The organism is Streptomyces sp. NPDC049541, assembly GCF_044465725.1.
Taxonomy (GTDB): domain Bacteria; phylum Actinomycetota; class Actinomycetes; order Streptomycetales; family Streptomycetaceae; genus Streptomyces.
The window spans coordinates 56,045-112,234 of the sequence record NZ_JBITLY010000017.1 but is presented as its reverse complement, the minus strand read 5'-3'; the positions used below and the strand labels follow the sequence as shown (position 1 = coordinate 112,234).

Here is a 56,190-nt window from a genome sequence, read left to right as displayed (position 1 = left end):
CGAGAACAGGCTCTCGCCTGTGTCCTGCAACAGCAGGCCGTGCGGGCCCCGGCCGACCTGGATACCGTGACCGCAGAAGTAGAACAGCGCGACGTTGTCCGCATGGCCGTCGCAGCGCTCGTACCACCGCTCGAAGGCTGCCTGCACCTCGCGCATCACGGCTGGCGTGATCTCCGTTGAACCGTCGTCGCCTGCCAGCCGCACCGGCTCCTCTGCCGAAATCAGCACCTCCAGGCTGCCCAACGGCAACTCCGGGCGGGCGCCCAGCGGACCGAGCAGGGCCTCACACATCGCCGTCGCGGACACGGGCGGCGCCGTCAACTGCGCGAAGTTGCGGCAGTGGTCTTTTCGCTGGGCCTTGGGCCGCTGATGCGTGCCGCCCTTGAACCAGTCGTAGCGCCCCACGCCGATCACGAACGCGTGCAGCGCCGGCCTGTCGATTGCGTTATTCCTGAGCGTTGTCACGAGTGGAGCCCCTCGCGGATCCGGCGGGCCAGCCGGCGATGGAAGTCTGGCGAGGTGAGATAAGCACCGTGCGGCAGCAGGGCCCCGCTGTCGAACACTAGATCCTCGGCGCCGGCGAACACCGGCCCGGCTGCGAACGCCAGCGGATCTCGTACGTCCATGACGTTGATCCACCGCTTCACGTTCTGCAGTGCTGGCACCTTCGCGACCTGAGAAGACGGCACGGCCGGGTCACTGCTGTCGAACAGCTTCAACTCCTCGAACAGCCCGACCTGCGTTCCCACGGTGACGAGCAGGGCGATGGGCACCTCGGGCTGATGGAACGACGAAAGGACGTCGTGGACGATGTTGCCGCCCATGCTGTGGGCCACGACGATCAGCGGATCACCGTTCGCCTGCGCCGCCTTGGCCGCCTTGTCCAGATCCTCAGCCACCAATTTCACGATCTTGCCCGGCTCTTTGGCGCTGCCGCGCCCGGCGAGATACGCGGCGACGTCCGCGAACAACAGCGCGCCCTTCGGCGTGAAGCGCCGGCTTACCGCCATCACACGGCCAGCGACGGTCCTCTTGAGCGTGGCGTTGATCCGCCGCACGGCCGTCCGTAGGGGCCGGGGCACTTGCACGGCGCCGAACCTTTCCAACTCGTCCGGTACGTCCTCCTGCCCGCCGCTTTCCTCGTGCTCTTGCTGCCAGGTGTCGAGTTCTTGCTCCAGGCGATCCAGGAAATCGTCATCGGCCTCGACCTTGCCAAGCCACGCGAAGAACTTGATGCCGTCGCCGCGCCGGCCGTCGCTGGTCTTCCACGCCCAATAGGCCACCGCCAGCGCGCAGAATGCCACCGTCGCGTCCCGCTCCGCGGGCGACTGCGCCTCCACCGATGCTGCCAGCAACTCCAGAGCCCACAACAGCGAAGTCCGCGCGGCCGTCACCAGCACGCACCCCTCCGCGACTTCCGGTGCCATCGCCATGACCCCGTCGACGATCTCCGTGATCGAGTGGTCGCCCACAGGCCCGTCGTCGCCTAGGGATTCGATGCCGTCGAGGCCCAAGCTCGCCCAGTTCCAAGCTGGCGGCGGCAACTCCGCGCCCCAGCGCGGATTCAGGATCGGCGCCTCGGGCGACCGACAGCCCGCCGCTGGCATCAACTCGAGCCGAAACCAGCTGTTGCGCAATTCCGCCTGTGCCTCGTTCTCCGCTCCACGATTCCCGATTCCGTGCACGTGGACCAGCGCCATTGGTCCCCCTCAAGCCTCAGCGAGCCCAGGCCGTCCATTCTGCAACACGGGACACACCTCCCGTGGCGGGTTGACTACCCATCGGGACGCTCCTCTTGATTGAGGAGGCCCTGCCCGGCCCAACACTCGACACCGTTCTCGGCTTCTGCATCCCGCGGGTGCCGCAGTAGAAGTCGTCGCGTGAGCGGCCTCGCATGAAGAGGTCGAACTCGTCGTGGTCGTACGGGAGGAAGACGGGCGTGTCGGGTCCGGCCCGACCGATGACGGCAGTCTGGACCTTGCGGGTGTCTTCCTCGTTGGCGAATGCTGGCACGACACGCTCCAGGGCGATGCGGCAGTGCTGCGGGTTGATCGTGGTGCGCGCTTTGACGACCTGGCGCTCTGACCGGGGCTCAGCTCACCGCGGTCGCCCCCCTTGCCCGCTCGTCAGTCGTTTCCGTCATCGTGCGGCAGCACACCTTCCGCTCTTGGGATGGGAACGTAGCCGCCGTCGGCTCGAATGCTCGCGACGAGCTTCCCGAGTTCGGCCAGGGTGTCCTCGCCGAGCAGCGAAGGGTTCGCCTCGAGCATCAACGCGACGTGCTCCCTGATGCGCTGAGGCGTGAGGTCCTCCGTCGCCCCCAGCTCCACCGGACCGTCCTCTCCTTCTTCCACGACCCGGGCGTTGCGCACCAACCGTAGCTGCTCATCGCTGTATATCCGGGCCATCAGAGCCGCAGTGAACCGCTTCCGCGCCTCCGCGCCGCTCATGGTCGTCCGCTGATCGCTTGAAACGGTGACGACTTCCTGCAGGTCCTCCGCGACCTCAGCCCGGCGGTCTCTCGTGCGGCTTCGCACCACGCTGCTCCACTGCGCTTTCACGGACGGGAGCGCTTGGTCGTTCCACTTCGCCTTCGCTGCCGGAAGCGCTTGTTGGTACCACCACTTCCTGACGTGCGGCGCGGCCTTCTCCACCACTCTGAAGCCGATCTGGACGAGCACCTCGGCGACGAACTCCGCGTTCTCTCGACGCTCCTGCGCTCGGGCCTCCGACTCGTGCCGGTCAGAGTCGAGCCGACCCTGCGGGTACGCCGCCACCGGATCCGGCTCGTTCTCCTTCAAGAAGATCTCGGCTTGACCCACCTGATTGGTGTCGGGGTCACGTGTCATGCCGCGATGAGCGCCCTCAGTCTTCCTCGACCGCGCGAGACACGTGCCTTTCCGGACTCTGACAATGGCCTCGTACTCGTCGTACTCGCTGCTGTCCATGCCCCACCTTCGACCTGCAGGACCCCTTGCGTCCGCCGCCCGTGCCCCCGGGAGCGGCGCCCCCGACACTGTACGTCCGGCCGCCGACCGTCCGGCGGATCGCCAGATGTGGCCCGGTGATCCGGGTTCGGAGCAGCCCCTCAGTTCGGTGACCGTCACCGGCGGGATCTTCGGACCAGGACGGCTCACACCCAACTAACGCCGCCGACTCAGGACACTAGGGTGCGCCCATGCTCAACGACGCCACCGTTCAACGAGCCACAGCCGAACTGCTCTCCGCACCCCAGACCCTCGATCGCGCGGCCCGCGCCCTGCCCACGACCGCAGGGGTGTACGCCTGGTGGGCGCCGCCCGAGGTCCTGGACTTCTTCCCCGGACCGGTCAATACCGGCGATGCCGGACTGCGGCTGCTCTACCTGGGCAAGGCCCGCCGGCTGCGGTCCCGCGTCGCCTCCAACCACCTGAGGGACTCCGGACGGTCCACCCTGCGTCGAACCCTGGCCGGACTCCTCATGCCCGCCGAGAGCTACCGCACCACCTGGACCGACCGTGTCGTCCTGATTCCCCAGGACGAACAGCGCCTTACCCATTGGATGCACCATCACCTCACCCTCACCTGGACCGAGTACCCCGATCCCCTCCCGCTGGAGAAGGAACTGATCTCCCAACTGCACCCGCCGCTGAATGTCGAAGGAGCGGAACATGGCACCTACCGGGACCGCGTTAAGCAGGCGCGAGCCTTCTACCATGCCAGTGCCGGCCCCCGGCCGGACAAGTAGCCGACTTTTGCTGAGCGGCCCAAAGAGACAAGGACTGGCAAGAGGGACCGCCAGGATCATCCGCTGGCGCCGAGTCCGAGAGACAACTCTGAGGGCCGACGGCAGCCTGACTTGCGCCGGGCGCGAGAGCGGGCAATCCGCTCCAGTCGGATGCTGCCCGGAATATACACACGTTCATTACCGACCAGGAGAAACCGCTCGAACAATCTATCTGCGGCGAGGATCATGGCGGGATGGCTGCGTACCTGTATGACCGGCTGGTGACGGAGGACGAATACCGTCAGCGCATCCGGCGTCATCGCCCCAGCTCGCTGCTGCCCCTGATCGCCGCAGCGGCGGCACGCTACAGCACGCCCGAGCGGCCACAGCCCTGGCTGGAAAGTCCCTCTCTGAAGTACACACCCTGGGCGCTGGCTGACGCGGCCCGCGTCAGCCTGGCCTACGGCACCGAGCACCTGCGCTCCGAAGCCACCGAACGCGATCTACTGGAGATCCTGGCCGCGTACTCCAGTCTGAAAGAGCCGACCCTGCACGGCACCGACGAGGACGCAGTCCGCCTGAGGGACTTCATGATGCGCCTGAGCGGTGAGCAGATGGCCTTCCAAGCCCCGGAGTTCGTCAGCCTCGCCCGTTCCGCGGCGCTGTACCTGCAGACTCCGTTCCCCGCACGCCGGCAGCCCCGCTGCATGGCCCCCGGCTGGGACACCGAGGTGTTCGGCTGCCCACTGCCCGACTACGTCGGCACCGCCCAGCTGCTATGGGGATGTGCGTTGTTCAATGCCGGGCGTTTCGATCCTGCTATCTACGACAGCCCGGACGGGGAGAAGTTCAACCGCATTGTCAGCCGGGACACAGCCCTGCGCGTCGCCGAACGCCACTTCGCCACCGATGTAGCCTCCGTCAAAGCAGCCGAGAAGCGGATCACGCAGAACCTGGCGCGAGTGGCCGGCGGCAATGCGGCCCAGCTGCGGCGCTTCACCTACAACCCGCTGCTCGGCCGGCCTGCGGTCACCGGCTTCGGACCCGGCCTGCTGTGCCCCTCACCCCAGCTGGTCTGGCGCAAAGCAACCCCGCCCGGCATCTACCACACAGGACGTGAACACTTCGGACCCGACTTCCTCCAGGAGACCGGCTACCTCTTCGAGGAGTACGTCGGCCGCCAGCTCCGCCTGATACCGGACACCGATGTCCTCCCGGAGATCACCTACCGGGTCAAGCGGAACGAACTGCAAAGCGTCGACTGGTTCGTCATCTTCGACGACCTGGTGCTGCTCGTGGAGGTCAAGTCCATGATGCCGACCGAGAACGCCCGCCTCGGCCTGGAACTTGGCGTCGCCGAGACCGACAGCAAACTCGCCCGCGCCTTCCGCCAGGTCAACGCCACCTCGGCCCAGATCGACCAGCGCCATCCGGCATTCGCCGTGATTCCGACCGACCGTCCACGCCAGGCACTGATCGTCACCCTTGAACCATTCCCCGTCGCCAACGCCAACCTGCCCCACCTCGACCTGCCCACCGCCGACATCCCGACAACGGTCGTCGCAGCCCACGAAGTCGAACGCCTGGTGACCCTCACCGACACCACACCCAGCTCTCTGCTCCTGGACCGGGCGGCCGACCCCGAGCGCTCCACATGGGCGCTCAACGAATGCCTGAACGGGCACGAGATCTCCCTCAACCCGATCCTCGTCCAGGGATGGGCGTCCTACCCTTGGGCCAGCGGCCGACTGGAACCGGGGCCAAGGACCGTCCTCTGAGCGGTGGCGACGGGGCAGTTGGGGCCGGTGGCCCGGCTCGCGGAGCGGGCTCACGAGTACGGCTGCACGTCCTGTGCTCCTATTGGCCCGTCGGCGACTTCCCTGGTGAGCCTCCGCCGATCAAGCGGCACGGAGACGTAGGCATCCATGCCCGCTGTGGCCAGGGGATGGAGGGGAGCCGTCTCAAGATCGCCGTGCAGGCGCAGCAGTACATGGTCGTCACCGACCAGGCAGTCGGTGAACGGAAGGGTGTGCGACAGCAGGCGGGCGAAATCGTCGCAGGCCGCCCGGACGTCCACCTTGTCGAGGCCGAGCCAGACGTGCAGCGTGCCGTCCTGAACCGTCAGCTCGACGTCGATTCGGGTGCCGGCCGCCTCGGCGGCTTCGCCGCACCACGTCAGGGTCTCGTCCAGCGCGCCGAGGTGGACGGGAAGCGGGCGGAAGACGTCCTGACGCATGTCATCGCGGACCGTGACGCCGGTGGCCGGGGCCTGGTCGCGCCACCAGTCCTGCACGATGTCTCGGACCGAGGCGGCCTGCGGCCCGTTGCTCAGCGCTCGCCGTACGGCGTCCGTCGCGTTTCGCCGGACCACGCTCGCGGCGTCGGGCCCGGGGGCTGCGGCCATGCGGCGCAGGAGCGAGCCGGGCCCGATTCGCGTGTCGTCGAGCACCTTCCGGTAAAGCTCGCACAGAGCGTCCGGTACGGCCGGGCCGTCCGGCCCAAGCAGGAGGCGGACGCGTTCTGCCCAGGCAAGAAACGCCTCGGTATCGCCGGTGGTGAGGAGAACGGTGCCGAGGTCGCCGCGGGCGAGCATCCGGGCGCGCTGCCGTTCCGTCGGCCGGCCCAGGCCATCGAGCTGGGCCCGCAGGAGGAAGACGAGCAGGTCCCGTTCCGGGGCGGGAAGATCGTCGACGGCACCGTTGACGGGAGTGGCGAGGATGTCGAGGACGGCCTCGGCGGTCGCCTTCTTCGCCTCCGGCTTTCCGGGGGTTCCAGGCAGACGCTCGGTCCACTGGTGGACCCGGCCCTGAGCGTCCCGCAGCCTGATCGTGGCGGTGAAGCTCTTCAGGTGGTCTGGCCCCGAGACGTCGTACGTGTACTCGTGGTCGATGCCGTATGTGGTGGCCATGGCGGCAAGGATGGTCACCGGGTCGTGCTGGTGTTCCAGGCCGGTGAGCCAGTCGTCCAGGATGACGGGCCGACGCCTAAGCAGCCGATGCCCGTGGATGCGCCAGGCCGCTGCGACAACCGCCTGGGTGGCGTCCGATACCGCTGTGCGGCTCTGTCCGCTCTCACCGCGGCTCGTCAACAGCCCTTCCGCGAGCTGGAGGCTCGCACCGAGCCGGGCGGTGTCGTCGTCAGAAGTGGTGAGGATGCGTGCCTCGTCCTCGTCGGGGGTGAGGCTGTGTGCGAGGGCCTGGCGGACGCGGATGTGGGCGGCGAGGTGGTTCACCACGTGCGAGCCGTGGTGGGCGAGGAGGTGGTTGTCGCGCTGGCGGGCGGCGGTAACCGCCGACTGGTTCTCGTGGACCCAGGAGGCATGGGTGAGGGCCTGGACGAGGAGCCCGTCCGCGCGATGGCCGAGTTCGAACATGGTCGCCAGGTCGCTCACGGCGTCTCTGTGTCGGTTGCCCGGCTGCGCGTACGGCAGCGGCGACGCTGCTGGCAGGGTCGCGGGTTCCGCCTTCCGCTCGGCGCCCGCCGCCCTGGCCACCTGCGGGTATGCGTCGAGCAGTGCTCGTGCCGCCGCTGCCCGCGCCGCCTTCTTGGACTGACCGGTGCCTTCCGCCGTGCGGCCGGTTCCGGTGCGGACGGTGGCGCGGAAGACCTTGCGGTGGTCCGGGCCCTCCTCGTTGTAGTCGTAGGTCAGTCCTTCCTTGTGGAAGGCCGTTTGCGCCAGGGTGACGGGATCGGCTCCCGTCTCCACGGACGGGCGGTCGAGGTCGGGCCACACGGAGGCGACCAACCCCCGGGCGATCTCGTGCTCACCGCAGAGGCTGAGCACGCCGAGGATCTGCCGGGCCACTCCTTCGAAGACGGATCTGGCGGGTTGCTGCGCCTCCCCCGCGCCCATGCGCACCAGGCCCTGCTTGGTGGCCCAGGCGCCGAGCGCGAGGTCGGCGGCGGCGCGTCGACGGGCGTGTTCGCTCGACTGTTCGCCCGCCTTCCGAGGGGTCGCCCGTCGCACGTAAGCGTCGAGCAGGATCACGTCGAGCGCGGTGGCACCGAGCCGATCGAACAGGCCGAGCACGTGCGGTGAGACCTGGTCGGCGTAGTGGCTCTCGTAGAGGTGACTGCGGTGTTCGGCGGCCAGACCGAGCCAAGCGGTGACCTCGGCGTCGGCGTCCCATCCGCGCACGGCCTTCCCCACGGCCTCGCAGACCTCTTGCCCGTAAGTGCCCACCAGCGACACGGACGGCTCGCACAGCGCCGGGTACGTGACGTCGTGGACGTCGAGTCGCCGTTCGGCGCGGGAGTAAGGCCGGACCGGCTCGGGCGACGGACGCTGCCCGGCCGCGGGCGTGGCTGACCGCGCCGGCCGGGCCGGGCGGGTGACTTCGGGCGGTGTGGTCCGGCCCCGGCGGGTGGACGTCGGGCGCTGGTGGGCAGGACGCGAGACGGTGCGCCGAGGGGCCTCTTGCACCCTCCGCCCGCCGGTCGGCGGTGTGCCGGACCTGCCATCCAGGAGGTTCTGAAGTTCCTTGGCGAGCCAGGAGGGCAGGCCCGTTGGGGGGTGGCCGCCGTCGAAGAAGTCGCTGGCCAGGTCGATGCAGTACGCGTACCGCTCCCACTCGTGGTGGCGCGCATGCTCCTGACCGAGCGTGCGCAGCACCGACCGCATCCGCGCGTACGGCACCGTCTGGTCGGCCAGTTGGTACGACGTCCGGTTCCGCGCGGCGTCGATGGCGAGCGCGATGCGGTGCACGGGTGTCGGCGGCGCGGTCTCGCGCAGTGACACGATGCCGACCCAGCGGTTCATGGCCCTCCCCCTGCCGGGCGACGCGGCCCTGCCCGGCCACAGCACGCACTCCCAGACGGCGTCGGTACAGAGTGCCCCGGTGCTTGCGTACGGGCGGCGGCCTGCCCCCGGTCCTGCTGTCCTTCCTCCCGCCGCGTCTCCCGGGGCTCCCGGTGATCACGGCGGCACTGGCTGGCCAGCGTATGCCGCCGGGCGCGGGTTCGGGGAGGGTTCACTCGACACGGATCGTTCCGTGTGACTCGCAGCATGAGGTGGCGGGCCGCGCGGCCCGGCAGGGGCAGGAGAGCGGTCCGTGGGCGCGCGGAGAACCGAAGGAGAGCTCCGGCTGTGGTGATTACGGCTGATCGGCATCGCGTGGCGCCTGCACAAGCTGCATAGAGCCGAAAGAGTGGCCGTGGACCGTGGGAGTCCCCTGGGACTTTTCTGGGCTTCCGGCTGCATCAACGGGCACGGGCGTGAAACAACCGAAAGACCATTTTTGCAGGTCAGCGCCCCGTGATAGGCAATCGCTGCAGGTCACAGCGCTGGCTGGTCTCTTCCGGGACATCTGAGTCGGGACGTGGGCCGGCCGCCTCGGCGGCTTCCTCGCGATCAGAGGGTGAGCAGTTCCTCGTGGAAGCCGCCGAACTCCCGTTGCCGGTCGATGAGATGGATCTCCAGGATCCAGTGGCAGGTGCGCCCGGCCTTGTCGGTGCGGCGCAGTGGGGTGTCGTTGACGGAGGTGATGTACGACTCCGTGTCCGCTCCGTCGATCCGTTCGTGCGGGAACTCCCCGACCAGATGCCCGGCGTGCCAGCCGCCCAGCTCCCACCCGGCGCCGGCCGCCAGCCGCTCCACCTCGGCGTAGAGCTGCTTGCCGGTGATGTCGGGATCGGCTTCGAAGAAGCGGCGGCCCGCGGCGAAGATCTTCGGCAGGTCGTCGCGGAGCCGCTGCTTGACCGGGTCGTCACCGAGGACGAAGGTCCGGCCGAAGTCGGCCTCGTACTCCTCGAAGACCGGCCCGAAGTCGGCGAACACGATGTCGTCCGCGTCGATCACCCGGTCCGGCGGATTCTCCCTGTACGGCACCAGCGTGTTCGGGCCCGAGCGCACGATCCGCTTGTGCCAGTGCCGGGTCGTGCCGAACAGCTCGTTCGCCAGGTCCCGGATCCGGTCGCTGACCGCCCGCTCCCCCTGTCCGGGCGCGACCAGCCCGCGTTCCTCGATCTCCGCAAAGAGCCGCACGGCCTTCGCCTGGGCGTCCAGCAGGCGCGCCGCACGCGCGGGTTCGTCATCGTCCGCCATGGGCCGACCGTAGTGACCCGGATCATTCAGGGCAACGACTGCTAAGGGGCGGGGCCTCCGGTCGCCGTCAGGCCCGCGGTGTGTCCGCCGTCCACGCGTATCGCGTCGATACGGCTGATACAGCGGGCGCCGCAGCGGTCCTGGGGCAGGACGAGCCGGGCGCCGCCGCGGTCGAGCGGGATGCCGTCGAGGGCGACCACGAGCAGGAGCGGGTCCGTGAAGAGGTGCTGCCGGCCGCCGCTCGTCGCGCAGGTCGCCGGTGAGGACGAGTTTCGCCGCGGGTCCGCTAGCCACCACGCCCCCGTACGAACGCACATGCCATGCCAACAGATCAGAGTTCCGGCTCATGCGATGTGACAGCAGACTTTCGCCTTGCATCTGCGGAAGTATCATCGGCGCAGGCCGTTCCGGGTGCCCGGTGTTCCGGCGGTTGCCGTGATCAAGTCGACCCGCGCGGTCGTCGAGAGACCGTAGAGAAGGTCGCGAGACCGTAGCCGAGTCCGTCAGGACCTCGAGGGAGTTACCCGTGATGACCCGTACCGTGCGTCGGACCCGCCGGCTGCTGCAGGTGACCGGTGTGAGCGCCGCCGTGCTGCTGGCCCTGAGCGCCTGTTCGTCCTCCGACTCGGACTCCGGCAAGTCCGACACCTCGGCGCCGGCGTCCTCGTCGCCGAAGCTGTCGGGCACGGTGACCGTCTTCGCCGCCGCCTCGCTGAAGGAGAGCTTCACGACGCTGGGCAAGGAGTTCGAGAAGGCCCACCCGGGTACGAAGGTGACCTTCAGCTTCGGTGGCAGCGACACCCTCGCCGCGCAGATCACCGGCGGCGCCCCGGCCGACGTCTTCGCCGCGGCGAGCCCCAAGACGATGAAGATCGTGACGGCCAAGGGCGACGCGGTGGGCACGCCGGCCACCTTCGTCCGCAACCAGCTGGAGATCGCCACACTGCCGGGCAACCCCGACAAGGTCGCCTCCCTCAAGGACCTCACCAAGTCCTCGCTGAAGGTCGTGCTGTGCGACAGGACGGTGCCGTGCGGCGCCGCCGCCCAGAAGGCGCTCGACGCGAGCAGGCTGAAGCTCACCCCGGTCTCCTACGAGCAGGACGTCAAGTCCGCCCTGAACAAGGTGGTGCTGAAGGAGGCCGACGCCGCGGTCGTCTACAAGACCGATGTGAAGGCGGCGGGCAGCAAGGTGCAGGGCGTGGAGTTCCCCGAGTCCGCCGACGCCGTCAACGACTACCCGATCACCCTGCTCAAGGACGCGCCCAACGCCGCGGCGGCCAAGGCGTTCATCGCCCTGGTGCGGTCCGCCGAGGGCCGGCAGGTCCTGACCGGGGCCGGGTTCCTCAAGCCGTGACCCCTCCCGAGGCCGGTGCCGCGGACACCCTGAACGGTGGCCCGCGGCGCCGCCGTGTCCGCAGCGGCGGTGCTCCGTTGCCGCTCCTCGTACCCGCGCTGATCGGCCTGGCGTTCCTGGTCCTGCCGCTCGTCGCCCTGCTCGTCAGGGCCCCGTGGCGGAGCATGCCCGAATTGCTGACCAGCACCGAGGTATGGCAGGCGCTCCAGCTGTCCCTGGTCTGCGCGACGGCGGCGACCGCCGTGAGCCTGGTGCTCGGGGTGCCGCTGGCCTGGCTGCTGGCCCGGGTCGAGTTCCCGGGACGTGGTGTCGTACGGGCCCTGGTCACCCTGCCGCTGGTGCTGCCGCCGGTGGTGGGGGGCGTCGCGCTGCTGATGGCGCTCGGGCGCAACGGGGTGGTGGGGAAGTGGCTGGACTCCTGGTTCGGCGTCACCCTGCCCTTCACCACCGCCGGAGTCGTGGTCGCCGAGGCCTTCGTGGCCATGCCGTTCCTCGTCATCAGCGTCGAGGGCACCCTGCGCGCCGCCGATCCGCGCTACGAGGAGGCGGCCACCACGCTCGGTGCCTCCCGCTTCACCGCGTTCCGCCGGGTCACCCTGCCGCTCATCGCCCCCGGGGTCGCCGCGGGCGCCGTGCTGGCCTGGGCACGCGCGCTGGGCGAGTTCGGTGCGACGATCACCTTCGCGGGGAACTTCCCGGGCCGCACCGAGACCATGCCCCTCGCCGTCTACCTCGCCCTCCAGAACGACCCGGAGGCGGCGATCGCCCTCAGCCTGGTGCTGCTGGCGGTGTCGATCGCCGTGCTGGCGGGGCTGCGAGACCGCTGGATGACCCCCTCATGACCGACATCGACAAGGCCGCCGCGGGCGCCCCCACCCGCACCGGCGAGGGACTCGACGCCCGGCTGGTGGTCGAGCGCGGCTCCTTCCGCCTCGACGTGACGCTGAGCGCGGCGCCCGGTGACGTGATCGCCCTCCTCGGCCCCAACGGCGCCGGCAAGACCACCGCCCTGCGCGCCCTGGCCGGACTCGTGCCGCTCACCGGCGGCCGGCTGCGGCTGGACGGCGAGCAGTTGGACGCCGTGCCGCCCGAGTCGCGCCCGGTCGGTGTCGTCTTCCAGGACTATCTGCTCTTCCCCCATCTGACCGCCCTGGACAACGTGGCCTTCGGGCCGCGCTGCCACGGCGCCACCAAGGTGGAGGCCCGCGCCGAGGCCGCCGTATGGCTGGAGCGGATGGGCCTGAGCGACCACGCCGGGGTCAAACCCCGCCGCCTCTCCGGCGGCCAGGCCCAGCGCGTCGCGCTCGCCCGCGCCCTGGCCACCCGCCCCCGTCTGCTGCTCCTCGACGAACCGCTGGCCGCCCTCGACGCCCGCACCCGCCTGGACGTCCGGGCCCAGCTCCGCCACCACCTGGCGGACTTCGAGGCCGTCGCCGTACTCGTCACGCACGACCCCCTGGACGCGATGGTCCTGGCCGACCGCCTGGTCGTCATCGAGGACGGCCGCATCGTCCAGGAGGGCACCCCCGCGCACATCGCCCGCCGCCCGCGCACCGACTACATCGCCCATCTGGTCGGCCTGAACCTCTACCGAGGAGAGGCCGAAGGCCACACGGTCCGCCTCGACGACGGCCCCGGCATCACGACCGAGGAGGACCTCACCGGACCCGTCTTCGTGGCCTTCCCGCCCGGCGCGGTCACCCTCTACCGGGACCGCCCCACCGGCGCCAGCGCCCGCAACCTCTGGCGTTGCGAGGTGGCCGGCCTGGAGGCCCACGGGGACCAGATCCGCGCCGCCCTCACCGGTGAACTCCCCCTCGCCGCCGACCTCACCACGGTCGCCGCCGCGGAACTCGACCTGCACCCCGGCGCCACGGTCTGGGCGACGGTGAAGGCGGCGCAGACGCACGCCTATCCGGCCTGACGTCAGCCCCGCGGGATGCGCTCTTGTCGGTGCGCCGGTCATCCGTGGAGTGTCGGGCGCGTGCGCGCCGCCGGGCGGGGCCGGGCGGCGCGCACGGGCGGCGGTCAGTCCTTGGTCAGGGTGACCTCGTGCCGCTCGTCGGCGTGGATGCGGGGCAGCGGCAGGATCCCCTCGAAGCGGAGTTCCGCGACCGTGGCCTCGACGCTGACCTTGCCCGGGCCGATGGCCGGGGACGGTCTGCTCGTGTTCTCCCAGCGGTGTGTCACCCCGTCGCACACGGCGACCGTGCCGCCGATGCCCTGGATCAGGGTCGAGGTGCCGTGGGTCGCGGAGGCCTTCGTGGTGCTCACCGAGGAGCTGATGAACGCCGCGCCCGTGCTGTCCGTGCAGCGGTAGGTGCCGGAGAGGGTGACGGTGCCGTCCGCGGAGATGTGGCCCGTCGGGTCGACGGTCACCGTCTCCTCCAGCTCCGCGGCCTGGTACGGGGCCGCGGTCACGGCAGGAGCGGTGAGCAGGAGCAGGGCGGCACCGGCGGCGAGGGCCAGGGCGGGTCGCTTGAACATCGGAAACCTCCTGTAGGTGGGGCTTCCACTGGTACCCGCCGGGCACGCCCCCGGCCGTGACCGTCACCCACTCGGTGGCGAGTCCGCCCCGGGGGTCCTGGAACCGTCCTGGTGTTGTCCGCGTGTTGTCACGCTTCACGCTCGGCCGTTCCGATGCGTTCGGCAGGAGAGCATGGTCTGTCCATGGGGGCCGGCGGACGGTCCCGACCGACGTGGAGGTGCGCCATGTGTTCCCACCAGACTTCGTGCCCTTCCTTCGACGAGCTCGCCGTGCACGTCGTCGCCGCCCACCCCGAGCAGGGCTGGAGCCTCCTGTGCGACGGCGCGATCCTGTTCGACGACAGCGGTGAGCTGACCCCCGACGGCCGGGCCGTCGCACCGCACCGGGCACCGGCGGAGCAACTGGCTGCCGCCGCCTGATCAGCACGCCTAGGGCAGGACGGCGAACCCGTCCAGTTCCACCATCGCCTCCTCGTCCCACAGCCGTACGACCTCCACGACCGCCATCGCCGGATAGTCCCGGCCCGCCAACTCCCGCCACAGACGCCCCAGTTCGGGCGCATGGGTGCGGTAGGCGGCGACGTCGGTGGCGTAGACCGTGACGCGGGCGAGGTCCGCGGGGGTGCCGCCCGCCGCGCGCAGAGCGGTGAGAAGGTTGGTCAGGGCCCGCTCGAACTGGGCGGGGAGGGTGTCGCCGATGACCTTGCCGTCCGTGTCGAGCGCGGTCTGGCCGGCCAGGAAGACGACACGGGTGCCGGTGACGACGACGGCGTGGGAGAAGCCCGTGGGCGGGGAGAGGTCGGGCGGGTTGACGCGCTCGGTGCTCACCGGGAGGCCTCCACGTCGGCGGACGGTCGGTTGTCCGGCTCGTCGTCCGGCTCCTTGTACAGCTCCTTCGCGATGATGCCGCGTTGGACCTCGCTCGCGCCCTCGTAGATACGAGGGGCGCGCACCTCGCGGTAGAGGTGTTCGAGGAGGTGGCCGCGGCGCAGGGCGCGGGCGCCGTGCAGCTGGACGGCCTGGTCGACGACGTACTGCGCCGTCTCGGTGGCGAGCAGCTTCGCCATCGCCGCACGCTTCGGGACATCGGGGGCGTTCTCGTCGTACGCCGTCGCCGCCGCGTACACCATGAGGCGGGCCGCCTCGGTGCGCAGCGCCATCTCGGCGACCTGGTGGGCGACGGTCTGCAGGTCCTTCAGCTTGCCGCCGAACGCGTCCCGCCCGGCCGTGTGCGCGAGGGTCGCGTCCAGGGCCGCCTGCGCCATGCCGACGGCGAACGCGCCGACGCTGGGGCGGAACAGGTTGAGGGTTCCCATGGCGACCCGGAACCCGCGGTCGGCCTCACCGAGCACATCGTCCGTGGTGACGGGTACGGCGTCGAAGTCGAGGGCGCCGATGGGGTGCGGCGAGAGCATGTCGAGGGCCCTGCCGGTCAGGCCGGGACGGTCGGCGGGCACCAGGAAGGCGGTCACCCCGCGGGCGCCGGCGCCGGGGGTGGTGCGCGCGAAGACGGTGTAGAAGTCGGCCTCGGGGGCGTTGGAGATCCAGCACTTCTCGCCGGTGAGCCGAAAGCGTCCGGGGCCGTCGGGACGGGCGGTCAGCGACAGCGCCGCCGCATCCGATCCGGCCCCCGGCTCGCTCAGCGCGAACGCGGCGACCGCGCTCCCCTCGCTCACCCGGGGCAGCCAGCGCTCCCGCTGGGCGGGCGTGCCGTACGCATGGACCGGATGGGCGCCCAGTCCCTGCAGCGCAAGGGCCGTCTCCGCCTCCGTGCAGGCGTACGCGAGCGACTCCCTCATCAGACAGAGGTCGAGGGCCCCCGAGGTGAACAGCCGCTCCAGGAGCCCGAGTTGGCCGAGTTCGGCGACCAGGGGGCGGTTGACGTGCCCCGGCTCGCTGTTCTCCGCCTTCTCCACGAGCGGGCGCAGCCGGTCGGCGGCGAGGGAGCGCAGCTCGGCACACCAGGCGGTTTGTACCGGATCGAGCGAGAATGCGGGCATTGGCGGTCCCCTTTCTCGACATGACCCCTCGACGATATCGCGCACCGTTGACTGTCGTCACCAACACGATACGCTCGAACGAGCCCACCAGGACGCCCACAACGGCAAGGGGGCGCACCGCCATGCATGTCTCGGCCCACGTCGACACCTTTGCGCGCGACCACCTCCCGCCGCCCGAGGAGTGGCCGGAACTCCGGTTCGACCTGCCGGAGCTGCGTTACCCCGATCGGCTGAACTGTGCCGCCGAGCTGCTGGACCACGCCGACCCCGGCCGCCCGGTGTTCCACACCCCTGCCGGGCCTTCGTGGACGTACGGCGATCTGCGGGCCCGCGTCGACCGCATCGCCCATGTCCTGACGGGGGATCTCGGCGTCGTCCCCGGCAACCGCGTCCTGCTGCGCGGCCCGACCACGCCCTGGCTCGCGGCCTGCTGGCTGGCGGTGCTGAAGGCGGGCGGGGTCGCCGTCACCGTGCTGGCCCAGCAGCGGCCGCACGAGCTCGAAGTCATCTGCGACATGGCCCTGATCCGGCACGCCCTGTGCGACATCCGCGCCGTCGACGACCTCGCCAAGGCCGAGATACCGGGCCTGCGGATCACGACGTACGGCGGCGACGCCCCCGACGACCTCCTGCACCGCCCGGCGCCCGACACCCCGTACCCGACCGTCGCGACCGCGGCCGACGACGTCGCGCTGATCGCGTTCACCTCGGGCACGACCGGCCGTCCCAAGGGGTGCATGCACTTCCACCGGGATGTGCTCGCCATAGCCGACACCTTCGCCAAGCATGTGCTGCAACCCCATGTGGACGATGTGTTCGCGGGCAGCCCCCCGCTCGGTTTCACCTTCGGGCTCGGCGGTCTGGTCGTCTTCCCGATGCGGGTCGGTGCCAGCGCGCTCCTGCTCGAACAGGCCCACCCCCGGCAGTTGCTGGCGGCGGTCGCCGAGCACCGGGTCTCCGTGCTGTTCACCGCGCCGACGGCCTACCGCGCGATGCTCGACGAGCTCGACGCCCACGACACCTCGTCCCTGCGCCGCTGCGTCTCGGCCGGCGAGAACCTGCCCGCCGCGACCTGGCAGGCCTGGTACGAGCGGACCGGGCTGCGCATCATCAACGGCATCGGCGCCACCGAACTGCTGCACATCTTCATCTCCGCGGCCGACGAACACATCAGGCCCGGCACGACGGGCGTGCCCGTACCCGGCTGGCACGCGCGCGTGCAGGACGAGAACGGCCGGCCCGTGCCCGACGGACAGCCAGGACTGCTCGCGGTGCGCGGGCCCGTCGGCTGCCGCTACCTCACCGACCCGCGCCAGCGCGTCTACGTACGCGACGGCTGGAACGTCACCGGTGACACATACGTCCGCGAGAGCGACGGCTACTTCCGGTATGTCGCCCGCGCCGACGACATGATCATCTCGGCCGGGTACAACATCGCGGGGCCGGAGGTGGAGGACGCCCTGCTGCGCCACCCGGACGTGGTGGAGGCGGCCGTCGTGGGACGGCCCGACGAGGCGCGCGGACAGGTCGTCGTGGCCCATGTCGTCCTCGGGGAGGGCGCCGAGCGGGACGCCGAGGCCCTGCGCGGCTTCGTCAAGTCCGAACTCGCACCCTACAAGTGCCCCCGCGAGATCGTCTTCCTGGACGCCCTGCCCCGCACGGCGACCGGCAAGCTGCAGCGCTTCCGACTGCGCACCGAAGGTGACCAGCACTGATACCGAAGACCTAAGATGATCAACGTGTCCGACCAGCATGCACCACGGTCTCTCATCGTCACGCTCTACGGCGCGTACGGCCGCTTCGCTCCGGGCCCCGTGCCCGTCGCCGAACTGATCCGGCTGCTGGCCGCGGTCGGCGTGGACGCACCCTCGGTGCGCTCGTCGGTCTCCCGCCTCAAACGCCGCGGACTGCTGCTGACGGCCCGTACGGCGCAGGGCGCGGCCGGGTACGAACTGTCGCCGGACGCCCGCCAGTTGCTCGACGACGGCGACCGACGTATCTACGCCACCGCCCCGCCCGAGGACGAGGGCTGGGTGCTCGCCGTGTTCTCGGTGCCGGAGTCGGAGCGGCAGAAGCGGCATGTGCTGCGCTCCCGGCTGGCCGGGCTCGGGTTCGGCACGGCGGCACCCGGGGTGTGGATCGCTCCCGCCCGGCTGTACGAGGAGACCCGGCACACCCTCCAGCGGCTGCACCTCGACCCGTACGTCGACCTGTTCCGCGGCGAGCACCTCGGGTTCGCGGCGACCGAGGAGGCGGTGGCCCGCTGGTGGGACCTGGCCGCGATCGCCAAGGAGCACGAGGCCTTCCTCGACCGGCACGCGCCCGTGCTGCACGGGTGGGAGCACCGGGCGGACACCCCGCCCGAGGAGGCCTACCGCGACTACCTCCTCGCCCTCGACTCCTGGCGCCACCTGCCCTACCTCGACCCCGGCCTGCCCGCCCGCCTCCTCCCCGAGGACTGGCCCGGCGTCCGCTCGGCGGCCGTCTTCCGGGAGCTGCATGCACGGCTGAGGGACGCGGGGGCCGAGTTCGCGGGTGTATGACCCCCCGAGGCCTCGCACGCGACGGCGTGCTCGGTCAGGTCTCCAGGGTCAGGCGGGGTTTGGGGGCGTCCGTGCGGCCGGTCTGGGGGCGGCGGCTGCCCGCCCGGTAAGGGGCCGGCCAGACGACGCCGGGGCCGTCGTAGCCCTGCTCGGCTGCCGCGTGCAGGGTCCAGTGCGGGTCGTAGAGGTGGGGGCGGGCGAGGGCGCACAGGTCCGTACGGCCCGCCAGGATCAGGGAGTTGACGTCGTCCCAGGAGGAGATCGCGCCGACCGCGATCACGGGGAGGCCGGTGGCGTGACGGATGCGGTCCGCGTACGGCGTCTGGTACGAGCGCCCGAACTCCGGGTGGTCGTCGGACACGACCTGCCCGGTCGACACGTCGATGGCGTCGACGCCGTGTGCGGCGAAGGCGCGGGCGATCTCGACGGCGTCCTCGGCCGTCGTACCGCCTTCGGCCCAGTCGGTGGCCGAGATACGGACGGTCATGGGCCTCTCCTCGGGCCACACGGCGCGGACCGCGTCGAAGACCTCCAGCGGGAAGCGGAGTCGTTTCTCCAGCGAGCCGCCGTAGGCGTCGGTGCGGCGGTTGGTGAGCGGGGAGAGGAAGCCGGAGAGCAGATAGCCGTGGGCGCAGTGGAGTTCGAGGAGGTCGAAGCCCGCGCGGGCGGCCCGCCAGGCGGCGGCGGTGAACTGCTCGCGGATGTCGGTGAGTTGGGCGCGGTTCAGCTCGCGCGGGGTCTGGCTGCCCGGCTTGTACGGCAGCGGTGAGGCGGCCACCAGGGGCCAGTTGCCGTCGGGCAGCGGTTCGTCCATGCCCTCCCACATCAGCCTGGTCGAGCCCTTGCGGCCGGAGTGGCCGAGCTGCACGCCGATCGCGGTGCCGGGCGACCGGGCGTGCACGAACTCGGTGATCCGTTTCCACGACTCGGCCTGCCGTCCGGTGTAGAGGCCGGTGCAGCCGGGGGTGATCCGGCCCTCCGCGCTGACGCACACCATCTCGGTCATCACCAGGCCGGCGCCGCCGAGGGCGCGGGCGCCGAGGTGGACGAGGTGGAAGTCGCCGGGGACGCCGTCGACCGCCGAGTACATGTCCATGGGCGAGACGACGACCCGGTTGCGCAGGGTCAGACCGCGGAGCCGGAACGGCGTGAACATGGGCGGCGTTCCGGGCGGGCAGCCGAACTCGCGCTCCACGGCTTCGGTGAAGCGGGCGTCGCGCAGCCGCAGGTTGTCGTGGGTGACGCGGCGGCTGCGGGTGAGCAGGTTGAAGGCGAACTGGCGGGGCGGCTGGTCGAGGTAGAGCGCCAGGTTCTCGAACCACTCCAGGCTGGCGCGGGCCGCGCGCTGGGTGGAGGCGACGACGGGTTTGCGTTCCTCCTCGTAGGCCGCGAGCGCCTCGGCCGGCGTGGGCTGTTCCTCCAGGCAGGCGGCAAGGGCGAGAGCGTCCTCGACGGCCAGCTTGGTGCCGGAGCCGATGGAGAAGTGGGCGGTGTGGGCGGCGTCGCCGAGCAGGACCACGTTGCCGTGGGACCAGCGCTCGTTGACGACCGTGCGGAAGGTGGTCCACGCCGACTTGTTGGAGCGGAGAGGGCGGCCGCGGAGGGCTTCCGAGAAGATCTTGGCGCAGCGTTCGACCGACCCCGCCTCGTCGAGCTCCTCGAAACCGGCGGCGCGCCACACGTCCTCGTGCATCTCGACGATCACGGTTGAGGCATCGGGGGCATAGGGGTAGCCGTGCAGCTGCATCACGCCGTGCTCGGTCTCGGCGATCTCGAAGCGGAAGGCGTCGAAGGCGAAGTCGGCGGCGAGCCAGATGTAGCGGCAGCGGTGGGTGGCCACCTGCGGGCGGAAGACATCGGCGTAGGCCTCGCGGGTGGTGCTGTTGACTCCGTCGGCGGCGACGACCAGGTCGTACGACTGTGCCAGCCAGTCGGGGTACGGGGCCTCCGAACGGAAGCGGAGTTCCACGCCGAGGGCGCGGCAGCGGTCGTGGAGGATCTCCAGGAGGCGTTTTCTGCCGAGCGCGGCGAAACCGTGCCCTGAGGAGGTCTGGCGGTTGTTCCGGTGGACGATGTGGATGTCGTCCCAGCGGGTGAAGTGTTTCTGCAGGGCCGCGTAGACGACCGGGTCGGCGTGTTCGATGCCGCCGAGGGTTTCGTCGGAGAGGACGACGCCGAAGCCGAAGGTGTCGTCTGGGGCGTTGCGTTCCCATACGGTGACCTGGCGGTCGGGGGCCAGGCGTTTGAGGAGGGCGGCGGCGTACAGGCCCCCGGGGCCGCCGCCGATGACCGCGATGCGTTGGGGGTGGCTGGTGTTGGCCGGCGACTGCGGGTCAGTCGTGGCTGGTCGCGCCCGCGCGGCGGTAGCCGCACATTCAACACGGTCTCGCGCCCCTGAGGAAGCCATGGTCACCGCCCCCTCCACTTGGGAGGGCGCTTTTCCATGAACGCAGCATGGAACTCGGCGTAGTCCTCGCCGTTCATCAGGAGGGCCTGGGTCGAGGCGTCCAGTTCCACGGCGGACGCCAGCGGCATGTCCAGCTCGGCCGTGAGCAGGGCCTTTGTCTGGGCGTAGGCCAGGGCCGGGCCGTCGGCCAGGCGGCGGGCCAGGTTCTGTGCTGCCTCGTCCGCGTGGCCCTCGTCGGTCAGTTCGCTGACGAGTCCGATGCGTTCCGCCTCGGGGGCGCGGACCGGTTCGCCGAGCATCAGCAGGCGGGTCGCGTGACCCAGGCCCACGACCCTCGGCAGCAGATAGGCCGCACCCATGTCGCCGCCGGACAGGCCCACTCTGGTGAACAGGAACGCGAACCGGGCCGAGGGGTCCGCGACGCGGAAGTCCGCCGCCAGGGCGAGGACCGCCCCGGCGCCCGCCGCCACCCCGTGCACCGCCGCGATCACCGGGAACGGGCACTCCCGTATGGCCCGTACGGTCTGGCCGGTCATCCGGTTGAAGTCGAGGAGCTGGGCGGTGTCCATGGAGAGGGTCGCGCCGATGATCTCGTCGACGTCGCCGCCCGAGCAGAAGCCGCGGCCCTCGCCGGCCAGGACCAGCGCCCGTACGGACCGCTCGCGGGAGAGTTCGGCGAGCAGGTCGCGCAGGTCGGCGTAGGCGCCGAAGGTGAGCGCGTTGAGTTTCTCGGGGCGGGCGAGGGTGACCGTGGCGACCCCGTCGGCGTGCTCCACGCGCAGATGCCGCCAGTCGGAGGTGCGGGCGGCGGAGCCGGTGAAGGGACTCATGACGTGCGGCCTCCTCGGGGGGCGGGCACTGCCTCACTGAGCTCTACCCTTCGAAGCTATCACCCATCCGTGACTGTCGTCATGAGCGCGCGATAGAGCTGTCCTGATCTGACCCGGCCCGGTCACATCCGTCACGGCTCGTCGACAGAGTGGCTACGACGGGAGCGGCGCCGCGAGGCAAGCCGTTGCTACGGGTAAGCCGCCCGTCGCGGGGCCGAAGGTGCCGCACGGTGCCCGCCGGGCCGCTCGTCGGGCGGCGCCGTACCATTCGTAAAAGTTGAAAGCAGGACGGCCTGCTCATGAACGGACCCGCCTTGTACGACCGCCCCTCGTCGTCCGCCGCCTCCTGGCGCATCGCACTGCCGCACTCCGCCGCGGCCGTGCCCGTGGCCCGTGCACTCGTGCGCACGGCGCTGGCCGAGCTGGAGCACGGGGCCGACTGCGACACCGCGGAACTGCTCACGGCGGAGCTGGTCGCGAACGCCGTGGAGCACACCGTCGTCGGGGACTCCCCGATAGAACTCGTGGTGGAGCTGCTGCCGAACGGCTGCCGGGTCGAGGTGCACGACCCCGACCCGGTGCCGCCGTTCGATCTCACCTGGCCGGGCGCGGAGATGCCCGACCCCTGGCAGGAGCACGGGCGCGGGCTGCTGCTGATCCGCGCGCTCAGTTCGTCCTGCGGCCACCGGCCGACGAGGTCCGGCAAGGCCGTGTGGTTCCGCCTGCCGGTGGTGCCGCGGCAGCGGCGTTCCTCCTGAGCACGAGGCCGGGCCTCAGGCCAGGGTCGCGACCAGGACCGCCTTGATGGTGTGCATACGGTTCTCGGCCTCGTCGAAGACCACGGAGTGCTCCGACTCGAACACCTCGTCGGTGACCTCCAGCTCGGTCAGACCGTGCCGCTCGTGGACCTCGCGGCCGACGCGCGTGCCGAGGTCGTGGAAGGCCGGCAGACAGTGCATGAACTTCACGTCCGGGTTGCCGGTGGCGCGCAGCACGTCCATGGTCACGGCGTAGGGGCCGAGCAGCGCTATGCGCTCGTCCCAGACCTCCTTGGGCTCCCCCATCGACACCCAGACGTCGGTGGCGACGAAGTCGGCGTGGCGCACGCCCTCCTTCACGTCCTCGGTGAGGGTGACCTGGCCGCCGGAGGCGGCGGCGAGCTGCTGGGCCACCTCGACGATCGTGTCGTCCGGCCACAGCACCCGGGGCGCGACGATACGGACGTCCATGCCGAGCAGGGCGCCGGTGACCAGGTAGGAGTTGCCCATGTTGTAGCGGGAGTCGCCGAGGTAGGCGAAGACCGTCTCGCTGAGCGGCTTGTCACTGTGCTCGGTCATGGTGAGGACGTCGGCGAGCATCTGGGTGGGGTGCCACTCGTCGGTGAGGCCGTTGTAGACGGGAACCCCGGCGTATGCGGCCAGCTCCTCGACGACACCCTGCCCGTGCCCGCGGTACTCGATCGCGTCGTACATCCGCCCCAGCACACGCGCGGTGTCCTTCACGGACTCCTTGTGCCCGATCTGCGAGCCCGTGGGGTCGAGGTAGGTCGTCGACGCGCCCTGATCGGCGGCGGCGACCTCGAACGCGCACCGTGTGCGCGTCGAGGTCTTCTCGAAGATCAGCGCGATGTTGCGGCCCCGCAGGTACTGCGTCTCGGTCCCGGCCTTCTTGGCGGCCTTCAGCTCGGCGGCCAGCTCGATCAGGCCGAGGAACTCCTGCTGGGAGAAGTCGAGCTCCTTGAGGAAGTGGCGGCCGGCGAGGGCGGTCGGGACTGTCGCCATGGGGCGCTCCAGGAATGCGGGGACATGTGCCGCTGGAAGTCTATACGAAGAATCGCATTTCTATACGGCAGCCCGTTCGACGGGACAGCTCATACAGCGCGGGCCGCCCCGGCCCCGGCCCAGTTCGCTGCCGGGGATCTCGATGACCTCGATGCCCTGCTTGCGCAGATGGGTATTGGTGGTGGCGTTGCGTTCGTAGGCGATGACGACGCCCGGTTCGACGGCGAGGACGTTGCAGCCGTCGTCCCACTGCTCGCGCTCGGCGGCGTGCACGTCCTGGGTGGCGGTCAGCACGCGGATCTCGCTCAGCCCGAGGGCGGCGGCGATCGCGCGGTGCATGTGCTCCGGCGGGTGGTCGGTGACCTTGAGCTCCTTGTCGCCGGCGCCCGGCTCGATGGTGTACGAGCGGAGCATGCCGAGGCCCGCGTACTGGGTGAAGGTGTCGCCGTCGACCATCGTCATCACGGTGTCGAGGTGCATGAAGGCGCGCCGCTTCGGCATGTCGAGGGCCACGATCGTCTGCGCGGAGCCGGCCTCGAACAGCTTGTGGGCCAGCATCTCGACCGCCTGCGGGGTGGTGCGCTCGCTCATGCCGATCAGGACGGCGCCGTTGCCGATGACGAGGACGTCCCCGCCCTCGATGGTGGACGGGTAGTCCGCCTGCCCCTCGGACCAGACGCGGAAGTCCTCGTCGCGGAAGAGGGGGTGGTGGCGGTAGATCGCCTCGAAGTGGACCGTCTCGCGCTGGCGAGCCGGCCAGCGCATGGCGTTGACGCAGACGCCGTCGTAGATCCAGGCGGAGGTGTCGCGGGTGAAGAGGTGGTTGGGGAGCGGCGCGAGGAGGAAGTCGTCGAGGTCCATGACATGGAAGCGGACGGAGGTGGGCTCCGCGTGGGCGGCCAGGAACTCGCGCTTGGTCATGCCGCCGACCAGGGCCTCGGCCAGTTCCTGCGCGGGGAGGGTCTCGAAGGCGGCTCTGAGGTGGTCGGTGGCGAGGACTCCGTACTCCTTCTCGTCGAAGACCCGGTCCAGGACGAGCGTTCTGGCGGCCGGGACCTCCAGGGCCTCGGTGAGCAGGTCGCCGAAGAGGTGGACGGCGACCCCGCGGTCGCGCAGGACGTCGGCGAAACCGTCGTGCTCCGCGCGGGCGCGGCGCACCCAGAGCACGTCGTCGAAGAGGAGGGCGTCCTTGTTGCTGGGGGTGAGCCTTTTGAGCTCGAGATCCGGCCGGTGGAGTATGACGCGGCGCAGCCGCCCGGCCTCGGAGTCGACATGCATTCCCATGCCTCCATCCTGACCACCGGGGGCCTTCTTGACCCGCTGGTCGACGGGTTTCTTCCCCTTCTTGTTCTCGTCCCCTTGACGATAAGCGCTTGTGGCGATTATCGTCGAACGGACGAGAACCGAGGGGGTTCGATGGCCGACATCACACGGCGTCTGGGCTGGCGCCATCTGCGCGGGGCGCCGACGGCGCACATCCGGCACCAACGCGCGGGGAAGCTGCTGCACGACGGTCCGGGGCTCAGCTTCTGGTTCCGTGCGCTGACCGCGGCGCTCTCCGAGGTCCCGGTGGACGACCGGGAGCTGGCGATGACCTTCCACGCCCGTACGTCCGACTTCCAGGACGTGGCGGTGCAGGCGACGGTGACGTACCGGATCAGTGACCCGGCGCTCGCCGCCGCCCGACTGGACTTCTCCGTCGACCCGGACACGGGGGTGTGGCGGGGGGCGCCGCTGGAGCAGCTGGGGACGCTGCTGACCGAGACGGCCCAGCAGCATGCGCTGGACGTCCTCGCCCGTACGTCACTGTCGTCGGCGCTGGTGGACGGGGTGGCGGCGGTGCGGGAGCGGGTCGCGGCCGGACTGGGCGCGGAGCCGCGGCTGCCGGCGACCGGCATCGAGGTGGTCGCCGTCCGGGTGGTGGCGCTGCGTCCCGAGCCGGAGGTGGAGCGGGCCCTGCGCACGCCCGCCCGTGAGCAGATCCAGCAGGAGGCGGACCGGGCGACGTACGAGCGGCGGGCCGTGGCCGTCGAGCGGGAGCGGACGATCGCCGAGAACGAACTGGCCAGCCAGATCGAACTCGCCCGCCGCGAGGAGCAGTTGGTCGAGCAGCGCGGCACGAACGCCCGCCGGGAGGCCGAGGAGCACGCGGCGGCGGACGCGGTACGGGCAGAGGCGGAGGCGGCGCGGACGGTGAAGCTGGCTCAGGCGGAGGCGGACCGCTCGCTTCGGCTGGCCGACGCCGAGGCCACGCGGTCGGTGCAGCTCGCGGACGCCGAGGCGCGGCGTACCGAGCGGCTGGCGGAGGCGGAGGCGGCGCGGACGGTGCGGATGGCCGATGCCGAGGCGGCTCGTTCGGTCCGGCTCGCGCGGGCGGAGGCCGAAGGCGCGCGCGAGGTCGGGGAGGCGCGGGCCCAGGCGCAGGCGGCCTGGCTGCGGGTGCATGGGGAGGTGGAGGTCGCGACCCTGCACGCCCTCGCCGGGACCCGGCTGGCGGAGAACCTGCCGAACATCGACAGCGTGACCATCTCGCCGGACGTACTGACGGGCCTGCTCGCCCGGCTCGGCAGCGGGGAGCGGACGTGAAGACGGGAGCCGGACGGGCCGGCTTCCCCGAAGCGAGGATGACCGCCCTGCCACCGGCCGCCGCGGCGGGGTCCCGCAGCGCGGACCCGACCACGGGACAGCCGCCGTACACCGCCGGCCCGGCGGGGTCGCCCGCCCGGCCCGTCCGCGGCGCAGGCCCCGGTACCGGGCGGGTGCCACCCGCCGCCGGCCCGACGAGGGGCCTCGCCCGACCCAGCCGCAGCGGAGACAACACCCGACAGACACCACCCACCATCCCCCCGACGAGTGCCCTCGCCCGACCCAGCCACAGCGCAGACCCCAACACCCGACAGGTGCCACCCACCATCCCCCCGACGAGTGCCCTCGCCCCACCCAGCCACAGCGCAGACCCCAACACCCGACAGACACCACCCACCACCCCACCGACGAGGAGCCTCGCCCCACCCAGCCACAGCACAGACAACACCCGACAGGCGCCATCCACCGTCCCACGGACGAGGAGCCTCGCCCCACCCAGCCACAGCGCAGACCCCAACACCCAACAGGCACCACCCACCATCCCCCCGACGAGTGCCTTCGCCCGACCTAGCCACAGCGCAGACCCCAACACCCGACAGACACCACCCACCATCCCCCCGACGAGGAGCCTCGCCCCACCCAGCCACAGCGCAGACCCCAACACCCGACAGACACCACCCACCGTCCCCCCGACGAGGACCCTCGCCCGACCCATCCGCGGTGCGGACCCGAGCGCCGGACAGCCGCTGGCCGGTCTCGCCCGGACGGGAGCCCTCGTCCGGCCCGTGCTCTCCGCGGAGTGTGCCGCGTGAGTCTCGCGCCGCGGGTCGTTCTCGTGCATCGGACCACGGAGTACGAGGAGTTGGTCGCCCACCACGGTACGCACGGGCAGGCCGCCTTCTTTCTCTCCTCCCGGGGGCGGGACATCGGGGAGGTCGCCGAGCGGCACCGACGCACCCGGCGGGCGCTCGGCGAGGTGACCGCCGCGATTCCGCTGACCTGGCGTCAGGCACAGGTGGAACGGGGCGACCTGGACCGTTTCCTGTTCGCCCCGGAGGACGTCGTGGTGGTCGTGGGGCAGGACGGGCTGGTGGCGAACGTCGCCAAGTACCTGGCCGGGCAGCCGGTGGTGGGCATCGACACGGACCCGGGGCGCAACCCTGGCGTCCTGGTGCGGCACCGCCCCGCCGACGCGGCGGCGCTGCTCCCCGCGGTGCTCACGAGCGCCGTGGACGAGCTCACCATGGTCGAGGCGGTCGCCGACGACACCCAGCGGATCGTCGCGCTCAACGAGATCTACCTGGGCGCCGCCGGACATCAGACGGCCAGGTACCGCCTGGGCCTCGAGGGCGACGGGGGTGTCGTCGAGGCCCAGGCTTCGTCCGGGGTGCTGGTGGGGACGGGGACCGGCGCGACGGGATGGATCCGCTCGGTGTGGCAGGAGCGGGGCGCCGCCCTGTCGCTGCCGCGCCCGACCGACGACCGGCTGCTGTGGTTCGTGAGGGAGGCGTGGCCGTCACCGGCCACCGGAACGTCGCTGGTCGCGGGCGAGCTCGCGGACGCGGCACGTCTCACCCTCACCGTCGAGTCCGAACGGCTGATCGCCTTCGGGGACGGCATGGAGCAGGACGCGCTGCAGCTGACCTGGGGGCAGTCGGTGCGGGTGGGCGTGGCGGGCACCTCACTGCGCCTGGTCGGATAGCGGTACCGCCTGCCCCGCCCTCTCGAACTCCCCGGATTCGTAAGGTTGTTCAAGCTGGGCGGGGCCGCGCATGTGACACCAGGTTTCCCTGGCGCCTGTGTGGACACGGCTCACGATTGGCTCAGAGCCGCGGGTCCACCGGTTCCGACTCCAGTGCCAGCACCCCGAACACGGCCTCGTGCACGCGCCACAGCGGCTCGCCCTCCGCCAGCCGGTCCAGGGCCTCCAGGCCCAGGGCGTACTCGCGGATCGCCAGCGACCGCTTGTGGTTCAGGAAGCGGCTGCGCAGCCGGGTGAGGTTGTCGGGACGTGTGTACTCCGGACCGTAGATGATCCGCAGGTACTCGCGGCCCCGGCACTTGATGCCGGGCTGCACGAGCCGCCCCTCCGCGCTGCGCACCAGCGCGCCCAGCGGCTTGACGACCATGCCCTCGCCGCCGCGACCGGTCATCTCCAGCCACCAGTCGACACCGGCCCGCACCGACTCCGGGTCGCCGGTGTCGACGTAGAGCCGTCGGGTGGTCTGCAGCAGGCCGCCGGAGTCGTGCTCGACGAGGCGGTCGAGCAGGGCGAGCTGCTCGTCGTGCGGGAGCCCGGCGAGGCTGCGGCCCTGGACGGCCAGGATCTGGAAGGGGGCGAGTCGTACGCCGTCCAGTCCCTCGGTCGGCCAGCAGTAGCGGCGGTACGCCTCCGTGAACGCGGCCGCGTTCGAGGCCCGTTCCCGCTGGCGCGCCAGCAGGTCGGACACCTCGACACCCCGGGACGCGGCACCCTCCAGCGCGGCGAGCGCACCCGGGAACACCGCCCCGGCCGCGGCGCCGACGGCCGCGTACTGGGACCGCAGCAGCCCCGCGGCCTTCAGCGACCACGGCATCAGCTCGGCGTCCAACAGCAGCCAGTCGGTGGCGAGTTCGTCCCACAGACCGGCCGCGTCGACCGCCGTGCGCACGCGTCCGAGGATCTCCTCCGTCACCGACCCGTCGTCGAAGAACGGCCGTCCGGTACGGGTGTACAGCGCCCCCGTCGGGCCGTCCACGCCGAACCGCTTGCGCGCCGCCTCCGCGTCCCGGCACACCAGGGCCACCGCCCGCGAGCCCATGTGCTTCTCCTCGCACACGACCCGCGCCACCCCGTCGGCGGCGTACTGGGCGAAGGCCTCGACCGGGTGCTCCAGGTATCCGTCCACGTGGCTGGTCGCCGTCGGTGCCATGGTCGGCGGCAGGTACGGCAGCAGCCGCGGGTCGATCGCGAAGCGGCTCATGACCTCCAGGGCCGCGGCCGCGTTCTCCTCGCGGACGGCCACCCGGCCCGAGTGCCGGGTCTCGACGACCCGGCGGCCGTGCACGTCGTTCAGGTCCAGCGGCCGGCCGTCCTGACCGCCGGGTGCCTCGGTCCGCAGCGGGCGCGCCGGCTCGTACCAGACCTGCTCCGCCGGTACGTCGACCAGCTCACGCTCCGGCCAGCGCAGCGCGGTGAGCTTGCCGCCGAAGACCGCGCCGGTGTCCAGGCAGATGGTGTTGTTGAGCCAGGTGGCCTCCGGGACAGGTGTGTGGCCGTAGACGACCGCCGCCCGGCCCCGGTAGTCCTCCGCCCACGGGTAGCGCACGGGCAGCCCGAACTCGTCGGTCTCGCCGGTGGTGTCGCCGTACAGCGCGTGCGAGCGGACCCGGCCGGAGGTGCGGCCGTGGTACTTCTCGGGCAGACCGGCGTGACAGACCACGAGTCGGCCGCCGTCGAGGACGTAGTGGCTGACCAGACCGTCGATGAACTCCCTCACCTGAGCGCGGAACTCGTCGCTCTCGCCCTCCATCTGCTCGATGGTCTCGGCGAGGCCGTGGGTGTGCTGGACCTTGCGGCCCTTGAGATAGCGGCCGTACTTGTTCTCGTGGTTGCCGGGCACGCACAGCGCGTTGCCGGACTCGACCATCGACATCACGCGGCGCAGTACGCCCGGGCTGTCCGGGCCGCGGTCGACGAGGTCACCGACGAAGACGGCCGTACGGCCCTCGGCGTGCACGCCGTCGAGGTAGCCCAGCTTGCCGAGCAGCGACTCCAGTTCGGCGGAGCAACCGTGGATGTCGCCGATGATGTCGAAGGGGCCGGTGAGGTGGGTCAGGTCGTTGAAGCGCTTCTCGGTGACGACGGAGGCGTTCTCGACGTCCTCCACCCCGCGCAGGACGTGCACCTTGCGGAAGCCCTCGCGCTCCAAGTGCCGTACGGATCGGCGCAGTTCGCGGATGTGGCGCTGGATGACCCGGCGCGGCATGTCGGCCCGGTCGGTGCGGGCCGCGTTGCGCTCGGCGCACACCTCCTCCGGTACGTCCAGCACGATGGCGATGGGCAGCACGTCGTACTGCTTGGCCAGGTCGATCAGCTGACGGCGGGCGTCCTGCTGCACGCTGGTCGCGTCGACAACGGTGCGGCGGCCGGCCGCCAGGCGCTTGCCCGCGATGTAGTGCAGGACGTCGAAGGCGTCCTTGGTGGCGCTCTGGTCGTTCTCGTCGTCGGAGACCAGGCCGCGGCAGAAGTCGGAGGAGATCACCTCGGTCGGCTTGAAGTGCCGGCGGGCGAAGGTCGACTTGCCGGAGCCGGAGGCGCCGACGAGGACGACGAGGGAGAGGTCGGTGACGGGCAGGACGCGTCCCTTGGTCTGGTTCTCGGTCATGCCGCCTTCGCCTCCTTCTCGGTCCTGATACGGAAAACAGCCATCTGGGTCGGCGGTCCGACCTCCGGGTCGTCGGGGCCGACGGGCACGAACTCCACCTCGTACCCGTGCCGTTCGGCCACCGTGTGCGCCCAGGTGCGGAACTCCTCCCGGGTCCACTCGAAGCGGTGGTCGCCGTGCCGGACATGGCCGGCCGGGAGGGACTCCCAGCGGACGTTGTACTCGACGTTGGGGGTCGTCACCAGGACGGTCCGCGGGCGGGCCGCGCCGAACACCGCGTACTCCAGGGCGGGCAGCCGCGGCAGGTCGAGGTGCTCGATGACCTCGCTGAGCACGGCGGCGTCGTACCCCTTGAGCCGGTTGTCGGTGTAGGCGAGCGAGCCCTGGAGGAGCTTGACGCGCGCGGCCTGCCGCTCCCCCATGCGGTCCAGCTTCAGCCGCCGGGAGGCGATGGTCAGCGCGCGCATCGACACATCGACGCCGACGATCTCGGTGAACCGCGGGTCCTTGAGCAGCGCCTGCACCAACTGGCCCTGTCCGCAGCCGAGGTCGAGCACCCGGGCGGCGCCGGACGCGCCGAGCGCGGCGATGATCGCGTCGCGCCGTTGCACGGCGAGCGGGGTGGGCTTCTCCTCCGTCTCGGTCTCCTCCTCGACGGCGTTGTCGATGTCCTCGACCTCGCTGTCGTCCGCCTCCGCGAGCCGCACCAGCTCAAGCCGCTCCATCGCCTCGCGCGTCAGCGACCAGCGGCGCGAGAGGTAACGGCTGGTGATCAGCTTCTGCTCCGGGTGGCCGGGCAGCCAGCCCTCGCCGGCCCGCAGCAGCTTGTCGACCTCGTCGGGGGCCACCCAGTAGTGCTTGGCGTCGTCGAGGACCGGCAGCAGGACGTAGAGGTGGCGCAGGGCCTCGGCGAGGGTGAGCGTCTCGCCCTCCAGGACGAGCCGCACATACCGCGAGTCGCCCCACTCGGGGAACTCGGTGTCCAGCGCCACCGGTTCGACGGTGACGGTCCAGCCCAGCGGCTCGAAGAGCCGTCGCACCAGCCCCGGGCCACCGCGGGCGGGCAGCGCGGGCACCTCGATGCGCAGCGGCAGCGGCTGCGCGGCCCGCTCGGGGCGAGCCTTGCACACGCCTCGCATGGCGCTGGAGAAGACCGCGCTCAGTGCCACCGCGAGCAGCGAGGAGGCCGCGTACGGGCGGTCGTTGACGTACTGCGCCAGTGCCGCGTCGGGCGCCCCGCCACGTCCCTTGCCCTTCCCCCGCCGCACCAGCGCCACCGCGTCGACCTCCAGCAGCAGCGCCGCCGTACAGCGCTCGGCATCGGCCTCGGGGTAGAGGACGTGCGCCATGCCGTAGGACGTGGAGAACGTCTGCGCGTTGTCGGGGTGCTTGTGCAGCAGGTAGCCGAGGTCGGTGGCCGGTGAGGCGGCGGTGCCGCGCGTGGAGATCGTCAGGAACACATGTCCGAGTCTCTCGGCTGTGCCCCCACTGTGACCACTGGATTTCAGGCGGCCCCGAGGGTGCGGGCGGCCTCCAGCGCAGCCTGGTACGACGCGGCGGCCGTCTCCTGGAACCGGGCGAGCCGCGGCACATGGGCCGACTTGGTCAGCTCGGCGTGCAGGAAGGTGAGGTCGGTCGCAAGGCCGACCATGCCGAGGGCCGCCTTGAGGTACCGCTCCTGATGGTCGCTGTCGTGGCGGGGCGTGCCGGGGCCGTAGGCACCGCCGCGTGCCGAGGCCACCACGACCTTCTTGCCCGAGAGCGGGCCCTGGCCGGTGGCCGGGTCGGCGATCAGCGGGCCGATCAGCACCCGGTCGAACCACGCCTTGAAGGTCGACGGCACCGAGAAGTTGTACATCGGCACACCGAGCAGGATGGTGTCGGCGGCGAGAAGCTCCTCGACCAGCGGCCACGTCACCGCCCAGCTCGCCTTCTCCTCGGGCGTCCGCGCCGCGGCCCGGGCGACCGCGAGGTCGCGCACGCCCTCCGTCTCCAGGCGGTGCATCACCCCGATCTGCGCGTCGTCGACATGCGGGACGTGGTCGGCGGCCAGGTCCCGGTAGACGTAGGTGCCCTCGGGGTCGGCCTTGCGCCAGGCCTCGGCGAACTCGCCCGAGATCCGGCGGGAGACGGAGCCCGCGCGCGGGCTGGAGTCGAGGTGGAGCAGCGTCGGCATGGCGGAGTTCCCCTGTCTGATCAGGTCGTTCGGGTCGGGCCGAGAGCCGTGGTCCGGGTCGGGCCGAGCTCCATTGAAGGTCCCGGGGAAGCCGTTGTCCCGTAATCTGGCGTGACAGTTGGTGACTCAAAGCGTTAGCGAGGGTGACGGTGCTGGACGTAAGGAAACTGGTACTGCTGCGCGAGGTCGGCGTCCGTGGATCCATCGCCGCGGCCGCGCAGGCCCTCAACTACACCCGTTCCGCGGTCTCCCAGCAGCTCTCCGCCCTGGAGGCGGAGACCGGCACCGCCCTGCTGGACCGCGGCAGCAGGCGGGCCGAACTCACCCCGGCCGGGCGGTTGCTGGTGTCCCACACCGACCGGATCATGGCCCAGCTGGAGGCCGCCGAGGCTCAGTTGCGTGCCCGCGACGGGCGGGTCAGCGGTGAGCTGCGGGTGGGGGTGCCCTTGCACGAGGGGCCCGCGCTTCTGGTGCCGGCGCTGAACCGGCTGCGCCAGGACCATCCGCGGCTGCGCATCACCCTGCACGGCGTGGCGCCCGACGAGGGCCGGCAGACCGTGAGGCTCGGCCGGCTGGATGCCGTGCTGGCCGCCGGCTATCCGCAGGTGCCCGAGCCCCGGGTGCCCGGGCTGTACGAGGAGGAGGTGCTCAGCGACCGCCTCCGCCTCGTCGTCGCCCCCGGCCATCCGCTGGCCACCGGTGAACTACCGCGCCGTCTGGAGGAGTTCGCCCGGGAACCATGGCTGCTCGACCGTACCTCGCGGCTCGGCCGGCTCGCCCTGCACGCCTGCGCCGGCGCCGGTTTCGTGCCCGACATCGTCTCCGACATCGGCGACATGCAAGCGGTGTTCGGGCTGGTCTCGCTGGGCTGGGGCGTGGCGCTCGTCCCCGACCTGGTGCCCGGCCGGCCGGGCCATCCGGTCGTCCGGGTCACGCTGGAGGGACCCCGACTCGCCCGCCGCATCACCCTCGTCGTACGCGAGGGCTCCCTGCAGACCCCGCCGGTGGCCGCGCTGCTGCCGGCCGTGCGGGAGGCAGCGGCGGAGCTGAGCAGGTCGCTGACGGAACATCAGGACCCGGCGTCCCGGTAGCGGGCCCCTCTCACCACGAAGCCGCCGGCCGACCGGGAGGCCGCCGAGGCCGGCATCCCCGGCCGGGCGGCCGGCGCGACACCTCGACCTCGGCGTTGATGTGCATGTCCGCGGCGGCCGGCTGATCCATGGTGGCGGGCCCCCGCGCACCGAGTGCATCAGGACGCGTCCGGAAAACGGAACCGCCCCGAACCTGAGGCCGGGGCGGAGGGCCGGGCGGTTACGACAGCTGTGCCTGTACCCGGGACGAGATCAGCTCCAGGTGGTCCAGATCGGCGAGGTCGAGGATCTGGAGGTAGAGGCGGCCGGCGCCGGTCTCCGCATAGCGGCCGATCTTGTCGACGACCTCGGACGGGGTGCCCGCCAGGCCGTTGGCCTTCAGTTCGTCGACCTCGCGGCCGATCGCGGCGGCCCGGCGGGCGACCTCCTGGTCGTCCTTGCCGACGCAGACGACCAGGGCGTTGGAGTAGACCAGGTCCTCGGGCCGCCGGCCGGCCTCCTCGGCGGCGGCACGCACCCGTGCGAACTGCCGCTCGCTGTCCTCGACCGAGGCGAACGGCATGTTGAACTCGTCGGCGTACCGGGCGGCCAGCCGCGGGGTGCGGGTCGCGCCGTGGCCACCGACCAGGACCGGGATCTTCTCCTGGGCGGGCTTGGGCAGCGCGGGCGAGTCGGTGAGGTCGTAGTACGTGCCGTGGAAGTCGAAGGTGTCGCCGACCTTGGTCTGCCACAGGCCCGTGACGATCTCGAGCTGCTCCTCGAGCCGGCCGAACTTCTCCTTCGGGAACGGGATGCCGTACGCCTTGTGCTCCTCCTCGAACCAGCCTGCGCCGAGGCCGAGTTCGACGCGGCCGCCGGACATCTGGTCGACCTGCGCGACCTGGATGGCGAGCACGCCGGGCAGACGGAAGGTGCCGGCGGTCATGAGGGTGCCCAGGCGGATGCGCTTGGTCTCGCGGGCCAGTCCCGCGAGGGTGATCCAGGCGTCGGTGGGGCCGGGAAGGCCGTCCACGGAGCCCATGCGGAGATAGTGGTCGGAGCGGAAGAAGGCGTCGAACCCGAGGTCCTCGGTGGCCTTGGCCACCGCGAGCAGCGTGTCGTAGGAGGCCCCCTGCTGGGGCTCGGTGAAGATGCGAAGATCCATACCTCCATCCTGCACGCCTCGGTGCCGGTCAACCCCACCGGTCCCTCCGGGCACTCCTGTCCACGGTCGGGTGAAAATCCGTGGTCGGCCGACCTGGGGCGTACCTGGCCAGTGACCCGTTCTGGTGGTGGTCGTTGGCTCGTGCGGAGCCGGACCGCCCGGCACCCGCCGGCGGCCGTCGCCGGGCTGTCACCCGATCGGCCTCCTGGCGGGGGCCTGGGGCCGAGGAGGCCGTCATGTCCGAAGAGTCCGTGCCGCAGCAGGGCGGCGGTGCCGGCCGGCCGAAGGGCCTGCTGCAGCAGATGGAGGAGCTGATGGCGGCGCTGAACGCGGACCTGTCGGCCCTGGACGCGGATCTGCAGTCCGCGGGGCGGGGTGCGGAGGAGAGCGAGGCAGGCTGAGACCCGGGCCCCTGGGGCCGTTCTAACCCGCCTCCCTCTCGGGTAACACCTCTTCCCGGTCCGCGAGTCTGCGCAGCATCTCCCGGACCCGGTCCCTGGACTCGTCCGCCGCGTCGATGGCCTCCATGCACTGCCAGTAGGTGCTCTCGTCGTCCGCGGCGCAGGCGAGTCCCACCAGGGCGATACCCACCTCGCCCAGGAGGCTGCCGAGGCAGAGGAGTGCCTGGCGGGCGTCCCCCAGGTCGGTGAGCTGGGCCGCGCGCAGGTCCTCGGTGGCGAGGTGAGGGTTGTCGAGGACCCCGCAGCCCCGGCCCGCCAGCTCCGTCAACCCCAGTGCCTCGCCGCGCAGTTCGGGCGGTCCGGAGACCGCGAGGCGGCTGCCTATCGCCTGCGCCAGGGCCTGCGCCTGCCACACCTCGGTCATGGTCTCCGGAGCGTCGCCGCTCCCTGCCAGGGCACGTCTGCTCGTCACGATGAGCCGCACAGCGTCCATGCCGCTGCCCCCGTCTGTCTGGACGCGCTGCCCGCACGTCCGCCCGAACTCCGCCGTCCACTACCCAGAGTGAGGGTGTGCGGGACGAAAAGCCAGAGGAAGACCGAAATCTGTGGACAACAAATCGGTTTCGGACCGGTGTTTGACTCCGGAGAGTAAAAGCGGACTGAACCGCTCCCGAAGGCTGCCCTGTTCGACTACGGCGCCGGGAACCTCCGTTCGTTGCGGTCGATCTTCGCGTCCAGCGCCGCGAGCGGGTCGATGTCCAGGACGTCACACAGCTGCAGCAAGTAGGCGAGCACGTCCGCGACTTCGTCCGTCACGCGGTGCGCGGTGTCCGGGTCGTCCATGACGCGGGCCGACTCCTCCGGCGTCAACCACTGGAAGATCTCGACCAGTTCGGAGGCCTCGACGCTGAGTGCGGCGACGAGGTTCTTGGGGGTGTGGTACTGCCGCCAGTCGCGGGCGGCGGCGAAGTCGGCCAGCCTGCGCTGCAGTTTCGCCACGTCGAGAGGATCGGTCACGGCTCCAGGTGTACCACCGTGACGGGCTCCGGCCCGGCCGCCCACGAGGCGTCGCTGACCGCGGCCACGACGCGGATGTGGCCTCGGCCGACGGTCCGCATGGCCAGCCGTAGCAGTTCCCGTCGCTGCCGTGGGTCCAGTGAGCGGTCGAAGCCGTCGGCGAGGACGGTGAGCGTCTGCATGGCCGCGGGCACCTCGCCCGCGGTGTCCACCTCCAGGACGCCCGGCCCGGTCAGCAGGACCAGCGCGAGGGCGAGGTATCTGAGCTCGCCGTCGCCGAGGCGCCGCAGAGCTGTCCGGAAACCGTCGCCGCGGTCGAGCAGGGCCTGCACGGTCCCGTCGCCCAGCGGCTCGGCGAGCACGTCGGCCACCGGCCCCGCGCAGCCCGCGCGCACCACCTCGACGAGCTGTGCGTGCCGTCGTGTGCACTCGGCGCGGGTGCGCCACAGGACGTCGGCGAGGTTGTCGCAGCCGCCGAGGAGCAGTCCGGAGCCGAGCGGGGCCGGGGCGCGCATCCGGCCGGGGTGCGGATCGCAGGCGAAGACGGACCGCAGGGCGACGACCATCTGTTCGGCGGCGGCGAGCACCCGGCGCTGTCCGTCGGTCTTGCCGGCCACGCGCAGCGGCAGCAGCGCGGTGCCGAGCCGGTCGTCGGGCAGCGGCGCCCGCGTCACCGGTGCCGAACCCGCGGTGTGCCAGGCGGCCTGCACGGTGCGGCGGGAGGGGTCGCGCAGGGCGGTCTCCAGGAGCACAAGACCGCCCGCGGTCAGCCGCTCGCCCACGATGCGCAGTTCGGGCTCAGCCTGCACGGCGACGTCGAGCCGGACCGGCCCCTCGGGCCCGTCGGCCGTACAGCCGATGCGGAACCCGCGCCGCCGCTGCGCATCGGGCCGCGCGCGCTGCGGCACACAGTCGGCCGCGTCGGGGAACACCTCCCCGACCTCGGCACCGCCGCCGAGCCGGGCCAGCGCCTCGTAGGCCCGCAGCGCGCTGGTCTTCCCGCAGCCGCTGCCCCCGGCGAAGAGGGTGACCGGCCCGAGCTCGAAGGCGGCCCGCCGGTGTCCGGCGAAGGCGGACAGCCGCAGCTCGGTGACACAGGGGCGGTCCGGGCGCGGGCGGTCCGCGAGGATTCGCAGCGGGGACGACGTAGCGGAGTGCGCCGCGGGCGGCACGGATGACACGGTCATGTCCGGACCGTAGGGCGGTGCACGGAAGGTGAACCGTTACGGCGTCCGGAGCTTCCTACGATCGGGGGACCGCGGTCAGGAACCGGCCGCTGAGGCGCTCTCCACCAGGTCGGTGACCTCGGTGTCCGCCGGGGTCAGCAGGAAGACGTTGCGGTCGACGCGGTGCATGCCGCTCGCGAGGCCGAAGACGACTCCGGTGCTGAAGTCGAGGACGCGCTTGGCGACCTCGGCCTCCGCCCCGCTCAGGTCGAGCAGGACGGGAACGCCTGCCATCAGGGTCTCGGCGACCTCGCGGGCGTCCGCGAAGACATTGACCCTGAGGACGACGAAACGGCGCCGGGCCTCCGTCAGGGCTTCGGGGTGCGCGCGGTGGTCCACGGCGGACGGCCAGGCGTCGCGTCCCCGCAGCGGCACCACCTGGGCGAGCCCTTCCCACTGTTCATCGGTGACGTCGTGGCGGTTCACCGGCTCCCCCCGAACTGACTCGCACTCATTGCCTGCACCAGCCAATTCTTACGCCACGTCACCCGTTCGGCCCAACAGCGACACGGTCCGCGACCGTCACAACCGTTCCGCGGCGACGGGAACCGGCCAGATATGAGCCGGTTCCTGTTCGAACAAGGCTTCTTACCCGTCTCACACCGGGCTTTTCCCCTCCGGCCACGTACTGGTCACCGGGCGCCACTAGCGTGCGCTGCCGTGCACTTGGCAGAAACCCAGCTGGTGACACCCGGCCGGCGGACGCAGTCGGCGGTGTCCGCCCCACCGGAACCTCCCGCGCAGTGGCATCGCGTGCTCACTCTGCTGGCGAACGTCAGCCTCTTCATCGGTACGCGCACGGTGTGGACGCAGGCGGCGAGTCACCGGCCGGCCGTGGCCGCCGTCATCTCGGTGTGCTACGCCTCGATCCTGGTGTGCGGGGTGCTGGCGCTCGTCGTGCGCCGGGCCCGGTCGCTCGCGCGGCTCGACGCGCTCGTGCTGGTGACCGCCGTGGTCCTCGCCCTGTCCGCCTGGGCCATGAACCACAGCGGCTCGGACGAGGCGGTGCTGACCACCCAGGCCGCCAAGGAGCTGGTCGCCGGCCACCACGTCTACGGGCATCCGTGGCCCTGGCTCTTCCAGAAGGGCATCGCCCTCACCACGACCTTCGACGGCGGCTACGACTACACCTACGGCTATCCCCCGCTCGCCCCGCTGCTCACCGCGCCCCTGCTGTGGATCGGTCACGGCGGCGCCCCGGCGACGGCGGTCAGCACGGGCGCGCTGATCGTCGGCACGGTCGTGCTGTGGCGGATGCTGCCGGTGCAGTGGCGGTCGGCGGCGACCATGGCGTGCCTGGGCTTCGGGTTTCTGCCGACCTACGGCCGTGAGGGCTACCCGGCGATCATCGCGCTGGCCCTGCTGATCCCGGTGGCGGTGCGCTGGCCGCGGATCGGACAGGGCGGACGGCTCGGGGCGGCCGGTGTGGCGCGGGCCGCATGCCTGGGTGCCGCGTGTGCCGCGCAGCAGTTGCCCTGGTTCCTGACACCGTTCCTGCTGGCCGGGATCTACGCGGTGCGCCGCGGTGAGCTGGGCGGCCGGGCCGCGGCGCTGGTGGTGGCGCGGATCGCGGGGATCGCCGCGACCGTGTGGCTGCTGATCAACACGTACTTCGTCGTGAGCGAGCCGAGCACCTGGATCGGTGGCATCGCGCTGCCGCTGACCCAGGGGGCGACGCTGCACGGACAGGGCCTTGTAGGCGTGTCCCTGTACTACACGAACGGCAGCGACCGGGTCGACTGGTACGGGCACGCGAGCATGCTGCTGGCCGCGGCCCTGCTCGGGCTGCTGATCCTGTTCATGCGCCGGCTGGGGCCGGCGGCGACCGTGCTCCCCTGGTGCGCCTTCTTCCTGGCGACCCGCTCCCAGGACGGCTACTACCTGATGATGACGCCGCTGTGGCTGGCGACCGCCGTCACCGCACCGCCGTCCGAGTTCGTACGGGCCTGGCAGCCGCGCCCGCGTCCGCTGACCGGTCCCCACCGGCGCCCGGCGCTGGCCGCGGCGGCCGCGCTGCTGGTCGCCCCGGCGCTGGTGAGCGCCGTCGTGGCGGTCACCGGGAAGCCTCCGCTCAGGATGGAGATCGCCTCCGTGCGCCGGACGGCGGCGGACGCGAACGCCCTCGCCCGGCTGAGTCTGCGGGTCACCAACAGGGACGACAGCGCCCTGGAACCGCACTTCATGCTCACGGTCGGCCAGGGCCTGCGCGAGTACTGGACGGTCCTGAAGGGACCGGCCACCCTGCCCGCGCACGCCTCGGCCGACTATGTGATCCGGGCGCCCGACGGGAAGTTCACCCTGCCGGGGCCGAAGGCCCGGCTCCGGCTGCGGGTCTTCACGCCCGCACCGCAGACGCTGTCCAGCATGGACCTCCACCTGCGGGTGCGCGGCACCCGCTGACGCGCGTCAGGCCGCCGTACGCACGAAGCGGAGCGTGGCGGCGACCGTGGTCAGGCCGCGGATCATGCCCAGCTGGTTCCAGCCCAGGCCGAACTCGCCGCGGTCCACGGTGAACTCCGTCTCCAGGGTGAGCGCGTCGGCGTCCGCACCGGCCAGGCGGGCGGTGAGGGTCTGCGGGCGGCTGATGCCGCGCACGGTCAGCTGGCCGGAGACCTCGACGGTGGCGCCGGCGCCCGCCTTCGCGCTGCGGACGGCGAAGGTGATCTCGGGGTGGTTCGCGGTGTCGAAGAAGTCGGCCGAGCGCAGGTGCTCGTCCCGCTTCTTGTTCTTGGTGTCGAGGGTGGCGGCGTCCAGGGTCAGGGTGCCGGTGGCGGAGCCGTCGGGCTGCACCTCACCCTGTCCGCCGACGGCGCCGAAGGTGCCCTTGACGGTGACGAGGCCCCACATCGTCTTGTGGCGCAGGGCGACGGTGGAAGCGGCGGCGTCGAGCTGCCAGACACCGGTTTCGACGGCGACGGTCATGATCTTCTCCAGGGCGGGGAAAGCAAGTGCTTCAAATTTGGATGACTACGACCGACCGTAGAGCATTATCCAAATCTGGACAACCCTTCGGTCCAAAATTGGACAACGGTTAGACTCGACACCATGGCCGACCCCGAGGAGCACCCCACCGACCTGCCCGAATGCCCGTCCGCGCGGGGTGGCGGACTGCTGCCCAAGGAGCTGCGGGCCTGGATGGTGATGCTCGGGGCCGTGGGGGCGGTGGAGCAGGAGCTGCGGTCGGTCGTGAAGGAGCGCCTCGACGTCTCGCACGACGAGTTCCTGATCCTTTGCCTGCTCGCCGAGCAGCCCGGGACGGGGCTGCGCATGACGCGGATCGCGGAGCTCCTCGGCCGCCCGAAGACCCGGCTCACCTACCAGATCGCCTGTCTCCAGCACGCCGGGCTGGTCACCCGCCAGTCGGTCTGCGGCGACAAGAGGGGCATCGAGGTGGCCCTCACCGACAAGGCCCGCCGCCTCCTGGAGGAGGCCTCCGGCACCCTGGCCTCGACGGTCACCCGGGCGCTGACCCATGTGATGGGTCCGGACCAGCACGAGGCGATGTGCGGCCTGCTGCCCGAGCCGGCCAAAGAGGCCGCACCCGCCCAGGAGGCCGAACTCGCCGAGGAGTCCGAGCAGCCGTAGCGCGGGGTGACCCGCCGCCTGCTGGGTACTCGACGGTCCCGTGCCGGCGATCGCAGGAGGGCTCCATGGGCGCACTCGACCTGCCCGAACCCGTCGTCCGCAGCGGAGCCGCGCCGCCGGTCGACGCGGCGGGGCTGGAGGCCGCGTTGCGCGAGAGGGTCGACGGCGAAGTCCGCTTCGACGCCGGGAGCCGGGCCGCGTACTCCACCGACGCCTCGAACTTCCGGCAGACCCCGATCGGTGTCGTCGTGCCCCGCACCCCGGAGGCGGCCGCGGAGGCGGTGGCCGTCGCCCGCGAGTACGACGCGCCCGTCCTGTCGCGCGGCGGCGGGACCAGCCTCGCCGGGCAGTGCACCAACGCGGGCGTGGTGATCGACTGGTCGAAGTACTGCCACCGGCTCGAGTCCGTGGACCCGGACGCCCGCACCTGCATCGTGCAGCCCGGCATCGTCCTCGACGAACTGAACCGGCAGCTCGCCCCGACCGGCCTGCGCTACGGCCCCGAGCCCGCCACCCATATGAACTGCACCATCGGCGGCATGATCGGCAACAACTCCTGCGGCGCCACCGCGCAGGCCACCGGCAAGGTCGTCGACAACATCGCCCGGCTGGAGGTGCTGCTCTACGACGGCACCCGCTTCTGGTGCGGCGAGACCAGCGACGAGGAGTACGCCGAGATCGAGCGGCACGGCGATCTGCGGGCCGCCCTCTACCGGCAGTTGCGCGCCCTGCGGGACCGGTACGGCGACGAGGTCCGCCGCCGCTACCCGGACATCCCGCGCCGGGTCTCCGGCTACAACCTGGACTCGCTGCTGCCCGAGCACGGCTTCGACGTCGCGGGGCTGCTCGTGGGCAGCGAGTCGACGCTGGTCACCGTTCTGCGGGCGGAGCTGGAGCTGGTGCCCGTGGTCAAGGAACGGACGCTGGTCGTCCTGGGGTTCCCGGAGATCTCCGTGGCCGCCGACGCCGTACCGGCGATCCTGCCGTACGAGCCGATGGCGCTGGAGGGCGTCGACGCACGGCTCATCAAGGACGAGCGGATCAAGCGCCTCAATCCCAAGGCCCGCGCCCAGATGCCCGAGGGCAACGCCTTCTTGATGGTGCAGTTCGGCGGAGACACGGTCGAGGAGGCGGACGAGCGGGCGCACCGGATGCTCGACGGGCTGCACGAGTCCGAGCACGACGCCGAGGTGGCCTTCCTCGACGACCCCTCGCACGAGGAGGAGTTGTGGCAGGTGCGCGAGGCCGGCCTGGGGGCCACCGCGCACATCCCGGGCAAGCCCGACACCTTCGAGGGCTGGGAGGACTCGGCGGTGGCACCGGAGCGGCTCGGCGACTATCTGCGCCGATTGCGCCGCCTCTACGACGAGTTCGGGTACCTCAGCGACACCGGACCCAGCCTCTACGGCCACTTCGGGCAGGGCTGTGTGCACACCCGGATCCCCTTCGACCTGTACTCGGCCGACGGGGTGGCCACCTACCGGCGGTTCATGGAACGGGCGGCCGATCTGGTCGCCGAGTTCGGCGGATCCTTCTCCGGGGAGCACGGGGACGGCCAGAGCCGCGGTGAGCTGCTGCCGCGGATGTTCGGGGAGGAACTGGTCGAGGCCTTCGGGCGGCTGAAGGCGGTCTTCGACCCGCTCGACCGGATGAACCCGGGGAAGGTCGTGGCGCCGTACCGGCTGGACGAGAATCTGCGCCTGGGCGGCGACTGGGCCCCGTACGCACCCCGTGACCTGCACTTCCGCTTCCCGCACGACGGGGGCTCCTTCGCCGAGGCCGCCAACCGGTGCGTCGGCGTGGGCAAGTGCCGGCAGCTGACCAACAAGGGCGGCTCGGTGATGTGCCCCTCCTACCAGGTGACCCGGGAGGAGGAGCACTCCACGCGGGGACGGGCGCGACTGCTGTTCGAGATGCTCGACGGGCACGGGGACAGCGCGATCCGGGACGGCTGGCGCTCTCAGGCGGTACGGGACGCGCTCGATCTCTGCCTGGCCTGCAAGGGCTGCAAGAAGGACTGCCCGGCCGATGTGGACATGGCGACCTACAAGGCGGAGTTCCTGTCGCACCACTACGAGGGCCGGCCCTGGCGCAGGCCCCGCTCCGACCTGTCCATGGGCTGGCTGCCGGCCGTCGCGCAGGCCGTCGGCCGGGCCAGGCTCGGGCCGCTCGTCAACGCGCTCACCCACACCCCACCGCTGTCCCGGGCGGCCGTGGCGGCGGCCGGTGTCGAGAACCGGGAGATACCGCTGTTCGCGGGGCAGACCCTGCAGCAGTGGTTCGCAAGCCGTGGTGAGACGTACGGCGACGGGTCGCGCGGGAGCGTCCTGCTGTGGCCGGACACGTTCACCAACTTCTTCCACCCGCATGTCGGGCAGGCGGCCGTGGAGGTGCTGGAGCACGCCGGCTGGCGGGTCGAGCTGCCGCGGGAACCGCTGTGCTGCGGACTGACGTGGATCTCCACCGGCCAACTCGCCACGGCCGAGCGGGTGTTGGGCCGCACGGTGCGCCGTCTCGCCGGGCATGTCCGGGCGGGCGGGCTGGTGGTCGGCCTGGAGCCGAGCTGCACCACCGTGTTCCGTTCGGACATGGGCGAGCTCTTCCCCGGCGACCGTGACGCGCGCAGGCTCCGCGACCAGACGGTGACGCTCGCCGAGCTGCTCACCGAGCACTCCCCCGGCTACCAGCCCCCGCAGGTGCCGGACCGTTCGGCGCGGGCGCTGGCACAGGTGCACTGCCACCAGCACGCGGTGCTCGGCTGGGACGCCGACCGTGAACTGCTCGGCCGGGCCGGCGTGGACGCCGAGCAGCTGGAGTCCGGCTGCTGCGGACTGGCGGGCAACTTCGGCTTCGAACGCGGCCACCTGGAGGTCAGCGAGGCCTGCGCGGAACGCGTGCTGCTGCCCCGGCTGCGCGAGACCGACCCGGCGACGGTGCTGCTGGCCGACGGCTTCAGCTGCCGCACCCAGGTCCACGAGTTCGACAGCGGCGGCCACGAGGCGGTGCACCTCGCGGAACTGCTGGCCTCGGCGCTGCCCGAGGGTGCGCACGGCAGCGCCTACGGCGTCGGCGCGGGCGTACGGCCGGCCCCGCCGGGCCGCCGCGCCCAGTCCCTCGCCCTGGCCGGGGTGGGGCTGGGCGCGGCGGCCGCCGCAGCAGGCGTGACCCGCCTGTTGCGGCGGTGAGGACCGCGGTCAGGAGGCCTTGGCCGAGCGGCCCCGGACGAGCGCGAACGCCGCTGCGGCCAGGCCCAGTACGCCCACGACCAGCCCGGCGACACCGAGTCCGCGAGCGGTGGAGTCGCTGCTCGCCGCGCTCGACGTGGAGCTGCCGGCGCTCTTGGGCGTCGCCGACGAGGCCGAGGCGCTGCCCTCCTCGGCACCCTTGGCGGTCAGCTTGAGGACCGGTGCCGGGTTCTCCGGCTCGTCCGCACCGGACTGGGCCACGTCGATCCAGCGGACGGTCTTCCCGTCCGAATACGTCTGCAGGGTCTTGAAGGTCAACTGGTCGGTGTCGTCGGGCAGTTGACCGAAGGCGACGTTGAAGTCCTGGTACTGCCCGGCTCCGATTCTCCCGCCCGTCCAGGTGATCTCGGAGACGGCGTCGGTGATGGTGCCGTCGTCCGTCTTGACGGGTGTCTTCAGCTTGGTGTTGGTGACCTTCGCCGTCCAGCCGTTCTCCGGCGGCGAGACGAGCACACCGAGGACGGGGTGGTCGGTGGGCAGGAACACCTGCACCTTGGTGGTGCTCGCGGTGTCCTCCTCGTTGGGGACGCGGAAGGTGAGGACGCCGTCCGTGGCGCCCTTCGCATAGCTCTCGGGGTGGACGGTGACGTGCGCGGAGGCGATTCCCGCGGCGGCCAGGAGCCCCCCGGCGGTCAGCGCGGTGACGGTGCCGACGCGGCGCAGGGCGGTGCGTGCAGTGGACATGGGTGAGCTGATCTCCGTACTGAGGAAGGGATGTCGAGGTCAGATCGCGTACGACATCCCCGGCGGCGGACCGCGCCGCTGCACCGTGTGCCGCAACAGCAGCCCTCGCAACGGCCGCGGACCGTCGGCACCCGGGCGTACGGCGTCCGGCGCGGTCGGCAGGGTCCCCGCCCCGCCGCGCACCCGCCACCAGGCCGCGAGGCCCGGTACGAGCGCGGCGGCCCGCCGCAGCAGCGACCACAGCGCGGCCTCACCGCGCCGCAGCCACCAGGTCAGCACCACCGCGGCGCCGACGTGGGCGGCGGTGGCGTGCGGGGTCAGGGCGTGGGAGTGGCCCATGTGCATGGCGCTCATGCCCTGCATGCCGTACATGCCGTGCATGAGCATCATGGGGTGCGGGCGTACGGCGTCGAAGGCGAGGTGCAGTCCGGCCTGGGCCGTGAGCGTGCCGGCGCCGATCGCGACCAGCGAGCGCTCCCGGGCACCCAGCAGACAGCCGGCCCCGAAGACCGGTACGAACCCCGAGGCCTGCACCCACACGGGCGGTGCCGTCCCGGTCGCCAGTGCGTGTCCCCCGGCGGCGAGCAGCACGCACAGCGCGGCGAACACCGCCGCGCGCAGCACGCGTACCGAAGGAGACGCCCTCATGGCGCCAGATCCTGCCACGCGCCCGGGTGGCAGCACCCGGCGGATCCCCACGCGCACAGGTGCAGACTGGAGCCCCGAGAAGAAGTGCCGGAGAAAGGCGGTGACGGGGTGACGGCCGAACTGCGCATCCGTATCGACGGCGTCGACCTGCCGGGTCGCGTGTGCGGGCCCGGCGGTGACATGCCGTCGTACTCCGACATCCATGTGGCCGTGCAGCGCCGGGACCGGCCGGGCGAGCTTCTCGATCCGCAGCCCGGCGACGCCGGGGCCGTGAGCTGGACGCTGGAGTGCACGGTCACAGGTACGGACGTCAAGGGGCCGTATGTTCAAGGGCGTCCGGGCGGGCGGTTCGTCTATCTGTCCTGGGGGACGGTCGACGACTCCGGTGCCTTCGGCATGTTCCGGCGCGCCAAGCTGATGCTGGACGCCGTGCCCGTCGAGGTGCTCGGCGCCGCTGTGCGCGAGGGACTGCTGGTCGGGCGGCTGCGGCTGACCGACGCCCACGGGAACCCGCTGTGCGCACGGGTGGTGCCGCCGCAGATCGCCTGGAGCGCGGAACGGGGGTAACGGCCCAGGGCCCACGGCGGTCTGCGTACCATGGGCGCCGTGACAGCCCGTGCACAGCATCGCGATGCGCCACCGCCTTCCCTGCGGTGGCGGGTGCTGCTCGTGCTCGGGCTGCTGGCCGGGCTGCTCGCCATGCACGGCCTGGCGCCCGTCGGCGGTGTCGTCGAGCACTCCGCCGCACGGCACATCACGGCGGCGGCCGCCGTGCACGGCGACTGCGCGGGTGACGACTGCGGTGGCGGTCATGTCCATCACGCCGACCGGACCTGCGCGTCGGGTGCCCTGAGCGGTGGGCCGACGCTGCCCGCCCTCGTCGCCGACCCGGTGCCGGTGCCGGCCCCCTCCGACGCCCCCTGCCCGTATGCGGGCACGGCCCCGGACGGTGCACGCGCGCCGCCCTCCCTGGCGGAACTGCAACTCCTGCGGATCTAGACACCACGCGGCACCGCGCCCCCCGCACGACCGGCGACGCGGTGCGCCTCGGCACGTCCAGATCCCTTTTCACGCAGCAACGCAGGAGTTCCAGCATGCGCAACACCCGTACCTCCATGGCCCGTCGCACCGCCCTGGTGGCCGCGACCGTCACCGCCGGGCTCGTCCTGGCCGCCTGCGGCGGCAGCAGCGACAGCGGGAGCGGCGGCCACGACAGCCACAGCTCCGGCTCGTCCTCGCCCTCGTCGAGCGCCGCCGCTCACAACGCGCAGGACGTGTCCTTCGCGCAGGGCATGATCCCGCACCACCAGCAGGCCCTGGAGATGGCGAAGCTGGCGGCGGGCCGGGCCTCGTCCGCCAAGGTCAAGGATCTCGCCGCGCGCATCGAGAAGGCGCAGGACCCGGAGATCCGCACCATGAGCGGCTGGCTGAAGTCCTGGGGCCAGGCGGTGCCCTCGGCGATGCCCGGCATGGACCACTCGGCCCACTCGGGCATGGCCGGAATGATGGACACCAAGGACATGGACAAGCTGGCGAAGGCGTCCGGCACCGAGTTCGACACCATGTTCCTGACCATGATGATCGAACACCACAAGGGCGCCGTACAGATGGCCGGCACGGAGAAGTCAAAGGGCGCCTACGCCCCCGCCACGTCCATGGCGGACAACATCATCACCGGCCAGACCGCCGAGATCAAGGAAATGAACCAGCTCCTCGGCAAGAGCTGACGTCCTGAGGGGAGGGACCGCTGACCGGTCCCTCCCCGCCGCCCTGAAGGGACGCGCCCCAAAGGGGCGCGGGGAACTGCGCGACAAGCCCCGACGGCGCAGCAGACGAAAACACACCACGCCCCCACGGACCTCACCGCAAAAGCGCTGCAAGCACCTCCGCACAGATGGCCAAGGCCGTCTCCGCCGGCGTACGCGCCCCGATGTCCAGCCCGATCGGCCCATGGATCCGCCCGAGCAGCCCCTCGTCCAGACCCGCCTCCACCAGCCCGGCGGCGCGCCGCTCCTGCGTATGGCGGGAGCCCAGCGCGCCGACGTACGGGACACCGGAGGTCAGTGCGGTGTGCAGAGTGGGCACGTCCACATCGGGCTCATGGCTCAACATGATCAGACAGGCGGCGGCCGGATGCGAGACGAGTAGCTTGCCCGCATCCCGGGCGACCGACGTCACCGTGGCCTGCCAGCCGAGCAACCCCGCCTGGGTGACGAGGAGTTCGGCGAGTTCGCCACCGCCGACGATGACGAGGTGGGGGACGGCGGGGCAGGTCTCGACGAGGCAGAGTCCGGCCTCGGTCGCGTGCACCTCGCGTCCGGCGCGGTGGCGGGCGAGCAGGGCGCGGGCGCTAACGGCGGCCTGGGGCGGCACGTCCGGGCCGTCGGCCCTGTCGTCCGGGGTGACGACGGCGCTGACGGCATGTGTCCGCCGCTCGTCCAGCCAGGTGACCAGCGCCGCGTCGGCACCCGCACCGAGCAGCTCCCACCAGCGGGCCGGTACGGCGGCCAGGGGCTGGAGCAGGATCTCGGCCTGGCCTCCGCAGGTCAGCCCGGCCTGCTTCACGCCGTCGTCGTGCACGGCCACCGCGACCACCCGGGCGGTGTGACCGGGCGGGAGCGAGGCCGCCTCAGCGACCAGCTGCCGGTCGAAGGCGCCCCGGTAGAGCCGGCCGTGACACTGCCCGTCCTCGTCGACGAGGATCGCGTCGGCCGGATCGCGCGGCCCGAAGCCCCGCTCGCTGAGCGGCCGCGCCAGGACCGCCGCACGGCCCTGCGCCGTCCACCGTGCTGCCGTATCGGCCAGTTCGCGCATGGATCCAGCGTAGTCCGCAGGTCAGTACACGTCCCTGAGGTAGCGCTTCTCGCTCGCGAGCTGTTTGACGTAGGCCGCCGCGCCCGTCTCGTCCAGGCCGCCGTGCACCACCGCGATGTCGCGCAGGGCCTTGTCGACGTCCTTGGCCATGCGGGAGGCGTCGCCGCAGACGTAGAAGTGGGCGCCGTCCTGGAGCCAGGACCACAGCAGCGGGCCGTGTTCGCGCATCCGGTCCTGGACGTAGACCTTGGCGCGCTGGTCGCGGGAGAAGGCGGTGTCCAGACGGGTCAGGGTGCCCTCGGCGAGGAAGGCGGTGAGCTCCTCCTCGTAGTAGAAGTCCGTGGCCCGGTGCTGCTCGCCGAAGAACAGCCAGTTCGGGCCGCGGTGGCCGAGCGCGCGGCGCTGTTCCAGGAAGCCGAGGAAGGGGGCGACTCCGGTGCCGGGGCCGACCATGACCATCGGGGTGGCGGGGTCGGCGGGCGGGTGGAAGTGGGCGGAGCGCTGGACGTGGACCGGTACGGGGGTGTCCTGCTCGGCGTCGGCCAGGAAGGGGGAGCAGACGCCCTGGCGGGGGCGGCCGTGCAGGTTCTCGTAGCGGACCACGGAGACGGTCAGCGAGACCAGGTGGGGGTCGGTCAGCGGACTGGACGATATGGAGTACAGGCGTGGCTGCAGACGGCCCAGCGCGTCCGCCCACTCCTGGGCGTCGGCCCCGACCCGGTGCTCGGCGACCACATCCACGGCCTGCCGGCCCCAGGACCACTTCGCCAGCTCGCCCTTGTTGTCGGGGCGCAGCAGCTTCTTCAGCTCCCGTGGGTCGCGGGCCCGTTCGGCGACGAAGCGGAGCAGGTCGGGGCTGACGCGGGTGATGTCGAGGTGCCGGAGCAGGGCCTCGCCGAGGGGGACCTCGCCTGCGCCCTTCACCTCGACCGCCGTCTCCGCGTCCAGGCCGGTGACGGTCAGCCACTCGGCCACCAGTTCAGGGGAGTTGAGGGGGCGGACCCCGAGTGCGTCGCCCGCCTCGTAGAGCAGCGGGGTCTCGCTGTCGCGGGTGTCGAAGGTGAACCGGCGGACCTCCTTGCCGGCGCCGGGGAGGCTGAGGAGACGGTTGCCGGTGAGGCGGGCGGTGACCGGGGCGGGTTTCTTCGTACGCGGGGCGTGGGCGGGCGGGGCCGGGGCCGGGCGTTCCGGCGTACCGGACAGGGCGGTGAGCACCTGGTCGAGCCAGGCGTGGGCCGCGTCCTCGTAGTCGGGTTCGCAGTCCGTGCGCGGGGCGAGGCGCAGTCCGCCGAGCTCGTCGAGGCGCTGGTCGAGGCGGCGGCCGTGGCCGCAGAAGTCGTCGTAGGAGGAGTCGCCGAAGGCGAGCACCGCATACCGTCGCCCGTCCATGCGCAGGGTGTCGGACGCGGCCAGGGTCTCCCAGAACCCGCTGCCGTTGTCGGGGGCGTCGCCGTCGCCGAAGGTGCTGGTGACCAGGAGCAGGTCGGCGCCGGACGGCAGCGCGGCGGGGTCGGCCTCGTCCATGCCCAGCAGCGAGGCGGAGTGCCCGTCGGACTTGACGCGTTCGGCGACGGCGGCGGCGAACTCCTCGGCGTTGCCGGTCTGCGAGGCCCAGAGGATCACGACCTCACGGCCGGGTGACGACGTGGCCGGTACGGCGGTGTCGGCGGCCCGCGAGTACATGCCGGCCAGCACCCCGTTGACCCACAGGGCGTGCTCGGGGCTGAAGGGCGCGGAGGCCGGCAGCACCGGCACGCCCGGAGCGCCGGAGTGGATGCCGGCGAGGAAGCCGACGAGGTACTGCCGTTCCTGCGCGGTGAGCACGGGCGGCGGGGCGGGCGCGAGACCGAACGGGTCGGAAGCGGGCGCCGCAACCGGTACGGCCTCAACTGCCGCTTCCACGACCGGAGTTCGCACCGTGACCGGCGTCGACACCTTGGTCAGCGACACCGCGCACACCTTCAGCTCCGGCTGGAAGGACAGCGGGTCGACGGCGTCGCTCGTCACGGCGTTGACGCTCAGGTACTCGCCGAACAGGTCGTTCCAGTGGAACGGCGCGAAGCAGCTCCCGGGCCGCACCCGGTCGGTGACCCGGGCGGGCAGTACGGCCCGGCCGCGCCGCGAGGCGACCTCCACCGAGTCGCCGTCGCCGATGTCGAGTGCGGCGGCGTCCTGCGGGTGGAGCTCCACGAACGGCCCGGGGTTGAGCTTGTTGAGCTTGGGCACCTTCGCCGTCTTGGTCAGCGTGTGCCACTGGTGCTGCAGCCGCCCGGTGTTCAGTACGAACGGGTAGTCGTCGTCCGGCATTTCGGCAGCCGGGAGGTGCGGGCGGGCGTAGAAGGCGGCGCGGCCGCTCGCGGTGGGGAAGGTGAGGGAGCCGTCCGCGCCGACGTAGCGGATCGGGTTGCGGTCGGGTCCGTCGCCGCTCGCGGCGGGCCACTGCACGGGGGTCTCGCGGAGCCGCTCGTAGGTCACCCCGCGCAGGTCCCAGCCGGTCTTCGGGTTCCAGGCCTGCTTGATCTCCTCGAAGATCTCCTCGGCGCTGTCGTAGGCGAACCCCTTCTCGTAGCCCATCTCCCGTGCGACGGCGGCGATGAGCCGCCAGTCCGCCGTGGCCTCGCCGGGCGGGTCGGCGGCCGGCCGGGCCAGGGTGAGGTTGCGCTCGCTGTTGATGAGGACGCCCTCGGTCTCGGTCCACAGGGCGGCGGGCAGGACGACGTCGGCGTAGGCGTTGGTCTCGGTGTCGGCGAAGACGTCCTGGGTGACGACGAACTCGGCGGCCTCCAGGCCCTCGATGACCGTCTTGCGGTTGCCGACGGAGGCGACCGGGTTGGTGCAGATGATCCAGCAGGCCTTGATCTCTCCGTCGGCCATCTTCTGGAACATCTCGACGGTGCCCTTGCCGACCCCGTCGGCGCGGATGGTGCCGGGTTCCAGTCCCCACAGCTCCTCCACGAACGCCCGCTCCTCGTCGACCAGCACGGACCGCTGGCCGGGGAGACCGGGGCCCATGTAGCCCATCTCCCGGCCGCCCATGGCGTTGGGCTGGCCGGTGAGGGAGAACGGGCCGCTGCCCGGCCGGCAGATCGCGCCCGTCGCGAGATGCAGATTGACCAGGGCGTTGGTGTTCCAGGTGCCGTGCGTGGACTGGTTGAGGCCCATGGTCCAGCAGCTGGTCCACTCCCCTGCCTCGCCGATCAGCCGGGCGGCCTCCCGGATGTCGTCCTCGGGGATGCCGGTGATCCGGGCGACCGTGGCGGGCGGGTAGTCGGCGAGGAAGGCGGGCATCTCCTCCCAGCCGTCGGTGTAACCGGCGATGAACTCGGGGTCCGTGTGGCCGCTCTCGTGCAGGAGGTGCAGCAGGCCGTTCAGCAGGGCGAGATCGGTTCCCGGCTTGATCTGCAGGAACAGGTCGGCCTTGTCGGCGGTGGCGGTGCGGCGCGGGTCGACGACGACCAGCTTGGCGCCGGCCGACTTCACCCGTTCCATCATGCGCAGGAAGAGGATCGGGTGGCAGTCGGCCATGTTGGAGCCGATGACGAAGAAGAGATCGGCCCGGTCGAGGTCCTGGTAGGAGCCGGGCGGTCCGTCGGCGCCGAGCGACAGCTTGTAGCCGGTGCCCGCGCTGGCCATGCACAGCCGCGAGTTCGACTCGATCTGGTTGGTCCGCACGAACCCCTTGGCCAGCTTGTTCGCCAGGTACTGCGCCTCCAGGCTCATCTGCCCTGAGACATAGAAGGCGATCGCGTCCGGCCCGTGCTCGTCGACGATGGCGCGCAGCCTCCGGGCCGTCTCGCTGACGGCCGCGTGGACGGCGTCCGGCACGGGCTCCTCGCCCCGGTCGTGCCGTACGAGGGCCGTGGTCAGCCGTCCGGGAGCGGCGAGCAGGTCGGCGGTGGTCGCGCCCTTGGTGCACAGGCGGCCGAAGTTCGCGGGGTGCTCCTTGTCGCCGGACGCCTTCAGGACCGTACGACGGCCGTCCGGTCCGAACCCGATGTCCAGCACGATGCCGCAGCCCACCCCGCAGTACGAGCAGACCGTCCGCACCTTCGTCGCCGTCGTCGTGTCGGTGTTCCGCGAGTCCGGCGCGGCCACGGGCACCCCCTGCCTCTCATGATCGTCCCGCACGGGTGGAGCTTCCGTGACGGTACGAAATGCCCATTACACGGGTGTCTCCTGGGCCGGTCATCAGGGGTTACGCCGGGCGCACAGGGGTCGGAAGGGCGGTGTGAGAGGTCCTTCGGGGAGCGGATCGGGGGGTGAGAGGTCAGCTGCCGACTCCGCAGGCCGCCAGCAGCACCAGGACCAGGGTGGTCGCGGCGAGCAGGCCGTGGGCGCCGACGACCAGCACGGGCAGGTGCCGTTCGGCGGGTGTCGTCGCCTCGGTGGTGGCGGGGGCCGCGCGGTACACGGGGATCCAGCGGGCGAGCATGGTGAAGCCGAGCAGGGCGACGGCGACGAGCACGCCGAAGGACGCCCATGCCAGGGCGGTCCGGTCGGCGGCGAGATAGACGATCCACACCACCAGTCCGGCGGCCGCCAGCAGGAAGTGCCCGAAGACCAGCGACGCCGGGAACCGGGTGGTCCCGGTCTGCTGCTGGCGCAGGCCACCGCCGGAGATCCAGCGGACGAGGAGGAAGAATCCACCGACGGCGGTCACGATCCAGGCGACGAGAGCGGCGATGTCCATGTCCGGCTCCAGTGGCTCGGGCCCGATGGTTCTGGTCAGGGCGTCGTACGGGTACTGCGGTACCCCTCCGTCTGCACGGACTCGGCGGCCACGCGGACGCCGTAGCGGTAGGCGAGCTTGCCGCCCAGGTATCCGGAGACACCGAGGGCGGCCAGGGCGACGGCGGAGAGTGTCAGCTGCCCGTTGCCGACGCTCTGCCCTCCCGCGTAGCCGTCGCCCTGACGCCAGGCGAAACCGGCCGCGTATGCCGCGGTCACGGCGAGGTTCAGTGCCATGTGCACCAGCGCCGTACGGAAGGCCGGTGTCCCGGTGGGGATGGCGAACAGGTCGAGGAAGCCGACGCTCGCCGCGGCCAGGGCGCCGAGCACACCGATCGCGATCAGCCAGGCCGAGCCATGGGTCAGAAAGCCCGGCCGGTCGACGATCTTGGAGGCGATGTCGAAGACCAGGCTGCAGACCCAGGCCCCGATCGGCACGGTGACCAGGATCGGATGGAACGGATGTCCGTAAGGGCCTGCCAGCGCGCCGCTGACCGGCTGCTTCGCCTGACGTAGCTCACTGTCGACCGTCATGGGGCACCTCGCCTGAGAGGTATTTCACCAACAAGTGTTGGTCTTATTCGCGTGGAGGTCAACCGTGAACGCCGAGTACCCCGAATCGGAGTTACCGTGAGCCCGTGACCTCCGGCTCCGACCCCATGTCCGCACTCGCCGTCCTCGGCGACGAGTCACGGCGCCGGCTGCTGGACTTCGTACGGCGGGCCCGGCGGCCGGTGACCCGGGAGGAGGCCTCGGCGGCGGTCGGGATCTCCCGCAAGCTCGCGGCCTTCCACCTCGACAAGCTGGTGGCCTCGGGCCTGCTGCAGTCCCGGCACGGCGGGCACGGCCCGCGCCGGGTCGGCCGCGCCCCGAAGGTGTACGAGCCCGCCCCGCACACCCTCTCCCTGAGCCTCCCTCCGCGCCGCCACGACTTGCTGGCCTCGCTCTTGACCGAGGCCCTGACGGCGCAGAGGCAGGGGGAGAGCGCGCAGGAGGCGGCTTTGCGCGTGGCCGGGGAGAGGGGCGAGGCCGTGGGCGCCGAGGCCCGGGGCGGCGACCTCATGGCCACCCTGGAATCGCTCGGATTCGAGCCCGCCGAGGAGGGAGCCGGGCGCACGGTGCTGCACAACTGTCCCTTCCATCCGGTCGCCGCACAGGCGCCGGATCTGATCTGCGGCATGAACCACGCCTTCCTGCGCGGCTGTCTCGCCGCGTCCGGCCATCCCGAGACGACTGCCCTGCTGACCCCGCAACCCGGTATCTGCTGCGTCGAGTTGCACACCGAGCGATAAGAACCGGCAGGAGCCGGCAGGGAAATGCCGTGCGCGTTCGAATTCACGGTCCCTTCGTTTTCTCCACGGAATACCACCGGAATGCAATGCGTGCATTGGGGCGATGAGGTCCGTTCTCACAGTGACCCTGCAGTCGGAAATGAGGCAACGAAACGATCGATTAACTGACGCGTAGCGGACGGGAATCGTCGCAACGGTGCACTCCTGGTCACCGCCGTTCACGCACAGCGTCAGGAGGGACCATGTCCTTCTTTGCCAGGGGATCCTGGCCAGCAGACCATCGCGACGAGATCGTCGCGGGCGCGCTCGTCGCGGCCGTCGTCGTGGTCCTCGGATACGCCTCGGGCATTGGCGCCCAGGCACCGACGACCATCGACACCGCGGCCCCGCCCGCGTCCGAGACCTCTGCCGCACCGCACCAACCCACGGCCCGCTCCGCAACCGGACCTCCCGACACCGGCGCCGGGAATTACGGCTCCGGCTCGGCGGGCGGCTATTGGCCGGGCGGCAACGACGCCGGAATTCCCGTGGCGGGTGGCATGCCGTCCACCGGCGGGGAAAGCGGCCACGGTCACGGTACGGGCGGATCGGGCGGCGCATCGGGGGGCGGATCCAGCACCGGACCCTCGCCCTCCCCCACTCCGACCCCCACGCCCTCGGACAACTGCGACGAGGGTGAAGTCCACCTCGTACAGCCGCTGTTGAACGGCGTGGTCACTCCGGTCACCGGTCTGCTGGACGGGCTCCTGAGCCCGGCCTCCCCGAGTCCGTCGCCCTCACCGTCCCCCTCGTCGTCGGCCGGCGCCCTGTCCTCGCTGTGCGTCGGTGTCGCCGCCTCACCCTCGGTCGTCCCGGAGGTACTGCCGTGAGACGCCGCGCCCCGTCCCTGCTCGCCCTGCTCCTGACCGCGCTCGCGACCCTGCTGTTCGCGGCACCCCCCGCCGCGGCCCACACGGAGTTGAAGTCCTCCGCGCCGAAGGACGGCGCCCGGCTCCTGCACACCCCCGCCACCGTGCGACTCACCTTCAGCGAACCGGTCGAACCGGCCGACGTGCATGTCAAGGCGGCCGGCAAGCGGCTGGCCGTGTCCCGGGGCGACCACGGCAAGGACAGCGTCGAGGTCACCGTCCCGAAGGTCTCGGAGCGGGAACAGAGCAAGGACCGGGGTGATCTGACCCTGGCCTGGCAGGTACTGGACATGGAGGACGGGCATCTCACGTCCGGGACGCTCTCCTTCCGCCTCACCGCCAAGGCGGCCCACCCGGCCGAGGCAGCGGCGCTCCCGGAGCCGTCCGAGGCGGTGCACTCCGCCTGGGTCGCCGCCCGCTGGGTCGGCTATCTCGCCCTTGCCCTGTTCGTCGGCGGTCTGGCGTTTGTCGCGCTGCTCTGGCCGCAGGGCGCGTGGGACCGTCGTACCCGCCGCGTCCTCACCCTCTCCTGGGCCGCCGGTCTCGTGGCGAGTCTGCTCGCGCCCGGACTCCAGGGCGCGTACGGATCGATGGGCACGCTCGGCGCCGTGTTCCGGCCCGGCACCTATACCGACCTGTTGAACACCGAGGTCGGCGTCGTGGCCGCCTGCCGGGTGCTGATGTGGGTGCTCGCCGCCATCGCGCTGGCCGCCCTGCTGCAGGGCGGGGACCGGGCCGCACGGTCGCCCGGCTGGCGGGTCGGCGCGCTCGCCGTCGGCCTCGGACTGCTGCGGACGACGAGCATGACCGGCCACAACTCCGAGGGCACGCACCCCGGTTGGGGCGCGGTGGCCGACCTGGTCCATCTGCTCGGCGTCTCGCTGTGGCTCGGCGGTCTGACGGTGCTGCTGCTCGGGGTGCTGCCCCGGCGCCGCCCCGACGAGCTGTCGGCCGTCGTGACCGGCTACTCCACGCTGGCCGGGGTGTCCGTCGCGGCGATCGTGGCGGCGGGGGCGGTGCTGACCTGGCAGGTGGTCGGGTCCTTCGACGCCCTGTTCCACACCGGCTACGGGCAACTGCTGCTGGTCAAACTCGCCGTACTGGCCGCCGTACTGCTGATCGCCCAG

Annotated in this window: 50 protein-coding genes (2 of these 50 only partly in view); 22 read left to right on the top strand and 28 right to left on the bottom strand. The window is 71.6% G+C overall.

Translation table 11 applies throughout. From position 1 onward, the window contains the following. The 3 genes from ACIBW9_RS39635 to ACIBW9_RS39625 form a co-directional block, all read right to left on the bottom strand. Positions 1-465, bottom strand: the beginning of a protein-coding gene (locus ACIBW9_RS39635; RefSeq protein ID WP_398962840.1) for a caspase family protein. The gene continues 705 nt to the left of window position 1, outside the view; the window shows 465 of its 1,170 coding nt (coding positions 1-465); the start codon lies at positions 463-465; its stop codon lies beyond the left edge, outside the window. Beyond that, positions 462-1,700, bottom strand: coding sequence for a hypothetical protein (locus ACIBW9_RS39630; protein WP_398962837.1), 1,239 nt, complete (start codon positions 1,698-1,700; stop codon positions 462-464). The genes ACIBW9_RS39635 and ACIBW9_RS39630 overlap by 4 nt, the downstream gene beginning before the upstream one ends. Positions 1,701-2,126: 426 nt before the next feature. Beyond that, on the bottom strand, positions 2,127-2,948 hold the full coding sequence (locus tag ACIBW9_RS39625; RefSeq protein WP_398962834.1) for a hypothetical protein: 822 nt from the start codon (positions 2,946-2,948) through the stop codon (positions 2,127-2,129). 230 nt (positions 2,949-3,178) lie between these two features. On the opposite strand from ACIBW9_RS39625, the gene ACIBW9_RS39620 reads away from it, so the two are divergent. Together ACIBW9_RS39620 and ACIBW9_RS39615 are read left to right on the top strand one after the other, a co-directional pair. Beyond that, positions 3,179-3,727 carry a GIY-YIG nuclease family protein gene (locus ACIBW9_RS39620; protein ID WP_398962832.1) on the top strand — a complete coding sequence of 183 codons (549 nt, stop codon included), beginning with the start codon at positions 3,179-3,181 and terminating at the stop codon, positions 3,725-3,727. A 233-nt stretch (positions 3,728-3,960) separates the two neighbouring features. Next, positions 3,961-5,484, top strand: coding sequence for a hypothetical protein (locus ACIBW9_RS39615; protein ID WP_398962829.1), 1,524 nt, complete (start codon positions 3,961-3,963; stop codon positions 5,482-5,484). A gap of 50 nt (positions 5,485-5,534) precedes the next feature. Here ACIBW9_RS39615 and ACIBW9_RS39610 read toward each other — a convergent pair whose 3' ends face one another. The 3 genes from ACIBW9_RS39610 to ACIBW9_RS39600 all read right to left on the bottom strand — a co-directional run bounded on the left by ACIBW9_RS39610 (position 5,535) and on the right by ACIBW9_RS39600 (position 10,066). Further along, on the bottom strand, positions 5,535-8,465 hold the full coding sequence (locus tag ACIBW9_RS39610) for a putative dsRNA-binding protein (protein WP_398962827.1): 2,931 nt from the start codon (positions 8,463-8,465) through the stop codon (positions 5,535-5,537). Between the two features lie 591 nt (positions 8,466-9,056). After that, the gene (locus ACIBW9_RS39605) at positions 9,057-9,749 is read right to left on the bottom strand and encodes a M24 family metallopeptidase (protein ID WP_398962824.1); all 693 of its coding nucleotides are present in this window, start codon (positions 9,747-9,749) and stop codon (positions 9,057-9,059) included. 41 nt (positions 9,750-9,790) lie between these two features. Further along, positions 9,791-10,066 carry a hypothetical protein gene (locus ACIBW9_RS39600; protein ID WP_398962822.1) on the bottom strand — a complete coding sequence of 92 codons (276 nt, stop codon included), beginning with the start codon at positions 10,064-10,066 and terminating at the stop codon, positions 9,791-9,793. Between the two features lie 212 nt (positions 10,067-10,278). Between ACIBW9_RS39600 and modA the strand changes: the two genes are divergently transcribed. The 3 genes from modA to ACIBW9_RS39585 are packed head-to-tail and all read left to right on the top strand — an operon-like array spanning position 10,279 to position 13,027. Next, positions 10,279-11,103: a molybdate ABC transporter substrate-binding protein gene (gene modA, locus ACIBW9_RS39595; RefSeq protein ID WP_398962820.1), complete on the top strand. Its 825-nt coding sequence runs from the start codon at positions 10,279-10,281 to the stop codon at positions 11,101-11,103. Beyond that, positions 11,100-11,945, top strand: coding sequence for a molybdate ABC transporter permease subunit (gene modB, locus ACIBW9_RS39590; RefSeq protein WP_398962818.1), 846 nt, complete (start codon positions 11,100-11,102; stop codon positions 11,943-11,945). The genes modA and modB overlap by 4 nt, the downstream gene beginning before the upstream one ends. Next, positions 11,942-13,027 (top strand): ABC transporter ATP-binding protein, encoded by a 1,086-nt coding sequence (locus tag ACIBW9_RS39585; protein WP_398962815.1) that lies wholly within the window; start codon positions 11,942-11,944, stop codon positions 13,025-13,027. The genes modB and ACIBW9_RS39585 overlap by 4 nt, the downstream gene beginning before the upstream one ends. A 104-nt stretch (positions 13,028-13,131) precedes the next feature. On the opposite strand, the gene ACIBW9_RS39580 is transcribed toward ACIBW9_RS39585, so the two are convergent. Beyond that, the gene (locus ACIBW9_RS39580) at positions 13,132-13,590 is read right to left on the bottom strand and encodes a DUF6299 family protein (protein WP_398962812.1); all 459 of its coding nucleotides are present in this window, start codon (positions 13,588-13,590) and stop codon (positions 13,132-13,134) included. 225 nt (positions 13,591-13,815) lie between these two features. Here ACIBW9_RS39580 and ACIBW9_RS39575 point away from each other — a divergent pair, with 225 nt between their 5' ends. Beyond that, positions 13,816-14,010, top strand: coding sequence for a DUF5999 family protein (locus ACIBW9_RS39575; protein WP_398962810.1), 195 nt, complete (start codon positions 13,816-13,818; stop codon positions 14,008-14,010). 9 nt (positions 14,011-14,019) lie between these two features. Here ACIBW9_RS39575 and ACIBW9_RS39570 read toward each other — a convergent pair whose 3' ends face one another. Beyond that, positions 14,020-14,418 carry a RidA family protein gene (locus ACIBW9_RS39570; protein ID WP_398962807.1) on the bottom strand — a complete coding sequence of 133 codons (399 nt, stop codon included), beginning with the start codon at positions 14,416-14,418 and terminating at the stop codon, positions 14,020-14,022. After that, entirely contained in the window at positions 14,415-15,590 is a 1,176-nt protein-coding gene (locus ACIBW9_RS39565) for an acyl-CoA dehydrogenase family protein (protein WP_398962804.1), read from the bottom strand. The genes ACIBW9_RS39570 and ACIBW9_RS39565 overlap by 4 nt, the downstream gene beginning before the upstream one ends. Before the next feature lie 122 nt (positions 15,591-15,712). On the opposite strand from ACIBW9_RS39565, the gene ACIBW9_RS39560 reads away from it, so the two are divergent. Both ACIBW9_RS39560 and ACIBW9_RS39555 read left to right on the top strand, forming a co-directional pair. Then, positions 15,713-17,305 carry an AMP-binding protein gene (locus ACIBW9_RS39560; RefSeq protein WP_398962800.1) on the top strand — a complete coding sequence of 531 codons (1,593 nt, stop codon included), beginning with the start codon at positions 15,713-15,715 and terminating at the stop codon, positions 17,303-17,305. A gap of 15 nt (positions 17,306-17,320) precedes the next feature. After that, on the top strand, positions 17,321-18,133 hold the full coding sequence (locus ACIBW9_RS39555; RefSeq protein WP_398962792.1) for a PaaX family transcriptional regulator C-terminal domain-containing protein: 813 nt from the start codon (positions 17,321-17,323) through the stop codon (positions 18,131-18,133). A 34-nt stretch (positions 18,134-18,167) separates the two neighbouring features. Here the strand turns inward: ACIBW9_RS39555 and ACIBW9_RS39550 are convergent, their stop codons facing one another. Together ACIBW9_RS39550 and ACIBW9_RS39545 are read right to left on the bottom strand one after the other, a co-directional pair. After that, positions 18,168-20,540 (bottom strand): bifunctional salicylyl-CoA 5-hydroxylase/oxidoreductase, encoded by a 2,373-nt coding sequence (locus ACIBW9_RS39550; protein WP_398962790.1) that lies wholly within the window; start codon positions 20,538-20,540, stop codon positions 18,168-18,170. A 2-nt stretch (positions 20,541-20,542) separates the two neighbouring features. Continuing rightward, positions 20,543-21,370 carry an enoyl-CoA hydratase family protein gene (locus tag ACIBW9_RS39545; protein ID WP_398962787.1) on the bottom strand — a complete coding sequence of 276 codons (828 nt, stop codon included), beginning with the start codon at positions 21,368-21,370 and terminating at the stop codon, positions 20,543-20,545. Positions 21,371-21,669: 299 nt separating this feature from the next. Here ACIBW9_RS39545 and ACIBW9_RS39540 point away from each other — a divergent pair, with 299 nt between their 5' ends. Further along, on the top strand, positions 21,670-22,128 hold the full coding sequence (locus ACIBW9_RS39540) for an ATP-binding protein (RefSeq protein ID WP_398962784.1): 459 nt from the start codon (positions 21,670-21,672) through the stop codon (positions 22,126-22,128). Between the two features lie 15 nt (positions 22,129-22,143). Here ACIBW9_RS39540 and argF read toward each other — a convergent pair whose 3' ends face one another. Together argF and ACIBW9_RS39530 are read right to left on the bottom strand one after the other, a co-directional pair. Continuing rightward, positions 22,144-23,151: an ornithine carbamoyltransferase gene (argF, locus tag ACIBW9_RS39535; RefSeq protein WP_398962782.1), complete on the bottom strand. Its 1,008-nt coding sequence runs from the start codon at positions 23,149-23,151 to the stop codon at positions 22,144-22,146. A gap of 60 nt (positions 23,152-23,211) precedes the next feature. After that, entirely contained in the window at positions 23,212-24,435 is a 1,224-nt protein-coding gene (locus tag ACIBW9_RS39530) for an arginine deiminase (RefSeq protein ID WP_398962780.1), read from the bottom strand. A 132-nt stretch (positions 24,436-24,567) separates the two neighbouring features. Between ACIBW9_RS39530 and ACIBW9_RS39525 the strand changes: the two genes are divergently transcribed. Beyond that, the gene (locus ACIBW9_RS39525) at positions 24,568-25,737 is read left to right on the top strand and encodes an SPFH domain-containing protein (RefSeq protein ID WP_398962777.1); all 1,170 of its coding nucleotides are present in this window, start codon (positions 24,568-24,570) and stop codon (positions 25,735-25,737) included. Positions 25,738-26,545: 808 nt separating this feature from the next. Then, positions 26,546-27,439 (top strand): hypothetical protein, encoded by an 894-nt coding sequence (locus ACIBW9_RS39520; RefSeq protein ID WP_398962775.1) that lies wholly within the window; start codon positions 26,546-26,548, stop codon positions 27,437-27,439. A gap of 121 nt (positions 27,440-27,560) precedes the next feature. On the opposite strand, the gene ACIBW9_RS39515 is transcribed toward ACIBW9_RS39520, so the two are convergent. The 3 genes from ACIBW9_RS39515 to ACIBW9_RS39505 are packed head-to-tail and all read right to left on the bottom strand — an operon-like array spanning position 27,561 to position 32,280. Next, on the bottom strand, positions 27,561-30,104 hold the full coding sequence (locus ACIBW9_RS39515; RefSeq protein WP_398962772.1) for a polynucleotide kinase-phosphatase: 2,544 nt from the start codon (positions 30,102-30,104) through the stop codon (positions 27,561-27,563). Continuing rightward, complete coding sequence (locus ACIBW9_RS39510; RefSeq protein WP_398962769.1) at positions 30,101-31,564, bottom strand: 3' terminal RNA ribose 2'-O-methyltransferase Hen1; 1,464 nt, start codon at positions 31,562-31,564, stop codon at positions 30,101-30,103. The genes ACIBW9_RS39515 and ACIBW9_RS39510 overlap by 4 nt, the downstream gene beginning before the upstream one ends. Positions 31,565-31,608: 44 nt before the next feature. Further along, on the bottom strand, positions 31,609-32,280 hold the full coding sequence (locus tag ACIBW9_RS39505) for an FMN-dependent NADH-azoreductase (protein WP_398962766.1): 672 nt from the start codon (positions 32,278-32,280) through the stop codon (positions 31,609-31,611). 143 nt (positions 32,281-32,423) lie between these two features. Between ACIBW9_RS39505 and ACIBW9_RS39500 the strand changes: the two genes are divergently transcribed. Beyond that, entirely contained in the window at positions 32,424-33,371 is a 948-nt protein-coding gene (locus ACIBW9_RS39500) for a LysR family transcriptional regulator (protein ID WP_398962764.1), read from the top strand. A 220-nt stretch (positions 33,372-33,591) separates the two neighbouring features. Here the strand turns inward: ACIBW9_RS39500 and ACIBW9_RS39495 are convergent, their stop codons facing one another. Further along, positions 33,592-34,515, bottom strand: coding sequence for an LLM class F420-dependent oxidoreductase (locus ACIBW9_RS39495; RefSeq protein WP_398962761.1), 924 nt, complete (start codon positions 34,513-34,515; stop codon positions 33,592-33,594). A 236-nt stretch (positions 34,516-34,751) separates the two neighbouring features. On the opposite strand from ACIBW9_RS39495, the gene ACIBW9_RS39490 reads away from it, so the two are divergent. After that, positions 34,752-34,916, top strand: coding sequence for a hypothetical protein (locus ACIBW9_RS39490; RefSeq protein WP_398962759.1), 165 nt, complete (start codon positions 34,752-34,754; stop codon positions 34,914-34,916). Between the two features lie 22 nt (positions 34,917-34,938). Here ACIBW9_RS39490 and ACIBW9_RS39485 read toward each other — a convergent pair whose 3' ends face one another. The 4 genes from ACIBW9_RS39485 to ACIBW9_RS39470 form a co-directional block, all read right to left on the bottom strand. Next, positions 34,939-35,409 (bottom strand): DUF6099 family protein, encoded by a 471-nt coding sequence (locus ACIBW9_RS39485; protein ID WP_398962756.1) that lies wholly within the window; start codon positions 35,407-35,409, stop codon positions 34,939-34,941. Between the two features lie 197 nt (positions 35,410-35,606). Next, a complete protein-coding gene (locus ACIBW9_RS39480) occupies positions 35,607-35,933 on the bottom strand; it encodes a nucleotide pyrophosphohydrolase (RefSeq protein ID WP_398962753.1) in 327 nt (108 codons plus the stop codon). Continuing rightward, entirely contained in the window at positions 35,930-37,120 is a 1,191-nt protein-coding gene (locus tag ACIBW9_RS39475) for an ATP-binding protein (RefSeq protein WP_398962750.1), read from the bottom strand. The genes ACIBW9_RS39480 and ACIBW9_RS39475 overlap by 4 nt, the downstream gene beginning before the upstream one ends. 75 nt (positions 37,121-37,195) lie before the next feature. Further along, complete coding sequence (locus ACIBW9_RS39470) at positions 37,196-37,585, bottom strand: cell division protein SepF (RefSeq protein WP_398962747.1); 390 nt, start codon at positions 37,583-37,585, stop codon at positions 37,196-37,198. Positions 37,586-37,825: 240 nt separating this feature from the next. Here ACIBW9_RS39470 and ACIBW9_RS39465 point away from each other — a divergent pair, with 240 nt between their 5' ends. After that, entirely contained in the window at positions 37,826-39,559 is a 1,734-nt protein-coding gene (locus ACIBW9_RS39465) for a hypothetical protein (RefSeq protein ID WP_398962928.1), read from the top strand. 6 nt (positions 39,560-39,565) lie between these two features. Here ACIBW9_RS39465 and ACIBW9_RS39460 read toward each other — a convergent pair whose 3' ends face one another. Continuing rightward, positions 39,566-40,081: a YceI family protein gene (locus ACIBW9_RS39460; protein ID WP_398962744.1), complete on the bottom strand. Its 516-nt coding sequence runs from the start codon at positions 40,079-40,081 to the stop codon at positions 39,566-39,568. A gap of 123 nt (positions 40,082-40,204) precedes the next feature. Between ACIBW9_RS39460 and ACIBW9_RS39455 the strand changes: the two genes are divergently transcribed. Together ACIBW9_RS39455 and ACIBW9_RS39450 are read left to right on the top strand one after the other, a co-directional pair. Then, entirely contained in the window at positions 40,205-40,744 is a 540-nt protein-coding gene (locus ACIBW9_RS39455; protein WP_398962741.1) for a MarR family winged helix-turn-helix transcriptional regulator, read from the top strand. 65 nt (positions 40,745-40,809) lie between these two features. Continuing rightward, positions 40,810-43,929, top strand: a complete 3,120-nt coding sequence (locus tag ACIBW9_RS39450; protein WP_398962738.1) for an FAD-binding and (Fe-S)-binding domain-containing protein — start codon at positions 40,810-40,812, stop codon at positions 43,927-43,929. 9 nt (positions 43,930-43,938) lie between these two features. On the opposite strand, the gene ACIBW9_RS39445 is transcribed toward ACIBW9_RS39450, so the two are convergent. Together ACIBW9_RS39445 and ACIBW9_RS39440 are read right to left on the bottom strand one after the other, a co-directional pair. After that, positions 43,939-44,673, bottom strand: coding sequence for a YcnI family protein (locus ACIBW9_RS39445; protein ID WP_398962735.1), 735 nt, complete (start codon positions 44,671-44,673; stop codon positions 43,939-43,941). Between the two features lie 39 nt (positions 44,674-44,712). Beyond that, positions 44,713-45,321, bottom strand: coding sequence for a hypothetical protein (locus ACIBW9_RS39440; RefSeq protein ID WP_398962732.1), 609 nt, complete (start codon positions 45,319-45,321; stop codon positions 44,713-44,715). Positions 45,322-45,429: 108 nt separating this feature from the next. On the opposite strand from ACIBW9_RS39440, the gene ACIBW9_RS39435 reads away from it, so the two are divergent. From ACIBW9_RS39435 to ACIBW9_RS39425, 3 genes are all read left to right on the top strand, one after another. Further along, a complete protein-coding gene (locus tag ACIBW9_RS39435) occupies positions 45,430-45,888 on the top strand; it encodes a DUF5990 family protein (protein WP_398962925.1) in 459 nt (152 codons plus the stop codon). 39 nt (positions 45,889-45,927) lie between these two features. Beyond that, on the top strand, positions 45,928-46,320 hold the full coding sequence (locus ACIBW9_RS39430; RefSeq protein ID WP_398962729.1) for a DUF6153 family protein: 393 nt from the start codon (positions 45,928-45,930) through the stop codon (positions 46,318-46,320). A 95-nt stretch (positions 46,321-46,415) separates the two neighbouring features. Beyond that, positions 46,416-47,048: a DUF305 domain-containing protein gene (locus ACIBW9_RS39425; protein WP_398962726.1), complete on the top strand. Its 633-nt coding sequence runs from the start codon at positions 46,416-46,418 to the stop codon at positions 47,046-47,048. A 133-nt stretch (positions 47,049-47,181) separates the two neighbouring features. On the opposite strand, the gene ACIBW9_RS39420 is transcribed toward ACIBW9_RS39425, so the two are convergent. The 4 genes from ACIBW9_RS39420 to ACIBW9_RS39405 all read right to left on the bottom strand — a co-directional run bounded on the left by ACIBW9_RS39420 (position 47,182) and on the right by ACIBW9_RS39405 (position 53,397). Continuing rightward, positions 47,182-48,135, bottom strand: coding sequence for an XdhC family protein (locus ACIBW9_RS39420; RefSeq protein ID WP_398962723.1), 954 nt, complete (start codon positions 48,133-48,135; stop codon positions 47,182-47,184). Positions 48,136-48,156: 21 nt separating this feature from the next. Then, positions 48,157-52,230 (bottom strand): molybdopterin-dependent oxidoreductase, encoded by a 4,074-nt coding sequence (locus tag ACIBW9_RS39415; protein ID WP_398962923.1) that lies wholly within the window; start codon positions 52,228-52,230, stop codon positions 48,157-48,159. A gap of 172 nt (positions 52,231-52,402) precedes the next feature. Beyond that, positions 52,403-52,825 (bottom strand): hypothetical protein, encoded by a 423-nt coding sequence (locus tag ACIBW9_RS39410; RefSeq protein WP_398962720.1) that lies wholly within the window; start codon positions 52,823-52,825, stop codon positions 52,403-52,405. 35 nt (positions 52,826-52,860) lie between these two features. After that, positions 52,861-53,397 (bottom strand): DUF2231 domain-containing protein, encoded by a 537-nt coding sequence (locus ACIBW9_RS39405; protein WP_398962717.1) that lies wholly within the window; start codon positions 53,395-53,397, stop codon positions 52,861-52,863. 104 nt (positions 53,398-53,501) lie between these two features. Between ACIBW9_RS39405 and ACIBW9_RS39400 the strand changes: the two genes are divergently transcribed. The 3 genes from ACIBW9_RS39400 to ACIBW9_RS39390 form a co-directional block, all read left to right on the top strand. Continuing rightward, complete coding sequence (locus tag ACIBW9_RS39400; protein ID WP_398962714.1) at positions 53,502-54,155, top strand: helix-turn-helix transcriptional regulator; 654 nt, start codon at positions 53,502-53,504, stop codon at positions 54,153-54,155. Between the two features lie 242 nt (positions 54,156-54,397). Continuing rightward, complete coding sequence (locus ACIBW9_RS39395) at positions 54,398-55,024, top strand: hypothetical protein (protein WP_398962711.1); 627 nt, start codon at positions 54,398-54,400, stop codon at positions 55,022-55,024. Next, positions 55,021-56,190, top strand: partial view of a copper resistance protein CopC gene (locus tag ACIBW9_RS39390; RefSeq protein ID WP_398962708.1) — the 5' portion only. The gene runs 165 nt beyond the window's last position; only the first 1,170 of its 1,335 coding nucleotides appear in the window; the start codon lies at positions 55,021-55,023; its stop codon lies off the right edge, out of view. Before ACIBW9_RS39395 ends, ACIBW9_RS39390 begins: the two co-directional genes overlap by 4 nt.

Coding starts and splice junctions, on each gene's coding strand:
- ACIBW9_RS39630 (WP_398962837.1), bottom strand. CDS start 1,700: ATGGCGCTGGTCCACGTGCACGGAATCGGGAATCGTGGAGCGGAGAAC.
- ACIBW9_RS39625 (WP_398962834.1), bottom strand. CDS start 2,948: ATGGACAGCAGCGAGTACGACGAGTACGAGGCCATTGTCAGAGTCCGG.
- ACIBW9_RS39620 (WP_398962832.1), top strand. CDS start 3,179: ATGCTCAACGACGCCACCGTTCAACGAGCCACAGCCGAACTGCTCTCC.
- ACIBW9_RS39615 (WP_398962829.1), top strand. CDS start 3,961: ATGGCTGCGTACCTGTATGACCGGCTGGTGACGGAGGACGAATACCGT.
- ACIBW9_RS39610 (WP_398962827.1), bottom strand. CDS start 8,465: ATGAACCGCTGGGTCGGCATCGTGTCACTGCGCGAGACCGCGCCGCCG.
- ACIBW9_RS39605 (WP_398962824.1), bottom strand. CDS start 9,749: ATGGCGGACGATGACGAACCCGCGCGTGCGGCGCGCCTGCTGGACGCC.
- ACIBW9_RS39600 (WP_398962822.1), bottom strand. CDS start 10,066: ATGTGCGTTCGTACGGGGGCGTGGTGGCTAGCGGACCCGCGGCGAAAC.
- modA (WP_398962820.1), top strand. CDS start 10,279: ATGACCCGTACCGTGCGTCGGACCCGCCGGCTGCTGCAGGTGACCGGT.
- ACIBW9_RS39585 (WP_398962815.1), top strand. CDS start 11,942: ATGACCGACATCGACAAGGCCGCCGCGGGCGCCCCCACCCGCACCGGC.
- ACIBW9_RS39580 (WP_398962812.1), bottom strand. CDS start 13,590: ATGTTCAAGCGACCCGCCCTGGCCCTCGCCGCCGGTGCCGCCCTGCTC.
- ACIBW9_RS39575 (WP_398962810.1), top strand. CDS start 13,816: ATGTGTTCCCACCAGACTTCGTGCCCTTCCTTCGACGAGCTCGCCGTG.
- ACIBW9_RS39565 (WP_398962804.1), bottom strand. CDS start 15,590: ATGCCCGCATTCTCGCTCGATCCGGTACAAACCGCCTGGTGTGCCGAG.
- ACIBW9_RS39560 (WP_398962800.1), top strand. CDS start 15,713: ATGCATGTCTCGGCCCACGTCGACACCTTTGCGCGCGACCACCTCCCG.
- ACIBW9_RS39555 (WP_398962792.1), top strand. CDS start 17,321: ATGATCAACGTGTCCGACCAGCATGCACCACGGTCTCTCATCGTCACG.
- ACIBW9_RS39550 (WP_398962790.1), bottom strand. CDS start 20,540: ATGGCTTCCTCAGGGGCGCGAGACCGTGTTGAATGTGCGGCTACCGCC.
- ACIBW9_RS39545 (WP_398962787.1), bottom strand. CDS start 21,370: ATGAGTCCCTTCACCGGCTCCGCCGCCCGCACCTCCGACTGGCGGCAT.
- ACIBW9_RS39540 (WP_398962784.1), top strand. CDS start 21,670: ATGAACGGACCCGCCTTGTACGACCGCCCCTCGTCGTCCGCCGCCTCC.
- argF (WP_398962782.1), bottom strand. CDS start 23,151: ATGGCGACAGTCCCGACCGCCCTCGCCGGCCGCCACTTCCTCAAGGAG.
- ACIBW9_RS39530 (WP_398962780.1), bottom strand. CDS start 24,435: ATGGGAATGCATGTCGACTCCGAGGCCGGGCGGCTGCGCCGCGTCATA.
- ACIBW9_RS39525 (WP_398962777.1), top strand. CDS start 24,568: ATGGCCGACATCACACGGCGTCTGGGCTGGCGCCATCTGCGCGGGGCG.
- ACIBW9_RS39515 (WP_398962772.1), bottom strand. CDS start 30,104: ATGACCGAGAACCAGACCAAGGGACGCGTCCTGCCCGTCACCGACCTC.
- ACIBW9_RS39505 (WP_398962766.1), bottom strand. CDS start 32,280: ATGCCGACGCTGCTCCACCTCGACTCCAGCCCGCGCGCGGGCTCCGTC.
- ACIBW9_RS39495 (WP_398962761.1), bottom strand. CDS start 34,515: ATGGATCTTCGCATCTTCACCGAGCCCCAGCAGGGGGCCTCCTACGAC.
- ACIBW9_RS39490 (WP_398962759.1), top strand. CDS start 34,752: ATGTCCGAAGAGTCCGTGCCGCAGCAGGGCGGCGGTGCCGGCCGGCCG.
- ACIBW9_RS39485 (WP_398962756.1), bottom strand. CDS start 35,409: ATGGACGCTGTGCGGCTCATCGTGACGAGCAGACGTGCCCTGGCAGGG.
- ACIBW9_RS39475 (WP_398962750.1), bottom strand. CDS start 37,120: ATGACCGTGTCATCCGTGCCGCCCGCGGCGCACTCCGCTACGTCGTCC.
- ACIBW9_RS39460 (WP_398962744.1), bottom strand. CDS start 40,081: ATGACCGTCGCCGTCGAAACCGGTGTCTGGCAGCTCGACGCCGCCGCT.
- ACIBW9_RS39455 (WP_398962741.1), top strand. CDS start 40,205: ATGGCCGACCCCGAGGAGCACCCCACCGACCTGCCCGAATGCCCGTCC.
- ACIBW9_RS39450 (WP_398962738.1), top strand. CDS start 40,810: ATGGGCGCACTCGACCTGCCCGAACCCGTCGTCCGCAGCGGAGCCGCG.
- ACIBW9_RS39445 (WP_398962735.1), bottom strand. CDS start 44,673: ATGTCCACTGCACGCACCGCCCTGCGCCGCGTCGGCACCGTCACCGCG.
- ACIBW9_RS39440 (WP_398962732.1), bottom strand. CDS start 45,321: ATGAGGGCGTCTCCTTCGGTACGCGTGCTGCGCGCGGCGGTGTTCGCC.
- ACIBW9_RS39425 (WP_398962726.1), top strand. CDS start 46,416: ATGCGCAACACCCGTACCTCCATGGCCCGTCGCACCGCCCTGGTGGCC.
- ACIBW9_RS39420 (WP_398962723.1), bottom strand. CDS start 48,135: ATGCGCGAACTGGCCGATACGGCAGCACGGTGGACGGCGCAGGGCCGT.
- ACIBW9_RS39410 (WP_398962720.1), bottom strand. CDS start 52,825: ATGGACATCGCCGCTCTCGTCGCCTGGATCGTGACCGCCGTCGGTGGA.
- ACIBW9_RS39405 (WP_398962717.1), bottom strand. CDS start 53,397: ATGACGGTCGACAGTGAGCTACGTCAGGCGAAGCAGCCGGTCAGCGGC.
- ACIBW9_RS39395 (WP_398962711.1), top strand. CDS start 54,398: ATGTCCTTCTTTGCCAGGGGATCCTGGCCAGCAGACCATCGCGACGAG.